Below are 56,254 nucleotides of genomic sequence, written 5' to 3'. Positions count from 1 at the left end.
CGATGATTCGCACGGTGCTTGAGCCAATGCGGGCACTGATCACCATGAACTTTGCACGGCGAGGCCCTGTGTTCAGCAATATTCCGCATGCCGCACGCGGGGAGCATGAAGAGCTCGTACAGGCGTTCATCGACCGCAATGCAACGGCGGCGCGCCAGATTATGGGGCAGCATATCGTTAGCGCAGCATCACGATTCGGCTACGACATTAAATTCTTCTAGCGCACCGACTGCCCAATGGCAGTTGTTTTCTTGTCCTACAAGAAAGACACAGGATGTGGCCTTCGACACGATGGGATGCGAGGTACGGCTACTCCGGTCTCGTCCCTCATGTACTTTCCCACCCTCCCGGGGAGTACAGCAGTATTGCTACTGTGCCCTCTGCGCGTCTTGCACCGAGTAAGCAGGATAATCAATGTAGCCTTGAGCGCCACCGCCATAAAACGCTTCACGCCCCGCTTCGGCCAGCGGCCAGCCATGCCGCAAGCGATCGACCAGATCGGGGTTGGCTATGAACGGTCGGCCAAAAACCGCCAGGTCTGCCACGCCCTCATCGATGGCCTGCTGTGCTGTTTCAAGGGTGAACCCGCCCGACAGGATCAAGGTGCCGCAGTAAGCCGCCCGGATGGCTTTTTGAAAGTCTGGCGTGCCCAAGTGGCTGGCGTGTAGATAAGCAATCTCGCGTTGGGACAGCGCTCCGGCCAGTGCAAGCCATGTCGCCTCTTCTTCATCGAATGCGTGCAGATCAGCCAGTCGCGCAAAAGGCGAAACACGCACAGCCACCTTCGAACGGCCGATCTCGGCGCTCACCGCGTCGACCGTCTCAAGCAAAAAACGCAGGCGATTGGCAATCGATGCGCCACCGTAACCGTCTTCACGGGTGTTGAAGCCGCCATTAATGAATTGCTCAAACAGATAGCCGTTGCCAGCATGAATTTCGACACCGTCAAAACCGGCTGCCATGGCATTCTTCGCGGCCAGGCAAAAGTCTGAGATGACCTGCCGAATACCCTTGGCATCCAAAGCAACGGGCGCGCTGACGGGCACTTGCGCCGGCTGGCCATCACTATCGTAAGCATGTACCAACGTTTGCGCGGCAGGCACGGCCACAGGTGCGACCGGTGCCCGGCCCTCCAGCAAGGACGAGTGCGAGACCCGCCCCACATGCCAGAGTTGAATGAAAATGCGCCCCCCGGCCTGATGCACCGCATTCGTCACGCGTTTCCAGCCTTCAATCTGCGCCGGGGTGTGAATCCCCGGCGTGTAAAGGTAGCCACGCCCCTGGTCAGACACCTGAGTGCTTTCGGTGATGATCAGACCTGCTCCCGCGCGCTGGGCATAGTAGATCGCCATATCCGCAGACGGCACGGTGTCCTTGACGCGGGCGCGGGTCATCGGCGCCATGACGATGCGATTGGACAATTGCTGACCCGCCAGATCGTAAGACTCGAAAAGAGATGACATGTGCTTATCCTCCGACAGTGGCTGGGCCTCAAACATGCGACGGAAAATGCGGCAAGATGTGCTCGCCCAGTTCGTCAAGAATCTCACCATAGGGCTGGCGACCGACCTTGGGGTTGAGCGCGATATGCGAAACACCGGCTGCTTGCGCTTGCTCCAGATAGTTACGCAGGCCGTTGCGCCCGGCCCGGAAGCCTCCCTGGATGCGCTGGAATGGCTGGTCCGGATTGTCGCTGAGGTCGAAGTAGCCACCGAGCCCTAACGGTTTGAAAGCGTTTCGCCCTTCGATTTCACGCACTTTGGCGTGCCAGGTCTCGCCCAACAACGCCAACCGCTCGGGGCTTTGCACGCCAGCCAGGTAGCCATCAAGGTGTTCAGCCAACCAGTCGATGCTCTGCTGCGCCTGGCCGACAGCGATTGAAGGGACGCGTCCATACGGCGCTTTCGGCACCAGGTCGAGATTGCCAGATGAGCCGCCGAATCGCTCGGAGCGAAAGCGCGGGAAGTCCTGCTCAATCAGTGTGCGAAACACCGAAAAGGCATCACGGTAGCGGTCACCACGGGTTTCAAAATCGATACCCAGCATCGGGTAGTCGCTGTATCGATCGCCCGAAGACAGCCCCAGCACCAGGCGCCCTTCGCTTAACTGATCCAGGGACGTTGCCTGCTTGGCCAAATACATGGGCTCATGGGTAGGCAACACGATACCGGTGGTTCCCAGGACGATGCTGCGTGTGGCTGCGGCCAGGAAGCCGATGTAAACCAGAGGCTCAAAGATGTGCGCCACATCGTTGTACTCCGGATCATAGAAAGGAATATCACGCATCCACAGCGCGCCAAAACCAAGCGCCTCGGCGCGTTGAGCCATTTCCAGATGGCCACGCATGGTCGGTGCCGCTCGGCCGGCGTGGGTCTCGAGGGGCAAAATCAGACCCACCGTCAGCGCCTGTGGCTGGAACAGGCGTTGAAACCCAGGATGACGCTCAAGCGCCGGATGGGCAGTCGGTAAGGCGGCAGGTTGCACGTGTGGCGAGTGTTGGGCAGCGATAGACATGATGACAGTCTCGGTGAGTGACGATGACTGACATGGTTATTGAATCCCGGGTTCGGATAAACAGCAGCTATAGACCATCACACGGTCCAGTGAGTCCCCAATAATCTCAGATCTCCCAAGGTACTCCTGACTCCCAACGCTCGATCAGCAGATCAATAAAGGCGCGAACACGCGGGGACAACTGACGCTTGCTCGGGTAGACAATCCGGATGGGGTCGGGCGATGCACGGTAAGGTTTGAGCACTTCCACCAATGTTCCGTCGCGCAAGTCGTTACCGGTGATATAGGTCGGCAAATGAATCAGGCCAATGCCGGTCAGCGCCGCTTCGCGCATGGCTTCAGAACTGTCAATGTTCAGCCGCCCTGGTTGTTCATGTAAATAAAGTCCGGTGGGTGTCTGGTAACGCCAGACACTAGCCTGGCCACTGATGAAAGCGATGGTGTCATACCCGACGAGATCAGCAGGCGTTTGCGGTACACCGTAACGGGCCAGATAAGACGGCGAGGCACACGTTGCGAACTGCTGCCACCCCACGGTGCGGGTTAATAGTTGTGAATCATCTTTTGGCGTGCCAATACGGATGGCTATGTCGACCCCCTCTTCGACGAGGTCGACAAAGCGATCGGTAAACCAGACGTCCGCGCGAAGTTCAGGCCACTGTTTCAGATAAGCATCCAGAATCGGCAGGATATGACGCTGGCCGAAGGACAGGGGGGCTGTGAGTTTAAAAGTGCCGGTCGGCCGCCCACGACGCAAGGCCATGGTTGCATCCACCTCATCAAGATCATCGAGAATCTGCTTCCAGCGTTCATAGGCAACCTGCCCCTCGTCAGTCAGGCTCAGTTTGCGCGTCGTGCGATTGAGCAGCCGTGCTCCCATCCGGCCTTCAAGACGAACAATGCTTTTACCTACAGCAGATCGGGTCAGACCGAGTGAAGCTGCGGCGCAGGTAAAGCTTCCAGCCTTCACTGCGCTGACAAACGCCGCGATGTCACCGAATCGATTGGCTTCCATTGGTAGCTTTACTCCAGTGAATACGGACGTTGTAGTGGGCCATGAAGTCCCAAAGACTGGTTTTTCTATTAACCCGAAATCACAGATTATTACCCTACCCAAGAGGTAGTGTCACAGAGTCAAAAGCAGTGTCGAATCAAGTTTTATCACCTGCTGGCTGGCCCGGTGAACGGCGGTTTTTTGCTGTCGGGGGTCTCATCTGATCAAGTGACTTGCGAGTCAATCTCACGCTGCTACGCTTTTATGTTCGGCCCTCCTGGCACAAGGCGACATGCTTCGCCCACTAAGATCCGGTGTTTATGGATCTATCGAGACTTGCCCTCTTCTACCGGTACTGCCGACCGTGCCAGATCACCTAACGGTCATGCGCACGAACCCCATGCACATGTGTTGACCCGCGAAGGAACGGAGCAACGAGCGTGACTTTTCCCGCGCTCATCAATTGAATGCCATAGCGACGGCTCAATCGGGAATTCACATGCCCTTAGGCATTTCTCTGGAGACACTCCTATGAGACTTCAGTTGCTATCGGCCGCACTGATTTTCGCCAGTATGGCGACGACAGGCGCGGCCCTCGCTGGTGAGACTTCCCCCTCAACCACCGATAAAGCATCGCCCACCAGCGCGGTCAAACAGGAAATAAAACTCACACGGGTCACACCCGAGTATTGGCGGGTCACGTTCCACAACCCGCCTTACAACATCTATGGTCCCGAAACCATGCCGCAGCTGAACGAGGTGGTCACTGCCATCGAGTCCGATCCGAAGCTGGTCGTCGTGGTGTTCGACAGTGATGTTCCGGATTTCTTCCTCACCCACTATGACTTCGTCCCCCCGCTGACTGACACCACCAGCCTTCCTAACGGCCCGACCGGTCTGCCGCCCCTGCCGGACATGCTGGTGCGATTGAGCAAGGCTCCGGTGGTCTCGATTGTGTCGATTCGCGGTCGCGCCACGGGCGTCGGCAGTGAGCTGGCACTGGCCAGTGACATGCGCTTCGCCAGTCGCGAGAAGGCCATTCTGTCGCAATGGGAGATTGGCGCCGCACTCGTGCCGGGAGGTGGCCCCATGGCTCGACTGCCAAGGCTGATGGGGCGCGGGAGGGCACTGGAAGTGCTGCTGACCGGCAACGATATCAATGGCGAGCTCGCCGAGCGTTACGGCTACGTCAACCGCGCGCTGCCCGATGCAGAACTCGACAAGTTCGTCGACACCATGGCCCGGCGCATCGCGCGGTTCGACAAGCAGTCGATTGCTGATATCAAACGACTGGTCGATGCTGCCAGCCTGCCGCCGAACGACGCCATCGCTGCCGAATGGGATGGTTTCATCGGCTCGGTCAAACGCCCAGCAGCGCAGGCCCGCATCAAACAACTGATGGAGCTTGGATTGCAGAAGAAAGCCGACGTGGAGAAACGCCTGGCTCACTACACCGGCACCTTGGGTGAGGAATCAAAATGATCCTGCCTCTCATTTTTCTAAAGGAGTCACCATCATGAGTACTCTGGAAAACGTTCTGTACACAGCAAAAACCCACACCAGTGGCGGTCGTACAGGCAGTGGGAGGTCGAGCGACGGTGAGCTTGAAGTCAACTTCAGCTCCCCTGGTTCAGGCAAGCCGGGCACCAATCCTGAACAACTATTCGCCCTCGGTTATTCAGCCTGTTTCATTGGCGCAATACAGGTGGCTGCCGGCAAGCTGAAGGTCAAATTACCGGAAGACACCTCGGTAGAGGCTGAGGTGGATTTGGGTAAAACCAACGGAGGCGCCGATTTTCAGTTAGCCGTGAGGCTTAACGTCAGCGTGCCGGGACTAGATCAAGATGTGAAGCAGCAACTGGTTGATGCCGCGCATCAGATTTGCCCGTATTCACGAATGACGCGGGGGGATGTGGAGGTACAGGTCAAGCTGGTTTAAGTCAAAACTGCGCCTTGGCGATGTAGCTGCTGACTATGCAAACGGCTGGAAATGCAAAGCCCCGAAAAGTCATGGCTTTGCGTTTCGGCAGCAGGATTCGCTCTGGGCATCGGAGCAAAAACCCTGTCTCCTGATTTGGAGGTCTCCAATGAGTAACAGTACCGAAATAACATCCTTCACTGGCTGGGCCGCAACAGCGCCAGGCGCTCCACTAGAGAGCTATAGCTACGACCCCGGCCCATTGGGGGATGACGAGGTGGAAGTCTCAGTTGAATATTGTGGAGTGTGTCACTCCGACCAGTCGATGATCGATAATGAATGGGGCTTGAGCCAATACCCTTTTATCCCCGGTCATGAGGCGGTCGGCAGTATCGTACGGATGGGCTCGCAAGTACGCAGTCTCGAATTAGGGCAACGAGTGGGGATTGGTTGGTACAAGGGCAGTTGCATGCATTGTTCATCGTGTATGGGCGGCTCGCATCACCTGTGCGGCACAGTCAAACCTACCATCATCGGCAGCAACGGTGGCTTCGCCGATCGCCTGCGCTCTCACTGGGCTTGGGCAGTGCCGCTACCGAAAGAACTCGACCCGGCCATGGCCGGACCGTTGTTCTGCGCAGGGTCGACGGTGTTCAATCCGCTCTTGCAGTTCAACGTCAAACCTACTGATCGAGTGGGTGTTGTCGGCATCGGAGGGCTCGGTCATCTTGCTCTACGCTTCCTCAACGCTTGGGGGTGCGAAGTCACCGCTTTTACATCGACACTGGCCAAGCAAGACGAAGCCAAGCGATTGGGAGCACACAACGTAGTTGCCTCGACCGACAGTACTGCGCTGAATGCCATTGCCGGCACCCTGGATTTTCTGCTGATTAGCGCCAGTGCAGACCTCGACTGGCCGGCCATGCTTGGAACGCTGCGCGGCAAAGGTCGCCTGCACTTTGTCGGCATCGCGCCCAGCGCTATCCCTGTGCACGTCTTCAACCTGATTCCACAACAAAAAAGCTTGTCCGGCTCGCCAATTGGCTCGCCCGGTAACACGGCGACCATGTTGGAATTCTGTGCACGTCATCAGATCCTGCCGCAGGTAGAAATGTTTCCCATGAGCCAAGTCAACAACGCCATCGAACATCTACGCAGCGGCAAAGCTCGCTATCGCGTAGTGCTGGACGCCAGCAAGTAACAAATCGGCGCGTAGGGTAAAGCCCCACGCGCCGTCACTACCTGTGCTTCTACTTCCCCCGCTCCAGATCCAGATCGACCCGCAGCACCCACGGCCTGGTTTGCCCGGAACGGCCGCCCAGTATTACTTGAGTTTCGCCAGCATGGCCACGGCGACTGCCTTGGCCGATTGTGGGTTCTGGCCGGAAATAACTTCGCGGTCTTCGATCACGTTCTCGCTCCATGGCTTGGCTTCTGAGAAGTTAGCGCCGGCTGCCGTCAGGCCATCCTGCGGGAACAGTTTCATATGGCCGCCGCCGAGGAAGCCTTTGGCCTGCTCCTCTTCCGCGTCGGTGAAGGCGGTGACTTTGTAGCCCTTGTAAATCCAATTGGCTCGCGCTGCCGGCTGTTTGCCCGATTCCAGCGCGGAGACAAAACCGTGCGCGTCCGGGATCGCCGACAACATGGCTATGGTGCCATGGCAAGTGAAGCCGGTGATCTTGCCTTTTTCATGGAAGTGGGTCAGCAGCAGGCCCAGTTGTTTGTCCTTCAGCAGATCCTGCATCGGGATATGGCCGCCAGGCACGAACACAGCATCGAACTTGTCGTAGCCGATTTTCTGAACCTGCGCGAAGCTGATCGTCGGCGAGCCGCTCTTCGAGGTCAGCTTCAGCGTGTCCAGCAGCGCAAGACTTTCCTGACGGGACTTTTCATCGCCGCCCCAGAAGCTCACATCATTGGACTTCTGGTCCGCGGTTGGCGCCTTGCCGCTAGGGGTGGCAAATACGACGGTTTGACCCGCCGCGATGAAGGTCTGCACCGGTTGCATTAATTCGTTCAGGAAGAAACCTGTTTGCATGACCTTCCCGTCTTTCAGGTCCAGTTGATCCTGATCCGACAGTACAACCAATACCGTGCCGGCATTGGCATAGTTAGCGGCAGCGGCTAGCAGGGCGGCAATAATGATTTTTTTCACACGTTTCTCCAGTAGGAATGGTTTGACGGAGCCATCTTATTACTTGAGCAGACGGCAATAGAGCCCCTGAATTGAATTTCACTTATTACATTGAGTAATCAATTGTTGGGGGCTTACTGTCGCCTACGTGCTTGGTCAGCCGCTAGAATTTTCTCGGTGCAAACTCCGGGGAATAGCTGACACAGGCCGTCCTCGAAAAACACTGAGCTACGAAACACCCGCTGAACGATTTAGCCAATCTGTTGCATCGACGGGGTTGAATCCACTGCCGTTAGCTGCCTTCCGCGCCTCGTGTTTAAAGACACTCGGTGTGCTTTCTGTGCCATACAGGGGCGTGTCGTGGACTGCATGTTCGAGTCGGAACAGGCCTCGGAATGGCAGCTGTTCATTGCCCACGGGCAAGGCGGCCAAGGGCCTGTGGCTGGTTTTGACATCATCAATAATCGCCTCAACAAGCCGGTTTATTCCGTGACTACCGCAATTGTTGAGCGTTTGATGAGTTGCGCACCCAACGATGATGAAGCGCGGATCCGTTCGATGGCACTTAATGGCCAACTGGCCGTCTTTCAAATGATGCGCCGTACTGCACTCACTTCATTGAACTGGGGCGAGGTTGATGCGCAGCGGCTTGAATTAATAAAGTGTGTGGTTATTAAGCACACCCGCGCTGTACTGCACGCCATTATCGCTGAGAGTTAATTCGACATAACCCAATGCGTCCAACCAGCGCACATTTCCGATGGCGACCACCGTTTTGCGAGCCTGAGGGTGTGTAACTGCTTCGCTGGTTGCGGTGTAAATGGATCCCCCTGAGCTGCCTTCCACGAAGGCAGCTCAGGGCCGATAGCTATCCGTCGTTACAATCAACAATCGACCAGAAGCACTCTGGCCCTGGGTTGGCCGCCCTAAGCGGGCAACTGGATATGCCTACGAAACGGGCTTGCGAAACAGGTAGCGGCTCCCCTTCACTACCACCGCATTTGGTAACCGAAAAAGGACGGACGACCGTCCTATCCCCCAACCACCCCATACAACCCCTCCCGCCGATCCCCATGCAAATCATTGCGCGCACTAATCCGCTTATTCCGCGCCTCCCCCAGATTCACCGTCGCCAACAAAATCCGCTCCCCACCCTGCTCCGCCGGCCCCGCCACCGGATACCCATCCGCATCCACAATCACCGACCCCTGCACCCAACCCACCCCACGCTCAAACCCATGCCGATCGCACGCCGCAATAAACATCCGATTCATCGAAGCATTCGCCTGCACCCGCACCACTTCCGCCGGACGCTCCGTCAGCGGCCGAGGCCCATCCGGCCAGTTAACCGGCGCACACAGTAAATCCGCCCCCGCCAGTGCCGGCAGCCGCACCCACTCCGGAAACTCCAGGTCGTAGCAAATCAACATCCCAATCCGCCCATGCACCGTTTCAACCACCGGCGGCGCAGCATCACCTGCGGTGAAAACTTCACTCTCCGCATCCCACAGGTGCGCCTTGCGATACACAGCGCGTAACCCTTGGGCATCAATCATCGCCGCGCTGTTGGCCAGTTCGTCACCGTCCAGTCGCTCGCAAAATCCGCCGACCACGACAATGTCCAACTCGCGGGCGAGTGCCGCCCACAGGCTCAAGGTCGGTCCATCGACCGTTTCCGACAACGACAACGCTTCACGGCGGTCATTGAACACATACCCGCTCTGCACCAACTCAGGCAGCACCACAACCTGCGCCCCTTGATGCGCCGCCGAACGAATCGCCCGTTCGGTCAGCGTCCGGTTGAACGCCAGGTCGCCAATCTTCGGCGCCACTTGGCAGCAGGCGACCACGGTGTTTTTTGCAGTGTTCAACGCACCGCCTCCATCGCAGGTTGAGTCATGGCGAGGATGTCGCTCTCGGTAATGGCATCGATCACCCGGCGTTCGGACGCGAGGTCCAGCGAGCGGCTGAGGATGAAGTACGTCAGGCCCGACACCACCAATCCCACCAGCCAGGCGATGTCCACGCCTTCGAGCATCCGCGCCAGCGGGCCGACGAAGACTTCTTTGTTGGCGGCGGCATCGAAGATGTAGAAGAACGGCACCATCGCGGCGAAGCCGATCAGGTAGGAGACGATGCCACGGAATTGCCAGGCGCCGTAGATGCCGTTCGGGGTGAAGAAGTGCGGGATGGCATAGCGGCCTTTGCGAACGAAGAAGTAGTCGACCAGGTTGACGGCGGTCCAGGGCACGAGAAAGTACAGGAGCAACACGAGGAAGGTGTTCAGCAGCGCGATGCCGTCGCCTTTGATCGACAGCACGCAGGTCAGCAGGATCACGCTGATCGCGGTGATGGACAGGATGCGGGCGCGGGGTGTCGGGGTGATTTTCTTGATCGAGTCAGCGCCGGTCAGCAGCGTCAGCATGGCGCTGTAGGTGTTGAGCGCGATGATCGGCAGGAAGCCCGCGACCGAGACGATCACCAGCACGTTGCCCAGCCCCGGAATCATCGAAGAGCCAACCTGGTTCAATGCGACCAGTGCATCCACCGCTTTCAACTGCTGCGCCAGCCACGCGCCGAGGCCGATCATCCAGCTGCCGGACAGCGAGGCGCCGATGAACACGGCGGCGATCAGTTTGGGGCGGCTGGTGTTTTTCGGCAGGTAACGGGAATAGTCGGAGACATAGGGCGCATAGGAAATGTTGTAGCTGGCGCCGATGGCGAACAGTGTGGCGAACGCGACCCAGCTAAAGCCGAGGTCCGTTGCCGGGGTGACGCCTTCCTGGCCGGCACCGAACATCAGGGCGATGGTGACCAGTGCGTACAGCGGCAAGGTGGCGAGCAACGCCCACTTGAAGGCTTTGTGCATCAAGTCGTGGCCGTAGATCGACAGCAGCGCGCCGATCAGCACCACCGCCACGGCGACGATGGTCGGGTCGATGCCGAACACGTGTTCGAGGCCGTTCATGATCAGCGAGATGTTCACCACGTTGAAGCCGACGAACACAAACATCGTCGCCATCAGGGCCAGGATTACGCCGCGATAACCGAACTGGGCGCGGGACTGGATCATTTGCGGCAAGCCCATTTCCGGACCTTGCGAGCCGTGGAAGGCCATGAAGATGGTGCCGAACATGATGCCCAGCGCGCCGGCGAGCATGGTCCACAGCGCTGACAAGCCGAGGCTTGGGCCGACGAAACCGATGGAGATGGTGAAGAAGTGGAAGTTGCCCAGGAACCAGAAAGGTCCTTGGCTGCTGAGTTTGGCGTGACGTTCGTTTTGCGGAATGTAGTCGATCGAGTGGCCTTCGATGGCCAACCCGCCGCTCGCTTCGAGGGCGTGCGCAGTTTGTGGGGACCCTGACATACGAATGTTCCTATGCTGGTGATTGTTGTTTTTATGGGCAAAGCGCCGGTTTCATTGCAATGTAGGGCGTCGGTCAGGGCGGTAAAATATCGCAGGCGCACTGTTTACATAGATCGGCGTCTATGTGGTGAACATCGGAGGCAACACATGCTGGGCACTGTATCGGAACTGGATCTGCGTTTGATCCGGGTCTTTCTGACCGTCGTCGAGGCCGGTGGAATCTCGGCCGCGCAGACGGCACTCAACACCACGCAACCGACCATCAGCGCGCAATTGGCGACGCTGGAAGCGCGGGTCGGGTTTCGTCTGTGCGAGCGTGGGCGCGGCGGATTTTCGGTGACGCCCAAGGGTGGCCAGTTTGTCGAAGCGGCCCGTCGGTTATTGGCGGCGGCCGAGGGCTTTCGGGTTGAGGTGCAGCACATCAATCGCAAGGTGTCGGGCATCATCAACATTGGCTTGCTCGGTCAAATCGATCCGTCCGCCAACAAGAACATCGCCCTGGCGATTGCCCGTTTGCGCTCGCGCCATGAGGGGCTGTATTTCCACTTCACCGAGCTGTCGTCGTCGCTGCTGGAAGAGAAAATCATCAACGGCCATATCGATCTGGCCATCGGTTATTTCTGGCATCGCTTGCCCAACATCGATTACTTCCCGCTGTTCCAGGAAACCCAGATCGCCTACTGCGCGCCAGCGCATCCGCTGTTCGATCACGTCGGTGATCTGAGCCGCGAAGACGTACGCGATTACGACTGGGTCTGGCCCAGCCACCCCTTGCCGGAAATGCCCGCGCCCACGTCCATCGAACGTTTGACGGTGCTCACCGACAGCATGGACGGTGCGGCGCTGCTGATTCTGTCGGGCCAGCACTTGGGTTTTCTGCCCCAGCATTACGCGGCCAAACATGAAGAGTTGGGGCAGTTGCATCCGCTCAACCCTGAGCTGCTGCGTTATGAGGTGGGTTTCCATGCGGCGGTGCGACATTCGGCGCGGCAACGGGAGGTGGTGAGTGCCTTTCTGGCGGAGTTGATCGGGATTTTTGCAGACGGGTAATCAAGGGACGAACATAGATCCGCCCCTTTTCAGGCCAGGCTCTCACCGCTCTTCAAGCACACCGAAGCGCAGGTTGTTGGCCACGTAATCCGGATGGAAGACATCCTGATCGAGCTGGAACAGCGCTTTGTACTGCGGCAGGCGCTCGTTCTGGTTGAAGGGTTCGTCGGGGCTCACGCCTGTTAGCTCGGCGAGAAGATCGCCAATCAGTTGTTCTACGCTCATTTTATTATTCTCTCTGCGACTGAAGGTCTGTGCGGTCAAGCCGCCGAACGGCGGGGCTTGTAGCGCCGTTCGTGAGAAGAATTTAATACACCGAAGCGTCATTAATTTTTCAATTGGCGACAGCGCTTTCTCATTTCATGACAATTTGTTTCCGTTGATCCGGCAGTTCCACATCAGTCATCAACAGCCGACGGCGACGTCATCGCTGGCCTCCACGCTATATATTTTTGTATATTGCGTAGCTCAAATCGCCTAGACCCTCTCCATGAGCCGCATTCGCCAGCATAATCAGCACCTCATCCTGGCCGCCGCCAGCGAAGAGTTCGCCGCCAAAGGTTTCGATGCCACCCAGACCCGGGACATCGCTGCGCGTGCGGGGATGCCGAAGGCGAATCTGTATTACTACTTTCAGAGCAAGGAAAACCTCTACTCGCGCGTGCTGCTCGGGTTTGTCGAGCCGCTGCTGCACGCCTCGGCCGCGCTGCGCGAAAGCGATGACCCGGTGGCGGGATTGCAGGCCTACATTGCCGCGCGAATCCGTATCGCCCGCGAGCATCCGCACATTGCCAAGGTGTTCAGTAGTGAGTTGCTGCTGGGGGCGCGGCAATTGCCCGAGGAGTGCCGGGACCTGCTGTATGCCGAGGCGCAACGCAATGTGGAGTGTCTGCGCAGCTGGATTGATCGGGGCCTGTTGGCGCCGGTGGACCCGGAACATTTGATGCTGTTCATCTGGTCGGCGACCCGGAGCTACACCAATCTGGGTTGGCAGATAGCGCACATCACCGGGCAGCAAACGCCGCAGGATGAGGATTACGCGAGGGCGGCGGCGACCATTACCCGGCTGGTGTTGGGCGGTGTGGTGCCTGAGGTCGGGCAGTCGCCGAGGGCGTTGATGTTTGCGACGTGAGCAGCCTGAAGCGTCCGGGCCTCAGGGCTGTCAGTAGGTTCAGATGCGGATTTCAGCCGCAGGCTTGACGTCGATGCGCGCCACCGAACCGGTCAGGTGCGCCAGGTCCTTGTTGTACTCGGCGATGATGTCTTCGGCAGTCAGGTTACCGTTGTCGAAGGTGGAGTGCGCGTCCGCTGCCAGCTCCACGTCGTAGCCCAGTTTCAGTGCCTGACGCACGGTCGCGTTGATGCAGTAGTCGGTTTGCAAACCGCAGATGATCAGGCGCTCGAACTCCTCTCTCGGCAGCAGCTTTCCCAGGTGAGTCTGGTAGAAGGAGTCCGGGGTTGTCTTGCGTACGAACTTATCCTCGGGGTCAGTCACAAGTCCTTCGGCCAGTTGCCAGCCAGCCGCGTCATGCACGAGCGGCCCGCTCTCGTCTTCGTGCTGGATGAACACGACCGGCACCCCGGCGATCCGGGCCCGAATGCTCAAGTGGTTGATGTTCTCGATAACGCGATTGATCTCAAAGCACTCGTACTCGCCAGAGCACAGCGCCTTCTGGACGTCGATGATTAACAGTGCAGTGGCCATGATTCATTCCTTGAACAATCAATGGATCAGGGGACGAAAATAGATCCGTCCCCTTTCAAACACAACCGCTAGTAGCCGAGTGACAACCCGGTGTTGCGACGTGGGTCGTTGGCGCCGTAGAAGCGGTTTTTGCCGACCGGTTTACCTTCCAGCGAAGGTGCGCCGACGAGGATCGCCGCGACGTGGTTGGCATCCTGTGGCCCGGCAAACTTATGCCCCCAGCTTTCGAGGATCTTCACCGTGTCCGGGCTGGTGGTGAAGGTCTCGAGGTTGGTCTCTTCCGGCAGCCATTGCTGGTGGAAACGCGGGGCGTCCACCGCTTCCTGGATGTTCATGCCGTAGTCGATCACGTTGAGCATGGTCAGCAAGGTGGCGGTGATGATGCGGCTGCCGCCGGGGGTGCCGACGACCATCACGACCTTGCCGTCCTTGGTGACGATGGTCGGGCTCATGGACGACAGCGGCGCCTTGCCGGGGGCGATGGCGTTGGCCTCCCCTTGCACCAGGCCGTACATGTTCGGCACGCCGATTTTCGAGGTGAAGTCGTCCATTTCGTCGTTGAGGATGACCCCGGTTTTGCTGGCCATGACGCCGGCACCGAACCAGTCGTTGAGGGTGTACGTCATCGACACCGCGTTGCCCCATTTGTCGACGATGGAGAAGTGCGTGGTGTTGCTGCCCTCATGCGGCGCTACGCCGGGTTTGATCTCGCGGGACACGCCGGCCTTCTGCGGCTGGATCGCGGCACGCAGTTTGGTGGCGTAGTTTTTGTCCAGCAAATGCGCGATTGGATTTTTCACGAAATCCGGGTCGCCGAGGTAGCTGTTGCGGTCCACATACGCATGGCGCATCGCTTCGATCTGATAGTGCATACCTTGGGCCGAGTGGTAGCCCAGGTCTTTCATCGGGTAACCGTCGAGGATGTTCAGGATCTCGCAAATCACTACCCCGCCGGAGCTTGGTGGCGGTGCCGAGACCACGTGGTAGCCACGGTAATCGCACTCGATAGGCGCCAGTTCGCGGGTTTTATATTTGTCGAGGTCGGCCTGGGTGATGATGCCTTTGTTGGCCTGACTGGAGGTGACGATGGCGTCGGCGACCCAGCCTTTATAGAAACCGTCGGCGCCCTTCTCGGAAATTTCCCGCAGGGTTTTGGCCAGGTCCTTCTGCACCAGTTTTTGCCCGACTTGCATCGGCTCGCCGTTGCTCAGGAAGATCGAGCCGGAGTCCTTCATGTCTTTCTTGAACACGTCGGTGGCGTAGTCAAGCAAATCGACATCGCCCTGCTCCAGGGCAAACCCGTCTTCGGCCAGTTTGATCGCCGGGGCGATCACTTCCTTGCGCGGCTTGGTGCCGTACTTGCTCAGGGCCAGTTCCATACCGGACACCGTGCCCGGCACACCGACAGCCAGGTGGCCACGGGTACTGAGGTCGGGGACGACATTGCCTTCTTTGTCGAGGTACATGTTAGCGGTGGCGGCCAGCGGGGCTTTTTCACGGAAATCGAGGAAGGTCTTGCGCCCGTCCGCCAGCTGAATGGTCATGAAACCGCCGCCACCGAGGTTGCCCGCTGCGGGATACACCACCGCCAGCGCATACGCCACCGCGACGCCGGCATCCACGGCATTGCCGCCGTTCTTGAGCACATCAACGCCCACCTGGGAGGCCAGATGCTGGGCCGTGACCACCATGCCGTTTTCGGCCGCGACGGGGGCCACAGAGGCGGCGTGGGCAGTCAGGCAGCTAAGCGCCAATGAGGTCGCGATGAGCGATTTGGCAAAAGGTTCGTACTTCATGAGTCGGTCTCTTTTTGTTTTTAGGGTCTGAAAAAAGCAGAGAAAACGTTTCAAGAGCAGAAGGCAGTATGGCTCGGATTACACATTGCGCCTCCCCGTCGAGGCAGTATGCTGAGGCTCTGTTCAGCCCTTCTGCGGAGTCCGCCAGCATGACTTACACCTTCACCACCCTGGCGTCTCCGGTCGGCGAACTGAAGCTGGTGGCGAAAGAGGCAAGACTGGCGGCCATCCTCTGGGAAAACGACAAGCCGAACCGGGTGCGGCTGGGCCCGATGCACGAAGCGCCGGACAACCCGATCCTGGTGCGCGCCGTTCAGCAGTTGCAGGAATACTTTGCCGGCACCCGAAACTCGTTCGATCTGGAACTGGATTTTGCCGGCACGGATTTTCAGAAGAAGGTGTGGCAAGCCCTGCTGACCATCCCGTTCGGCGAGACGCGCAGCTACAGCCAGATCGCCGAGCAAATCGGCAACCCGAGCGCGGTTCGGGCGGTGGGCGCGGCGAATGGCAAAAACCCGATCTCGATTGTTGCACCCTGCCATCGGGTGATCGGCGCCTCGGGCAAGCTCACCGGATTTGCCGGTGGGCTGGAGACGAAAGAGCGGTTGCTGACGCTTGAAGGGTGCGAGTGGTCAGGCGCCAGCAGAACGGGCGACCTGTTCTGACTGACCGGAACACCTGTAGCAGCTGCCGAGCCTGCGAGGCTGCGTTCGGCGGCAAAGCCGTCGTAATCCGAGCGCACTCGGTCTAGCTGATGCACCGCGCTTCCCACATCCACGGCTGCGGCCCGCATCAGACGCAGCCTCGCAGGCTCGTCAGCGGCTACAGGGAAAGCGTCGCTCAGGTGAAAATGTTCTTCATCGCCGCGTATTGCAGCAGCATGATGGTCTTGGCGTCGCAGATTTCCCCGCGATAAAACGCTTCAAGCGCCTCGTCGAAGGCCCACTCCAGCACCTCCAGCTCTTCGGTCTCTTCCTCCAGCCCACCGCCCTCGCTGACTTTCGACGTGGCGTCGTACTCGGCAATAAAGAAGTGCAGCTTTTCAGTGACCGAGCCGGGGCTCATGTACGACTCGAAGATCTTTTGTACGTGGTGCACGCGGTAACCGGTTTCTTCCTCGGCTTCGGCGCGGATGCGTTCTTCCGGCGCAGCACCTTCGAGCAACCCGGCGGCCACTTCAATCAGCAAGCCGTCATGGCCGTTGACGAACACCGGCAAGCGGAACTGGCGCGTCAGCACGACAGTACGCTTCTCGCGGTTGAACAACAGAATCGCCGCGCCGTTGCCCCGGTCGTAGACCTCGCGGGTCTGACGTTGCCAGTCGCCGCTGTTGCGCTGATAGTCGAAGGTAATTTTTTTCAGCAGGTACCAGTCGTGGGACAACACCTGGGATTCGATAATGTTGACCCGTTCGGCTGTGTTCGCCATGGCACCGCATCCTTTTTCGTGAGAAGCGCCCATGGTAGGCGAAAACGCAAAAGCCCTGCATCTCCCTGACACCTAATACGGGACCTTGTAGCAGCCGGACGCAGGCTTCGCCAGCTGCTACAGGGTTGGGGTGTTTCTCAGGTTCAGGACAGCTGCGCTTTGTATTCTTTTTCATACTGGCCGGCGAGGGTTTCTTTCTGTTTGTCATCGAGCAGTTTGCCGGCCATCTGGAAGAACTTCTGCTCTTCCTCTTTCAGGTGGTGATGAACCTTCTCGGCCAACTTCTTCGCGGTCGCCAGCCAGGCAGGGCTGGACATCTCGGTCGCGTCCAGTTCCTCCATCATTTCGTCCATTTCGTGGTGTTCGGCGATGGCGTGGCGGCTCAGGTCGACGCCGTTGTCGAACTCCATCAGCGGAATATAGAAATGCCGCTCCTCGGCGGTTTCGTGGGCCTGGAGTTCGGACTTGAGTTGTTTGTAAGCCTCGACCCGCTCAGGGGTGTCGCCACTGGTATTGATCAGCGCATCGGCATAACCGCGTTGGCGCTCGTGGCTTTCACGCAAGGCTTCGAAAATATTCACGGGGTGTCCTCATTGGCCGCGTTCTGAAGTGACGCTGTTTAGGCTAGACCTCCGCGCGACGGCGACGGTTCCACAATTACCGCGAGCACGCTAGGCTGGCGGATCATTGCCAAAAGGATGTCGCTCATGACCCTGCGAATCGAACAGTCGCAAAACCCCACGGACGCAGAACGTGAGGCGATCCTCATACCGCTGCGCGCCTACAACACCGCGCAGGCTGGCCCCGGCAATCCGCAACCGCTGGCGTTGCTGGTGCGCGACGACAACGGAGAGATTCTCGGCGGGTTGTATGGCCGGTTCTTTTACCAGTGGTTGTTTATCGAGTTGCTGTCGGTGCCTGAACAGGCTCGGGGACAGGGTTTGGGCTCGAAACTGATGCAGATGGCCGAAGACCTGGCGCAGGAAAAGGAATGCGTGGGGATCTGGCTGGACACCTTCGACTTTCAGGCGCCGGAGTTTTACAAACGGCTCGGTTACAGCGAGCTAGGCCAGATTGCCGACTACCCGCCGGGCCACAAACGCCACTTCTTCCAGAAACGCCTGATCAACTGATCAAAACACAAACCTCCTACAGGGGGTACTGCGTCAGCTCTGATTCAGAGACAAGTCGCCAACGCCGCCAAACGGCGCTTGGCAACAAAATCGTCATGCTGCGCGTAGTAACTGATCACGGTGCCGGACGCATCGGTGGTCACGTCGATAAAGGATTCCGCCGACCGCGTGTAAACCGTCGAACCGCCCTTTTTACCCGGCTGCAAATACGCGCCGGCGTCCACGCCGAACACCGCCTCGTCCTGCCAGGAAAACTGCACGCACTGGGCCACGACCATTTCCGGCTTGTTCGAGTTCAGGGTTTTGTACGGGGCCTTGGTGCGAGCATCGTCCATCACCGAGCCCGCGCATCCCGCCAGCAACGTTACGGCCAGCGCCACCATCAGAATTCGCATTACGTTCGCTCATCAATAAAAAGCGGACTGTATCACCGTGGCGCGGCGTTTCGTTCTGCTTTACTGCATTTATACCGCGACACCGCGTAACGATTCGCGCACCCTGTCGCGCCATAAACACCGCCTTTTTCTGGAACCCCCATGACACCCAACGCCGAATTCTACAAACCAACCCCTGAATACGCCGACAAGCTGATCAGCCAGATTGGCCAGACACCGTCCTGGATTGCCAAGCGCATTGGCGTCACCGACAAGCGCATCCGTTACATCCTCGACGGCGAACGCACCGTCAAAGGCGAGACCACGCCGATCAAGATGACCTACACCGAGCAGTTCGCCCTCGAATGCCTGGCCGCTGCGGCCAAGGCCAGCAAGAAACAATCTTCGTAACCCGTTATCAAGGAGAGACCATGGCGGCAACCGAACAGCAACACGAGCAGGCGCTGAAGAAGTTTCTCGATGAGCACCCGCAACTGCGCCACGAACTCGACAACCTCAACCCGCTGCTGGCCCAGGCCAAGGGTGAGACCGCGGCGCAGTACCGCGACGAGCGATTGCACGAAGCCTTCGAAGCCGAGGCCGAGCGTCAGGGACTGTTCGCCTGGGAGCTGACGCTGCTGTTGACGGCCGCCACACCACAGGACTACGAAGCCCATCGCCGGGAAGTGCACAAGGAAGTCGCAGAGATGGCCGGCATGAATTGGCTGGACTATTGCGAGTTATACGGGATAGAACCGTAACCCCTGCACAAGGATGCCCGCTCCGATGCTGCCTTCCGCCTCCTCAACCCACGCCAGCCCCGGCCACCTGCACACGCAAAAGTGGCGCGGGCGCATCGGCATGACGCTGGTGGCCATGCTCTCGGTCCTCGCCGGCATGACCGATGCCATCGGCTTTATGGCCAGTGGCGATTTCGTCTCGTTCATGAGCGGCAACACCACGCGGCTCGCCGTGGCCATCAGCGACGGTGATCTGGGGCTGACCGGGCGTTTGCTACTGCTCGTGGCCACGTTCATCGTCGGCAACGCCTTGGGCATTGTCGTCAGCCGCCTCGGCAGACGACGGGCGCTGCCCTTGATGCTGACCGTCGCCGTGCTGCTCTGCGCGGCCGCTACCTGGCCCTACGACGAACAATTGCCCGCGCTGCTGGCGGCGATCATCGCCATGGGCATGCTCAATGCCGCCGTTGAGGAAGTGAACGGCCTGCCGGTCGGCCTGACCTATGTCACCGGCGCCCTGTCGCGTTTCGGACGCGGATTGGGGCGCTGGATGCTCGGCGAACGGCGCAATGGCTGGCGCGTGCAATTGATCCCCTGGACCGGGATGTTCGTCGGGGCTGTTCTTGGGGCGGTGCTGGAACAGCATCTGGGGCTTCAGGCCTTGTTCGCCAGCGGATTGCTGGCGGGGGTGCTGGGGGTGGTGTCGTTGAAAGTTCCGCGGCGGTGGCAGTTGGGGTATATGCCGCGCTGAGTTTTGTATGACCGTGCGGGCCTCATCGCGAGCAAGCTCGCTCCCACAGGTTACGTGGTGAAGCTGCAATCTCGAACATTACACAACCCCCTGTGGGAGCGAGCTTGCTCGCGATGAGGCCCGCCCAGACAACATCGATTTAGCCCCCTCAGCGATAAAGCTTTATCATGGCCGCAGTTTCGCTGATCGAGTCCGTCATGAAGTTCGCCATCGCGCTGTTTTCCGCCGCCCATGCGCCCTCCTCGCGCCGCGCCCTGTTGTTTGCCCAGGCTGCGCTGGCCGGTGGGCATGAGATTGTCCGGCTGTTTTTCTATCAGGACGGCGTTTATAACGCGTCCGGCAGCGTGGTCACCCCGCAAGACGAGCTGGACCTGCCCAAGCAATGGCGCGCGTTTGTCAACGAGCATCAACTGGACGGCGTGGTGTGTATCGCCGCCGCCCTGCGCCGTGGCGTGTTGAATGAGGAAGAAGCCGGGCGTTATCAGCGCGACGCGGTTGCCGTGGGCGCGCCGTGGGAATTGTCCGGCCTCGGCCAGTTGCACGACGCGGTGCAGGACGCTGACCGCTTGATCTGTTTCGGAGGCGCGTGAGATGCCTAAATCCTTGCTGATTATCAGCCGTCAGGCGCCATGGTCCGGGCCAAATGCGCGCGAAGCGCTGGACATCGTGTTGGCTGGCGGCGCCTTCGACCTGCCGATCGGCCTGCTGTTTCTCGATGACGGCGTGTTTCAGCTCGCCGCGAAACAGGACGCCAAGGCGCTGCAACAAAAAGACCTGAGCGCCAACCTGCAAGCCTTGCCGATGTTTGGTGTCGAGGAGTTGTTCGTCTGCGCTGCCAGTGCCGCAGAACGTGGGCTGGACCCATCCAGTTTCTCGCTGGAAGAAGCCCAGGCACTGACCGCCCACGACATCACCGCCCTTATTGACCGTTACGACCAGGTGATCACCCTCTGATGTCGACTTTGCATGTGTTGTCTCATTCCCCGTTCGGCGACGATCGCCTGAGCAGTTGCCTGCGCGTGATCGGCGCCAACGATGCGCTGCTGCTGAGCGGTGACGCGGTGTATGCCCTGCAACCCGGTACCGCCCCGTTCAGCGCGCTGAAGACTCGCGGCCTGACACTGTTTGTACTGGCCGAAGACGTTCAAGCCCGGTCCATTGAGACGCCAGACTGGGCCAAGGCCATCGATTACCCGGCCTTCGTCGATCTGTCGATTCACTACGACAAGGTCAACAGTTGGCTATGAATTCCCTGACAGTCGGCGCTCGCGCCATCGAGTTGGACAAGGACGGTTTCCTGGTCGAACTGAGCGACTGGTCCGCTGACGTCGCCAGCGCCCTCGCTGCGGCCGAAGACATCGAGTTGAGCCCCGAGCATTGGGAGATCCTTGAACTGCTGCGCCGTTTCTACGACGAATTCCAGCTGTCGCCGGCCACCCGCCCGTTGATCAAGTACACCGCGTTGAAGCTCGGCCCGGAAAAAGGCAACAGCCTGCACCTGAACCGACTGTTCAAAGGCACCCCTGCCAAACTCGCCGCGAAGCTGGCGGGCCTGCCCAAACCGACGAATTGCTTATGACCGACTTCCCAGCGTTGACCCTCGAAACACCCGCCGAGCATCCGTTCGCCCAGTTCGTGCGAATCCTCGGCAAAGGCAAACGCGGCGCCCGCGACCTGACGCGTGAAGAAGCCCGCGAAGCCATGGGCATGGTGCTCGACGACAAGGTCGAAGACACCCAGCTCGGCGCGTTTCTGATGCTGCTGCGACACAAGGAAGAAAGCGCCGAGGAAATGGCCGGTTTCACCGAAGCCTTGCGCGAACGTTTGCAGGCGCCCGCCTTGAATGTTGATCTCGACTGGCCGACCTATGCCGGCAAGAAACGTCATCTGCCGTGGTACCTGCTCGCGGCCAAGTGCCTGGCGCAGAACGGCGTGCGTATTTTCATGCACGGCGCCGGCGCGCACACGGCCGGGCGTCTGTACAGCGAACAACTGCTGGAAGGACTCGGCATTGCGCTGTGCCGCAACTGGCAACAGGTGGGTGCGGCACTGGATAACGGTGGCCTGGCGTTCATGCCGCTGGTGGATTGGGCGCCGCAACTGCAGCGCATGATCGACCTGCGCAACACCTTGGGCCTGCGCTCGCCGATCCATTCCCTGACACGCATCCTCAATCCGTTGGGCGCCCGTTGCGGCCTGCAAAGTATTTTCCACCCCGGCTATCAGGCGGTGCACCGCGATGCCAGCGGCTTGTTGGGCGACACAGCGATTGTGGTGAAGGGCGACGGCGGCGAGATCGAGATCAACCCGGACGCCGACAGTCACTTGTATGGCACCACCGGCGGTGAAAGCTGGGACGAAGAGTGGCCGCAACTGTCGGCCCAGCGTCACGTCAAACCCGCCGCCCTCGACCCTGAACATATGAAGGCCGTATGGCGCGGCGATGTGGTCGACAGCTACCCGCAAATGGCCCTGATTTCGACCATGGCCCTGGCGTTGCGCGGACTCGGTCAATCCCGTGATCAGGCGTTCGAAACGGCCCAGCAGTATTGGGATGCTCGAGACAGATCGATTTAACCGATCATAACTGCCCAACCTTTGCGCTATTTGTTCGAACTGATGGGCATAGACTCCTCTCCAACGATTTATCGGTTTGAGGAGTCTTGATCATGGGTTTATTAGTCGAAGGCCGCTGGCAAGACCAGTGGTACGAAAGCGGCAAGGACGGCGCGTTCCAGCGCGAACAGGCGCAACGCCGCAACTGGGTCACCACCGACGGCAAGCCGGGCCTGACCGGTGTCGGTGGCTTTGCCGCCGAAGCCGGCCGCTATCACCTCTACGTGTCCCTCGCCTGTCCGTGGGCTCACCGCACGCTGATCCTGCGCAAACTCAAAGGCCTCGAAAACCTGATCGACGTATCGGTGGTCAGTTGGCTGATGCTGGAAAACGGCTGGACCTTCGACCAGCGCCTGGGCTCTACCGGCGACAAACTCGATCATCTCGACTTCATGCACCAGCGTTACACCGCCGACACCGCCAACTACACTGGCCGCGTCACGGTGCCGGTGCTGTGGGACAAACAACAGAACCGCATCGTCAACAATGAATCGGCGGAGATCATCCGCATGTTCAACAGCGCATTCGATGACCTGACCGGCAATGACCTGGATTTCTACCCTGAGCCACTGCGCGGTGAAATCGATGCGTTGAATGAGCGGATTTACCCGGCGGTGAACAACGGCGTGTACCGCGCCGGGTTTGCGACCTCGCAGCACGCTTATGAAGAAGCGTTTGATGGTTTGTTTGAAGTACTGGATCGGCTGGAGCAGCTGTTAGGCGCCAATCGTTACCTGACCGGCGAATACCTGACCGAAGCGGATATTCGGCTGTTCACCACGCTGATTCGTTTTGACGCGGTGTACCACGGGCACTTCAAGTGCAACCTGCGGCGGATTGCCGATTATCCGAACCTGTCGAACTGGTTGCGTGAGATTTACCAGTGGCCGGGGATTGCCGAGACGGTGAGTTTTGAGCACATCAAGCATCACTACTACGGCAGCCACAAGACCATCAACCCGACCGGGATTGTGCCGAAAGGGCCGGCACAGGACTTTACCGTGGCGCATGATCGGGCGCGGTTGAGCGGAAAAGGGGTTTGGCGCAAGGCCTGAGGTTTTGTGCAGGATTTGAAGGCCCCATCGCGAGCAAGCTCGGTTCCTACAACGACACAAATCACTGTAGGAGCCGGGCTTGCCCGCGATGGAGGCGACTCGGTCTCTAGACTTGCGCCTGAGCCCCTTCGAACCACGCCAGTTTCTCGCGCAGTTGCACCACTTCCCCAACAATCACCAACGTCGGCGCATGCACTTCATGCTCCGCGACCAACCGTGGCAGGTCCGCCAACGTGCCGGTAAACACCCGCTGATTGACCGTAGTGCCCTGCTGAATCAACGCCGCCGGGGTATCCGCACCGCGACCGTGCTTGATCAACTGCTCGCAGATAACCGGCAAGCCCACCAGGCCCATGTAGAACACCAGCGTCTGCGCCGGCGCGACGAGGTCGGCCCACGGCAGATCGGTGGAACCGTCCTTCAAATGCCCGGTGACAAACCGTACGGACTGGGCGTAATCGCGATGGGTCAGCGGAATCCCGGCGTACGCCGCGCAACCGCTGGCCGCCGTGATACCCGGCACCACCTGGAACGGGATGCCATGGGCCGCCAGCTCTTCGATCTCTTCACCGCCGCGACCGAAGATAAACGGATCACCGCCCTTCAACCGCACCACGCGCTTGCCAGCCTTGGCCAGATCGACCAGTTGCTGGTTGATCTGATCCTGCGGCACGGCGTGATCGGCGCGGCGCTTGCCGACGTAAACGCGCTCGGCATCACGACGGCACAATTCCAGAATCGCCGGGGCCACCAAGCGGTCATACAACACCACGTCAGCTTGCTGCATCAGCCGCAAGGCACGGAACGTCAGCAGGTCGGGATCACCCGGTCCTGCCCCGACCAGGTACACCTCACCGGTGGTGACATCCGCTTCGCCGTCGATTTTCGCCTGCAACAGACGTTCGGCTTCGGCGCCCTGCCCGGCCAGTTGCCGGTCAGCAATCGGGCCTTGGAAGACGTCTTCCCAGAACCCGCGACGCTGCTGCACATCCGGAAACAGACCTTTGACCTGATGGCGGAAACGCGCCGCCAAACCGGCCAGTTGACCGTAGGTAGAAGGAATCCAGGTTTCAATCTTGGCGCGAATCAACCGGGCCAGCACCGGCGCATCGCCGCCACTGGACACCGCAATAATCAGCGGGGAACGATCGACAATCGCCGGAAAGATCACGCTGCACAGGGCCGGTGCGTCAACGACGTTGACCGGCACACACCGCCGATGGGCATCGGCGGACACTTGCGCGTTCAATGGCTCGTCGTCGGTGGCGGCAATGATCAGCCCGCAACCGTCCAGATCCGTTTCGACATAACCCCGTAACAGGCACTCGCCGCCGCTGCCGGCCACCAGTTCGCGCAGTTGCGGTTCGATTTCAGGTGCAACCACCCGCAGCAGCGCACCGGCATCGGCCAGCAGGCGGGATTTGCGCAAGGCAATCTCCCCCCCACCGACAACCAACACACGACTGCCGCGCAGGTTGTGAAACAGCGGCAGATAGTTCATTTAGCCGATGACCTCAAGGCCACCCATGTAAGGCTTCAGCACGTCAGGCACGCGGATCGAACCGTCGGCCTGCTGATAGTTCTCCAGCACCGCCACCAGGGTACGACCGACCGCCAGGCCGGAACCGTTCAGGGTGTGAACCAGTTCAGGCTTGCCGGATTCCGGGTTGCGGAAACGCGCTTGCATGCGACGGGCCTGGAAATCGCCGCAGTTGGAGCACGACGAAATCTCGCGGTACTTGTCCTGGCTCGGAATCCACACTTCCAGGTCGTACGTCTTGACCGCGCTGAAGCCCATGTCGCCGGTGCACAGCGCCAGGGTGCGGTAAGGCAGCTCCAGCAGTTGCAGGACTTTCTCGGCGTTGGCGGTCAGGCTTTCCAGCGCTTCCATCGAGGTCGACGGCTCAACGATCTGGACCATTTCAACTTTGTCGAACTGGTGCTGACGGATCATGCCGCGGGTGTCACGACCCGACGCACCGGCTTCGCTGCGGAAGCACGGGGTGTGGGCCACGAACTTGATCGGCAGCAGTTTCGAATCAACGATTTCGCCAGCGACGATGTTGGTCAGCGACACTTCGGCAGTCGGGATCAGGTACAGATCGGCTTCGCCTTCGCGGGCGATCTTGAACAGGTCTTCTTCGAACTTCGGCAGTTGACCGGTGCCTTGCAGCGCCGGCGCCTGGACCAGATAAGGCGTGTAGGCCTCTTCGTAGCCGTGCTCGGTAACGTGCAGGTTGATCATGAATTGCGCCAGCGCACGGTGCAGACGGGCAATCGGGCCGCGCAGCAGGGCGAAACGCGCGCCGGACAGCTTGGCGGCGGTTTCGAAGTCCAGCCAGCCGAATTTCTCGCCCAGGGCCACGTGGTCCTGAACCGGGAAATCGAACGCGGTCGGGGTGCCCCAGCGACGGACTTCGACATTGCCGTCTTCGTCTTCGCCAATCGGCACCGATTCGTGCGGCAGGTTGGGGATGCCCAGCAGGATCGAATCCAGATCGGTCTGGATCGCGTCCAGCTCGACTTTACCGGCGCTCAATTCGCTGGCCATGCGCTCGACGTCAGCCATCAGTGGCGCGATGTCTTCGCCGCGCTGCTTGGCCTGACCGATGGATTTGGAACGGGCATTACGCTCAGCCTGCAGTGCTTCGGTGCGGGTCTGGACGGTCTTGCGCTGTTCTTCCAGCGCTTCGATGCGCGCAACATCCAGCGTGTAGCCACGGGATGCCAGGCGGTCCGCTACGTCCTGAAGGTTGCTACGTAACAGTTTGGAATCGAGCATGTCGGTTTCTCGTTTATCAAAGTTTGGTCAAGGACAGGCCGGCCCAGGTGGCAAGCAGCCCGCCGAATACGCTGAGCGTCGCATAGCCCAGGGCCAGCGGCACTTGCCCGCTTTCCAGCAGGCGCACCGTATCCAGTGAAAAGGATGAAAAAGTCGTCAGCCCTCCGAGGAAACCGACGATCAACCCGGCACGCACCTCAAGCGGCACCTCCGGACGAATCAAAAAAAGACCGTATAGAGCACCGATCAGCAAACAGCCCACGATATTAACGGCCAGCGTCGCGGTATAGAAGTGCCGCGGCCAATTAGCGTTGATCCAGTTTCCGGTAGCAAAACGTAACAGTGTGCCGGCGACACCGCCGATGGACACCGCGATGACCAATGGAATCACTATTTTCTCCGCTGCCGAGGGCTTAGACGGTCAAGTTGGGCGAGGTGATTGAGTTTCTCACCGATCTTCAATTCCAGGCCACGCGGCACTGGCTGGTAGAACGGCTGCGGTTCGAGTTCTTCCGGGAAGTAGTCTTCGCCCGCGGCGTAGGCATCCGGCTCATCGTGGGCGTAACGGTATTCGTCGCCGTAGCCGAGTTGCTTCATCAATTTGGTCGGGGCATTGCGCAGGTGCAGCGGCACTTCCAGCGAACCGTGCTCGGTGGCGCTGCGCATCGCGGCCTTGAAGCCCATGTACACCGCGTTGCTTTTCGGCGCGCAGGCCAGATAGGTAATGGCCTGGGCCACCGCCAATTCACCTTCGGGGCTGCCGAGGCGCTCCTGCACTTCCCACGCCGCCAGGCACAGGCTCAGGGCGCGCGGGTCGGCATTGCCGATGTCTTCGCTGGCCATGCGCACCACGCGCCGGGCCAGGTACAGCGGATCGCAACCGCCGTCGATCATCCGCGCGAACCAATACAACGCGCCGTCCGGATTGGAGCCGCGCACCGATTTATGCAGCGCGGAAATCTGGTCGTAGAACGCTTCGCCGCCCTTGTCGAAACGCCGACGGGTATCGCCGAGCAGACTTTGCAGGAGATCGACGCCGATCTCGCTGTTGTCTTCGGCCAGGTCCGAGGCGTTTTCCAGCAGATTGAGCAGCCGCCGGCCATCGCCATCGGCGGCGGACAACAGCATCTGGAAGCCTTCATCGCTGAGTGTCAGCTGGCGCTTGCCCAACCCACGCTCTTCGGTCAGCGCGCGATGCACCAGTTTGCGCAGTGCCGCTTCGTCGAGGCTCTTGAGCACATAGACGCGAGCCCGCGAGAGCAAGGCGTTGTTGAGTTCGAACGAGGGGTTTTCGGTGGTCGCGCCGATAAAAATCAGCGTGCCGTCTTCAACGTACGGCAGGAACGCGTCCTGCTGGGACTTGTTGAAGCGGTGAACTTCGTCGACAAACAAGATCGTACGTTTGCCGTACTGCCCGGCCTGTTGCTTGGCGATTTCCACCGCCTGACGGATTTCCTTCACGCCGGCCAGCACCGCCGAGACCGTTTCGAAGTGCGCATCCGAGACTTCCGCCAGCAACCGCGCCAGGGTGGTTTTGCCCACGCCCGGCGGGCCCCAGAAAATCATCGAATGCAGGGCGCCCTGCTCCAGCGCTTCACGCAAAGGCTTGCCGCGAGCGAGCAGGTGTTCCTGACCGACGTACTCGTCCAGATTGGCCGCACGCAGGCGGGCGGCCAAGGGCTGAGCAATCGGGGCGCTGCGAAACAGGTCCATCACGACTTGCGAAACCTCACTACTTGAACACTGCAGGCTCACTCCTACAGGTATTGCGGTTTATTCCTGGATCACGTCCGCCCCTTTAGGGATGTCGAACTTGAACTTGGACGCCGGGATCGGCTCGTTGGCCTTCACACCGGTGAACAGGATATTGGTGCGCTGACCGACGCTGTCGATCAGTTGCATGTCGTTGACCAGACCGTTACGGAACGACAGACGCAGGCTGTCGAACAAGGTGTCTTTGGTTTTCGGCTTCAGGGTGAAGTCGATCACGCCGCCGGCTTCCTTGGCGCTGATGTCGAAGCTCTGGCTGATCTTGGACACATCACCAGACAGCAGCAGCGCCGGGGTCTGGGTCAGACGCATGTCGAGGGTCTTGATAGTGACCTGCTCCAGATCCGGGTCCCACAGGGTGACCTTCTTGCCGTCGGACACCATGGTTTGTTCAGCCGGCGCATTGGTGTGCCAGTAGAACAGACCCGGGCGCTGCAACGACATATCACCAGCGGTTTCCTGCAACTGGGTGCCGCTGCCATCAAGCGTCAGCTGGGAGAAACGTGCGGTCAATGTCTGGGATTTTTCCAGCAATTGGGTCAGGCGCGCCACGTCCTTGTCATCGGCGTGGGCCGAGAGCGTGGTCAAAGCTAGAACCGGCAGCAACAACATGCGGATAAGACGCATGGGAGTCCTCTTGATATTCGTGGGGGGTGCGAGTGGCGCGTCACTGCGCCACCCTGCTTCAAAGCAAATCAGTCGCGTACCGGGCCAGGCGCCAGGACTTCACGCGAACCGTTGGTATTCATGGACGTCACGACCCCGGCCATTTCCATGGCTTCGATCATGCGTGCGGCGCGGTTGTAGCCGATTTTCAGTTTGCGCTGAACGGCCGAGATGGACGCGCGACGGCTTTCCAGGACGAACTGCACCGCTTCGTCGTAGAGCGCATCGGTTTCAGCATCATCGTCGCCACCACCGCCGCCATTCTCAAAGCCGCTGCCGGCTTCTTCGACACCGGCGAGAATTTCGTCGTTGTATTCCGGTGCGCCGCGCAGTTTCCAGGCTTCCACCACGCGGTGAACCTCGTCATCGGACACGAACGCGCCGTGTACACGAATCGGCAGACTGGTGCCCGGTGGCATGTAGAGCATGTCACCGTGACCCAGCAATTGTTCGGCACCGCCCTGGTCGATGATGGTCCGGGAGTCGATCTTGCTTGACACCTGGAACGCCATACGCGTCGGGATGTTGGCCTTGATCAGACCGGTGATCACGTCCACCGACGGACGCTGGGTCGCCAGGATCAAGTGAATACCGGCAGCACGGGCCTTCTGGGCGATACGGGCGATCAGTTCTTCAACCTTCTTGCCGACGATCATCATCATGTCGGCAAATTCGTCGACGACCACGACGATGGTCGGCAGCTTGGTCAGCAGCGGCGCTTCGTCGTGAATGCTTTCGCGCTTGTACAACGGGTCGGTCAGCGGCGTGCCGGCGTCCTGGGCTTCCTTGACCTTGGCGTTGAAGCCGGACAGGTTTCGTACGCCCATCTTCGCCATCAGTTTATAGCGCCGCTCCATCTCCGCCACGCTCCAGCGCAGGGCGTTGGCCGCGTCCTTCATGTCGGTCACGACCGGGCACAGCAAGTGCGGGATGCCTTCGTAGATCGACAGCTCAAGCATTTTCGGGTCGATCATGATCAGTTTGGCGTCTTCAGGGCCGGACTTGAACAGGATCGACAGGATCATCGCGTTCACGCCCACCGACTTACCGGAACCGGTCGTACCGGCCACCAGCAAGTGCGGCATTTTCGCCAGGTCAGTGATGACCGGCTTGCCGCCGATGTCGTGACCGAGGGCCAGGGTGACCGGCGACTTGAAGTTGTCGTACTCAGGAGTCGACAGCACTTCGGAGAACCGCACGATCTGGCGGTCCTCGTTGGGGATCTCGATACCGACGGTGGTCTTGCCGGGAATCACTTCAACCACACGCACACTGGTCACGGCCAGGGAACGTGCCAGGTCTTTCGCCAGGTTGGCGATACGGCTGACTTTCACGCCTGCCGCCGGTTGAATTTCGTAACGGGTAATCACCGGGCCCGGGTGGATCGAATCCACCGAGACTTCGACGCCGAATTCCTTGAGCTTGATTTCCAGCAAATGGCCAACCGCAGCCAGGGATTCGGGCGAGTAATTGAGTTGTTTCTTTTCCGCAGGGTCGAGGATCGAGATCGGCGGCAAGGTGCCTTCCACGGCGCTGTCGACGAACAACGGTGCCTGCTTCTCTTTCTCCACACGCTTGCTCGGTGCAGCGGGTTTCGGCGGCGCTGGCGCAATGACCGGCGGTACCTGCTTCTCGCGCTCGGACATGTGCTTGCTCAGGGCCTGTTCGCGTTCGATCAGGCGTTCCTTGACCTTGGCCTGCTCGCGCTTGTCGGTGACGGTCGGTGCGACCACGTCATGCACGCGATCATCGACTTCACGCAGTTGCGCCACCAGTTGCTTGCGTTCGGTACGGGCTGCCCACCAGCGATTGGCCGCGCCCTGGAACAGTTCGAACAGGTCGAGGGTGATCTTGCCGGTGACGTCCATCACCTTGAACCATGACAGGTCGGTGAACACCGTCAGGCCAAACAGGAACAGCGCGATGAACAGCAGCGTGCTGCCCTGGATATTCAGCGCGTTCTTCGCCAGGTCGCCAAGGCTTTCGCCTAAAGCGCCGCCAGCACCCGCCGGAAGGCCGGTGGCGGCGTGGAAATGGATGTGCGCCAGGGCGGCGCCAGACAGCACCAGAAACACCAGGCCGATCAGGCGCCAGGAGAACAGCCAGCCGCTCCACTGCCACGGCTCGTGGCGCTGACGGAAGATCTGATAGACCTTGACCGCGAGCAGCAACGGGAAGATATAGGCGAAGTAACCCAGCACCATGAACAGGATGTCAGCGCTGTAGGAACCGGCGGGACCGCCGAAGTTCTGCACGTCATCAATCTTGCTGTTGTGACTCCAGCCCGGATCGTCCTTGCCGTAAGTCAGCAAGGCCATCATCAGGAACAGGCACAAGGCGCCAATGGCGATCAATGCACCTTCCTTGAGCCGGTAGTGCAAATGCTGGCGCCAGAGCGGAACGACTGTTTTGGGTGCTGCGGTGGATTTCTTCAAAACGCTTCTTTTCCTGCGCCCGAGGCGCGTCCATCTGTTGAATGACTATAAAAAACTGCCCAATCCAGGCAGGTAAAAAAGTGAACAGGCTCAACCGGGACTACTTTTAACACTGCACCCCGTCTTTTATAAACATGGTGAGCACTGCTTATTTTGTTACAACCCCCTTTGCACGCAGGCATTGTACGGGTTTGTTCGCCCGATAACATGCGTGAGGCACTGGGTACAGCATAGCCAAAAAGTGCCGGTATATGCGGCCAATTTGAGCATGCATTCTCTTTCGTGACAAAGGCTTATGAGGTGTTTTTATGAGCGAAGCGAAGCATTCACGCCTGATCATTCTGGGTTCCGGCCCTGCCGGTTACAGCGCAGCCGTTTATGCCGCCCGCGCCAACCTCAAACCCGTTGTCATTACCGGCATACAGGCAGGTGGCCAGCTCACCACCACTGTCGAAGTCGACAACTGGCCCGGCGACGTCGAAGGGCTCACCGGCCCGGTGCTGATGGAGCGCATGCAAAAACACGCCGAACGCTTTGACACAGAGATCGTTTACGACCACATCCACACCGCCAAGTTGCAACAGCGCCCGTTTGAACTGATTGGCGACGGCGGCACCTACACCTGCGACGCCCTGATCATCGCCACCGGCGCTTCGGCGCAATACCTGGGCCTGCCCTCGGAAGAGACGTTCGCCGGCCGAGGGGTTTCCGCCTGCGCGACCTGCGACGGCTTTTTCTACCGCAATCAGGTGGTGGCGGTGATCGGTGGCGGCAATACCGCCGTTGAAGAGGCCCTGTATCTGTCGAACATCGCCAAGGAAGTCCATCTGATTCACCGTCGCGATAAGCTGCGCTCGGAGAAAATCCTCCAGGACAAACTGTTCGAGAAAGCCGCCAACGGCAATATTCGCCTGCACTGGAATCAGAATCTGGATGAAGTGCTGGGCGATGCCAGCGGCGTGACCGGCGCCCGCCTGCGCGACAGCCAGACCGGCGAAACCCGTGAATTGGCGCTGGCCGGCGTGTTCATCGCCATCGGCCATAAACCCAATACCGATCTGTTTATCGATCAACTGCCGATGCGCGACGGCTATCTGCGGGTCAAAAGCGGCAACGAAGGCGACGCCACCGCCACCGCAATCCCCGGCGTGTTTGCCGCCGGCGATGTCGCCGATCACGTTTACCGCCAGGCCGTCACGTCCGCCGGGGCCGGTTGCATGGCCGCACTGGACGCCGAAAAATACCTCGACGACATTCCCACCGTTTAACGGCACACTTTACGGCGGGCCCACCAGCCCGCCACCGCCCTCCCCTTCTGCAAGCCCGGATGCCATGCTGACTTGGTTACAACGCAATACCCTGACCTTCCCCCCGCTGGAAAAAGCCATGCGCGACCCCAACGGGCTCTTGGCTGCCGGGGGCGATCTGTCTGCCGATCGTCTGATTCAGGCCTATCGCCATGGCTGCTTTCCGTGGTTCTCTGAAGGCCAGCCGATTCTCTGGTGGTCGCCGGATCCGCGCACCGTGTTGTTTCCCGACGAACTGCATGTTTCCCGCAGCCTGGGTAAATTGCTGCGCCAACAGCGCTATCAAGTGACCTTCGATCAGGATTTCGCCGCCGTCATCCGTGCCTGCGCCGCGCCGCGTGATTACGCCGACGGCACCTGGATCACCCAGGCCATGCAGGACGCCTACATTGAACTGCACAGGCGCGGCCATGCGCATTCGGTGGAAGTCTGGGATCAGGGCGAGCTGGTTGGCGGGCTGTACGGCCTGGCGATGGGGCAGTTGTTCTTCGGCGAGTCCATGTTCAGCCGCGCCGACAACGCCTCCAAATTTGGCTTTGCCACACTGGTGCGACATCTGAAAGACTCGGGTTTTGTGCTGATTGACTGCCAGATGCCGACCGATCATCTGCACAGTCTTGGCGCACGAGCGATCCCACGCCGCGAATTCGCCGGTTACCTGGCGCAGCACCTGGATCAACCCAACCGCGCCACATGGGTTTGCTGAGCGACTTTCGCGCCGGTGGCTTACACTTAATTCAAAGCTTTTTCCCGAGGGTTGATCATGACCGAGTTGGCGCGTTTGAAGTTCTATGCCACTCAGCCCCACTCTTGCAGCTATCTGCCAGATGAACAGGCCACGACCCTGTTTCTCGACCCTAGCCAGCCCATGGATGTGCATGTCTATGCAGATTTGTCTGAAATGGGTTTTCGGCGCAGCGGCGACCACCTCTACCGGCCTCATTGCCAGAACTGCAACGCGTGCGTCCCGGCGCGCATCCCTGTGGCGCAATTCACCCCCAATCGCCAACAGAAGCGCATTTTCAAACGCAATGCCGACCTGCAGGTTCGCCCCGCCAGGGCGCAGTTCAGCGAAGAGTATTTCGACCTCTACCAGCGCTACATCGAACAGCGCCACGCGGATGGCGACATGTACCCGCCGAGTCGTGATCAATTCTCCACGTTCCTTGTGAGGGATCTGCCGTTCTCGCGTTTCTACGAATTTCGTCTCGCAGGGCGGCTGCTGGCGGTGGCCGTCACCGACTTACTGCCGAACGGTCTGTCGGCGGTTTACACCTTTTACGAACCGTCCGAAGAACGTCGCAGCCTGGGGCGTTTTGCGATCCTGTGGCAGATCGGCGAGACCCGGCGCCTTGGACTGGAGGCCGTCTATCTCGGCTACTGGATCAAAAACTGCAAAAAGATGAGCTACAAGACCCAATATCGGCCTATCGAACTGCTGATTAATCAGCGCTGGGTCATCCTGAACTAGAACCCCTTGGCTTAAACCCCATTTTTCGGGCACAATGCACGCCGCTTTTGCCTGGCGCAGTTGCACCGGGCCATTCATTGGACACCGAGGGCTTTACTGCATGTCGAAAGAAGACAGCTTCGAAATGGAAGGCACTGTCGTCGACACCCTGCCCAACACCATGTTTCGTGTGGAGTTGGAAAATGGGCACGTCGTAACCGCGCATATCTCCGGCAAGATGCGCAAGAACTACATTCGTATTCTTACCGGTGACAAAGTGCGCGTCGAGCTGACGCCCTATGACTTGAGCAAAGGGCGCATCACTTACCGCGCTCGCTAATCAAGTCAATACAAAACGCCCGGCTCTGCCGGGCGTTTTTGTTTGTCTGCGATTTGGTGGGGTTTGGGGGTTGTGTGTATATCCGTTGCTGCGGTCACGGCGGCTGGCGGTTTCACTCTTACAGCGAGTCACTTTTGACAAACGCGGTACGTGTCAAGGTACCTGTCGCCTTGGTACTTCCGCTGCTAACCCATTGCGCCGTTAACTTCAGGGCGTTCTGGGTTCAAATACACCGCATCTGCCAGCTTCCAGTTGCGTGTCCTGGTACTCCAGCGGCTCGGATTCGCTTCCCTGGCCTCTTCATAAAGCGCTGCTCTAGCTTGTAATAAAGCCGTCGCTTTGCCTTCGTGTCGCTCGTTTGGTGTCACGTATTTCAAGGCACTGTGGCGGTGATCTTCGTTGTACCACTCGATGAATTTCTGCACCCAAAGCCTTGCATCAGTCACCGTTTCAAAAGGTTGATCCGGCCAGAGTGGGCAGTACTTAGCGGTGCGGAACAGTGCCTCGGCATAAGCGTTATCGTTGCTCACCCTAGGCCGGCTAAAGGATGGCTCGACGCCCAGCGCAACCATACTTTCACGCAACAAAGAACCTCTCATCACGTGCCCGTTATCCGAGTGCAGCACCAGCGGGCGACCCGCTGTGTGTTCACGTAAGCACCCCTTTCTGAGCAGTTCGCACGCGTGTTCGGCGCACTCCACCTCATGTACTTCATTGGCGACCAGCTTGCGGCTGTAGACATCCTTGACCATGTACCAGTAGAAAAACCGGCCTCTGACGGTACTTGGCAACCAGGTGATATCCCAGCACCACACCTGATTGGGGCTGTCAGCGCGATGAGTCGTCAGCACCCTGCGTTTCGGGGCTTTGGTTCTGCCACGACGCACGTTTTGGTTGGCGGTTTTTAACACACGATAAAACGTCGACTCCGAAGCCAGGTAGATGCCTTCATCGGCCAGCTTAGGAACGATTTGGTACGGGGTGAGGCTGGCGTAGCCAGCCTGATTGGCGGCATCAAGCACTGCTTGGCGCTCCGTCTCACTGAGCTTATTAGCCGGAGCTGCCCGTTGAGCCAGTCGTCGTCGATCACAACCAGTGTGTCGCCAGCGTTGGACTGTGCGCAGGCTCAACCCCAACTCATTGCACGCTCGATATCGACGAGCGCCATTCAGTACCGCGTCTGCAATCAACTTCATGGCTTGCGTGCGATCAAAGGCGTCGATCAGTCTTCCTTGTCCTTGCCCCAGATCGCATTGGCTTTTTTTCTGAGTGCCAGCAAAGCCTCCGCCTCAGCACGCCCAGCATCTGACCGGATCAACTGACGCTCCAATTCTTTAATCCGCCGTTGTTCGGCAGTTTTCTCTACATTGGGTTTCAGATCAGCAAGAATATTGGCGTTTTGGCAGATCTCGCGCCATTGACGGATTTGCTCCGGGTAGATGCCCTTGAGCCGGCAGTACTGAGAAATCTCCACCTCACTCAACGGTGCTGTTTCCATCACAGCGTTGAATTTATCGGCGCTGGACCATTGATCACTGGTCTTGCCATTTCCTGGCACGATCAAACCTTTATCTCTAGCCATTTGTCTCCAGTTTCGCAGTGACTGAGGCGTGAGATTAAGTGCAACGGCGAGTTCCGCCACTGAGCGATTGAGGGGCGGCATCATTTGCAGGACGACCCAATCTTTGAAGTCTTCGTTATAGCGCTTGGACATTGCTAAACACCTTCGCCCTCTTGCATGAGTGAGTCAATCAACAAGGGCGACAGGTAGCCTGACACGGAGGGAACGCCTCAAAAGTAACCAAAAAGTCTTCGCCCCGGCGTACGGCGCCTCGCTGAGGCTCCGCGTACCCTCGCTACGGTGTCCATCAGGGGGCATCGCCTCCGGTCTGCTTCGCGACGACCTCCTCTCGATGTGTGCCGCCTAACCCCCTGATGGACACCTACGCTCGGGCTGCCGAAGGGGCGAAAGATCAAAAGCAGATCAAGATCAAAAGCCACAGCCACAGCCACAGCCACAGCAGATCAAAAGATTAAAAGATTAAAAGATTAAAAGATTAAAAGATCGCAGCCTCGTTTCACTCGACAGCTCCTACAGGGGATGGGTGTGCATGTGCTTCTCACCACTCAACAGGATGAGCGTTAGCTCGGCTGCAGCTCTTGATCTTGATCCACGGGCGACATCGGAAGGCTGAGGGGAGGGATTCATCCGGGGTGGGAGCGCAGCGACCGTTCGACGAAGTCGAACACATCGAGAGGAGGTGCAGCGAAGCAAACCGGAGGCGATGCCCCCGGATGGATCCCGGAGCGAAGGAACCCCGAGCCCCAGCGAGTGGGCCGAACGTAGGAGCAAGCGTTTTTTTGCTTACTTTTTTTAGGCGTTTGTAAAAAAAGTGAGTCGCCGTAAGGGCGAAACCGCCAGCCGCCGTTACCGCACCAACGGATATACACCCAAACCCACCCCCCCCCAAACCCCAAACAGCAAAAAGGCGCCCGAAGGCGCCTTTCGCTTTACAACAGATCAACAGCCGTCAGGCCATCTCAGCCGTGGTCTCGAACTCGAAGGTCAGCTCGCCATCCTTCAGATCGATATGCACCACACCACCATGGTCGGCCAGCTCGCCAAAGAGGATCTCTTCGGCCAGTGGACGCTTGATCTTGTCCTGGATCAAACGCGCCATTGGACGAGCACCCATTGCCGTGTCGTAGCCACCCACTGCCAGCCAGCCGCGCGCTGCGTCCGTCACTTCCAGCTGCACGCGCTTGTCTTCCAACTGCGCCTGAAGCTCGGTAAGGAACTTGTCCACCACGCTTTTGATGACCTCATGGCTGAGGCGACCAAACTGGATAATGGTGTCCAGACGGTTGCGGAACTCTGGCGTGAAGCTCTTCTTGATCACTTCCATCGCATCGGACGAGTGGTCCTGATGGGTGAAACCGATCGAAGCACGCGCCGCTGTTTCGGCACCGGCGTTGGTCGTCATGATGACGATCACGTTACGGAAATCCGCCTTGCGCCCGTTGTTATCGGTCAGCGTACCGTGGTCCATGACCTGCAGCAGCAGGTTAAAGACTTCCGGATGCGCCTTCTCGATCTCATCGAGCAACAGCACGCAGTGAGGCTGTTTGGTGATGGCTTCGGTCAGCAGACCGCCCTGATCGAACCCGACGTAGCCTGGAGGTGCACCGATCAGACGCGATACGGTGTGGCGCTCCATATACTCGGACATGTCGAAGCGAACCAGTTCGATGCCCAACGCCTTGGCCAGTTGACGCGCCGCTTCGGTTTTACCGACACCGGTCGGCCCTGCGAACAGGAACGAACCGACAGGCTTGTCAGGCGACTTGAGGCCCGCACGGGACAGTTTGATCGCCGTCGACAACGAGTCGATGGCGGCATCCTGGCCAAATACGGTCAGCTTCAGGTCACGCTCAAGGTTACGCAGCAACTCTTTGTCGGAGCTGGTGACGTGCTTAGGCGGAATCCGGGCGATTTTCGCCACGATGTCCTCGACCTGAGGCACCTCGATGCGCTTCACACGCTTCTCGATTGGCTGCAGACGCTGATAGGCGCCCGCCTCGTCGATAACGTCGATCGCCTTGTCCGGCATGTGCCGGTCATTGATATAGCGCGAAGCCAGTTCAGCCGCCGCACGCAGCGCCTCATCACTGTATTCGATGTTGTGGTGCGCTTCGAAACGCCCTTTCAGGCCGCGCAGGATGCCAATGGTGTCTTCCACCGAAGGCTCCGACACATCGACCTTCTGGAAGCGTCGTGCCAGGGCACGGTCCTTCTCGAAGATCCCGCGGAATTCCTGGAACGTGGTCGAGCCGATGCAACGGATATCACCCGAGGACAGCAGCGGCTTGAGCAGGTTCGAGGCATCCATGACGCCACCGGACGCAGCACCCGCACCGATGATGGTGTGGATTTCGTCGATGAACAGGATCGCCTGCGGACGTTTTTTCAGCTCATTGAGCAGCGCCTTGAAGCGCTTCTCGAAATCACCACGGTATTTGGTCCCGGCCAGCAAGGCGCCCAAGTCGAGGGAATACACCACGCTGTTGGCCAGCAAATCCGGCACCTGGTTGTCGACAATGCGTTTGGCCAGGCCTTCGGCAATCGCGGTTTTACCCACGCCCGCCTCGCCCACCAACAGCGGATTGTTTTTACGACGGCGCGCCAGAATCTGTGCGACGCGTTCGACTTCCAGCTCACGGCCTACCAATGGATCGATTCGACCCTGGCGCGCGAGTTCGTTGAGGTTGCTGGCATAAGCATCCAGAGGATTGCCTGAAGATGAAGACTCACCGCCCTCGTCGTCCTGCATATCTTGCTCACCTTCAGAGTGATCGCCATGCCCGGGCACTTTGGAAATGCCATGGGCGATGTAGTTGACGACATCGATGCGCGCAACGCTCTGCTGTTTCAGCAGGAACACTGCCTGACTCTCTTGCTCACTGAAGATCGCGACCAGCACGTTGGCGCCAGTCACTTCGCGTTTGCCCGAGCTCTGTACGTGAAAAACAGCACGTTGCAGTACACGCTGGAAGCCCAGGGTTGGCTGGGTTTCACGATCCTCGTCATGGACAGGGATCAATGGCGTGGTGGAGTCGATGAACTCCTGCAGGTCATGCTTGAGTTTGTCGAGGTTTGCGCCGCACGCACGCAAAACAGTGGCGGCAGCCTCATTGTCCAATAGGGCCAGCAGGAGATGTTCGACGGTCATGAACTCATGACGCTTCGAACGGGCCTCCTTGAAGGCTAGATTGAGGGTGACTTCGAGCTCGCGGTTTAACATAGCTTCACCTCATACCCAAGTGGTCGGCGATTAACCGTCCTTCTCGATTTCACAGAGTAGCGGATGCTGGCTTTCCCTGGCGTACTGGTTGACCTGCATGGCCTTTGTCTCGGCGATGTCGCGGGTAAACACTCCACATACTGCCCGCCCTTCTGTATGGACGGCCAGCATGACCTTGGTCGCCAGCTCCCGATTCAGGTTAAAAAACACCTCGAGCACTTCGACGACGAAATCCATCGGTGTGTAGTCATCGTTGAACAAAACCACCTTGTACATCGGCGGCGCCTGTAACGCAGGCTTTGCCTCCTGAACAGCAATACCCGCTGAATCGTCGTCGTGTGAATCAGGATGATCCTGATTGAATGTTAGTCGAATCTGGCTGATTGCATGCATGGAAAGAAAGGTTCGTCAGTTGTGCTAATACAGTGGTGGGGGCGCCCAGGGACGATTTCAACACCGACCGCCCGGTCACCTTGACTATCGGGAAAACGGTGTTACAACCAATAGAGCCCACAGTGGGTAAAAAAGGTCCGCGGAGTCAATCTTAATTCCAAGATTAGACTGCGGATGTACTGGATGATACTCCAGTGATGGAGTCTGTTGCAGAGGGATATGAGCATGGCAGTCGGCAAGGTGAAATGGTTCAACAACGCCAAGGGATTCGGTTTCATTAACACCGACGCCAGAGAAGGTCGTGATGAGGATGGCAAGGAAATCGATTTCTTTACCCACTATTCGGCCATCAAGATGGAGGGCTACAAGACCCTCAAGGCCGGACAGGTCGTTTACTTCGAGATCGTTCAAGGCCCCAAGGGACTGCACGCCGTAAACATTGGGGCCGCCCCGTCAGTGAGCGAACCAGTCGCTCCCGCCACCCAGCAGGAGACGGTATCGAACTGACGCAACCGGCATTCAGACATGAAAAAACCGCCCGAGGGCGGTTTTTTTGTACCGGCTCGCTTACATATGCGAGATCAGCGCATCACCAAAACCGGAAGACGACACCAGCTTCGCGCCGTCCATCAGGCGTTCGAAGTCATAGGTCACGGTCTTGGCGGAAATCGCGCCATTGGTGCCCTTGATGATCAGGTCGGCCGCTTCGGTCCAGCCCATGTGACGCAGCATCATTTCAGCAGACAGGATCAGCGAGCCCGGATTGACCTGGTCCTTGCCGGCGTACTTCGGCGCAGTACCGTGGGTCGCTTCGAACATGGCAATGGTGTCGGACAGGTTGGCACCCGGCGCGATACCGATACCGCCCACTTCCGCCGCCAGGGCGTCGGAGAGGTAGTCGCCGTTCAGGTTCAAGGTCGCGATCACATCGTATTCGGCCGGGCGCAGCAGGATCTGCTGGAGCATGGCGTCGGCGATGGCGTCCTTGACGATGACGTTCTTGCCGGTTTTCGGGTTCTTGAACTGCATCCACGGACCGCCGTCGAGCAGGGTCGCGCCGAACTCTTCAGCCGCCACTTCGTAGGCCCATTCCTTGAAGGCACCTTCGGTGAACTTCATGATGTTGCCTTTGTGCACGATGGTCAGCGAGTCGCGGTCGTTGTCGACCACATACTGCAGGGCCTTGCGCGCCAGGCGCTTGGTGCCTTGCAGCGAAACCGGCTTAATGCCGATACCGCAGTTTTCGTCGAAACGGATCTTGGTGACACCCATTTCATCTTTAAGGAACTTGATGACTTTGGTTGCTTCCGGCGAACCGGCTTTCCACTCGATACCGGCGTAGATGTCTTCCGAGTTCTCACGGAAAATCGTCATGTCGACGTCGCCTGGCTTTTTCACCGGGCTAGGCACACCTTCGAACCAGCGCACAGGGCGCAGGCACACATAAAGGTCGAGTTGCTGACGCAGGGCCACGTTCAGGGAACGGATGCCGCCACCGACCGGGGTGGTCAGCGGGCCCTTGATGGAAACCACGTAATCTTTAACTGCGTCCAGGGTTTCCTGGGGTAGCCAGGTGTCCTGATCGTAAACCTGAGTCGCTTTTTCCCCGGCGTAGACTTCCATCCAGGAAATTTTGCGCTCGCCGCCGTAAGCCTTCTTAACAGCAGCATCGACAACCTTGATCATGACCGGGCTGATATCAACACCAATACCATCGCCTTCGATGAAGGGGATGATCGGGTTGTTAGGAACATTGAGAGAATGGTCCGCGTTGACGGTGATTTTGTCGCCGACTGCTGGAACCTGAATCTTCTTGTATCCCATGCTGAACTCCATTGTTTGGATTGAACATCTGGCTTCGTTCGAGCGTAACCCAGTTAAATCGGCGCGCAAACCCTATGTTCCATCCATCTGCCGCAAAGCTGCATTCCTCGCGGGCTACAAGCCTGAAAGCAAAGGGAAAAGCGCCAAAGTCGAGCACGACGAACGACTCTACGCCCCACTCGCCCCTGCGACCTTTAGACCAATGGACGATATTCCTTACTCATGAACCATCGGCAGATTGCCAGCTACCTATGTATAATGCCGCCGCTGACTAAAGGGTCACGACGGTGGAGAGGCTCTATGACGAGACTTTCCGCCCTATAAGCCGGTCTGTTACCGCAGTCCGAATGCTTGACGCCCTACTGATGCACCCAACATCACAGCAACGAAACCTCGATATTCGGCTCATGGATGACTTTGAACGAACGCGCTTACCCGGCGCCCCTCGAGTTTCTGCGCACGCTTTAGCAAAGAAGAGAGAGTTAATCCGAATATGCCCACCCGCTCGAAGATCATCTATACCTTCACCGACGAAGCCCCAGCCCTCGCCACCTATTCACTGTTGCCTATCGTAGAGGCCTTCACCGCCTCGGCCGATATCGCCGTTGAAACCCGCGATATCTCTCTTGCAGGACGCATTCTGGCCAGCTTCCCCGAGCAACTGGGTGATAAAGCCGTAGCCGACCACCTCGCCGAACTGGGCGACCTGGCTGTTACGCCTGAAGCCAACATCATCAAGCTGCCGAACATCAGTGCTTCGGTACCGCAGCTGCAAGCCGCCATCAAAGAACTGCAAGCCCAGGGCTTCGCCGTTCCTGACTACCCGGAAACCGTGACCAGCGACGCCGACAAGCTCGCCAAGTCGCGCTACGACAAGATCAAGGGCAGCGCCGTAAACCCGGTTCTGCGCGAAGGCAACTCCGATCGTCGCGCACCGCTGTCGGTCAAGAATTACGCTCGCAAGCACCCGCACAAAATGGGCGCTTGGGCTAAAGACTCCAAGTCTCACGTTGCGCACATGAGCGCCGGCGATTTCTACGGCAGCGAAAAAGCCGCCCTGATCGAAGCCGCTGACGCCGTCAAAATCGAACTGATCGCTCAAGACGGCACCACCACCGTCCTGAAAGAAAAAACCACCGTACAAGCCGGTGAGATCCTCGATTGCGCGGTCATGAGCAAAAACGCTCTGCGCAGCTTCATCGCTGCCGAGATCGAAGACGCCAAAGCCAAGGGCGTGCTGCTGTCGGTTCACCTCAAAGCCACCATGATGAAGGTCTCCGACCCGATCATGTTCGGCCAGATCGTTGCCGAGTTCTATAAAGACGCACTGGCCAAGCACGCTGACGTGCTGGCGCAGATCGGCTTCAACCTGAACAACGGCATCGGCGACCTGTACGCTCGCATCAAAGCCCTGCCGGCTGAGCAGCAAGCGCAGATCGAAGCGGACATCCAGGCGGTCTACGCCGTTCGTCCGTCGTTGGCCATGGTCAACTCCGACAAAGGCATCACCAACCTGCACGTGCCGAGCGACGTCATCGTCGACGCCTCGATGCCAGCCATGATCCGTGACTCCGGCAAAATGTGGGGCACCGACGGCCAGCTGCACGACACCAAGGCGGTGATCCCGGATCGCTGCTACGCAACCATCTACCAGGCCGTGATCGAAGACTGCAAAGTCAACGGTGCTTTCGACCCAACCACCATGGGCAGCGTGCCAAACGTTGGCCTGATGGCGAAGAAAGCCGAAGAGTACGGTTCGCACGACAAGACTTTCCAGATCAAGACCAACGGTGTGGTTCGGGTTTCCGACAGCGCCGGTCGCACCCTGCTGGAACAGTCGGTTGAAGCCGGCGACACCTTCCGCATGTGCCAGACCAAAGACGCGCCGATCCAGGACTGGGTCAAACTGGCCGTCAACCGTGCTCGCGCCAGCAGCACTCCGGCGATTTTCTGGCTGGACCCGATGCGCGCCCACGATGGCGTAGTGATCGAGAAAGTTCAGGCTTACCTGAAGGATCACGACACGGCCGGCCTGGACATCCAGATCATGGCGCCTGTCGACGCGATGAAGTTCACCCTGCAACGTACTCGCGAAGGCAAGGACACCATCTCGGTGACCGGCAACGTATTGCGCGACTACCTGACTGACCTGTTCCCGATCATGGAACTGGGCACCAGCGCCAAGATGCTGTCGATCGTTCCGCTGATGAATGGTGGCGGCCTGTTCGAAACCGGCGCTGGCGGTTCGGCGCCGAAGCACGTGCAACAGCTGCTGGAAGAAAACTTCCTGCGTTGGGATTCCCTGGGCGAGTTCCTGGCCCTGGCCGCGTCCCTTGAGCACCTGGGTGTGACGTACAACAACCCTAAGGCGCTGGTTCTGGCCAAGACCCTGGATCAGGCCACCGGCCAGTTCCTGGACAACAACAAGTCGCCATCGCGCAAAGTCGGCAACATCGACAACCGCGGCAGCCACTTCTACCTGGCGCTGTACTGGGCTCAGGCCCTGGCCGCCCAGACTGAAGACGCTGCACTGCAAGCGCAGTTCGCGACCCTGGCCAAAACCCTGACCGAGAACGAAGCAACCATCGTTGCCGAGCTCAACGCCGTTCAGGGCAAGCCAGTGGACATCGGCGGTTACTACCACGCCAATGCCGAGCTGATCAGCAAGGCCATGCGCCCTAGCCCAACCTTCAACGCAGCGGTTGCTGCGCTGGTTTAAGGTTGTAAGGATGCATCACAAACCCCGGCCCTGTGCCGGGGTTTGTGTTTTCAGGCTCACTCCTACACTTAACTGCATTTACACCTTGGAAATCGAGGAAGCCTCATGGACTGGAAACCCCACATCACCGTCGCCACCATCGTCGAGGACAATGGCCGCTTCCTGATGGTCGAAGAACTCAAGCACGACCGTATCGTACTCAATCAACCCGCAGGCCACCTCGACCCGAATGAAACGCTGATCGAAGCCGCGGTACGCGAAACCCTCGAAGAAACCGGCTGGGACGTTGAAGCCACCGGTGTAGTCGGCATTTACCTGTACACCGCCCCGAGCAACGGCGTGACTTACCAGCGTGTCTGCTTCACGGCAAAACCGCTCAAACACCACCCGGATTATCAGCTGGATGACGGCATCGTCGGCGCCAAGTGGCTGACGCGTGACGAATTGCTGGAACAGCGCGCAAACTGGCGCAGTGAGCTGATCATCCGCTGTATCGATGATTATCTGGACGGCAATCACTTCGGTCTCGAACTGATCCGCCCTTCTCTTTAGCCTTGCGGGCTCCAGCCTGCTAGAATCGCGTCCTTTTTCAAGACACTCATTGAATCCCTATGCGTGATCCAGCCCCTTCTGACACACAAAAGAAGCGCGTCATTGTCGGCATGTCCGGCGGCGTGGACTCTTCCGTTTCCGCTCTCCTGTTGATCGAGCAGGGCTATGAGGTGGAAGGCCTGTTCATGAAGAACTGGGAAGAAGACGATGGAACGGAATACTGCACCGCCATGGACGACCTGGCGGATGCGCAGGCTGTGTGCGACAAAATCGGTATCAAGCTGCACACCGCCAACTTCGCCGCCGAGTACTGGGACAACGTGTTCGAGCACTTCCTGGCCGAATACAAGGCCGGTCGCACGCCGAACCCGGACATCCTGTGCAACCGCGAGATCAAGTTCAAGGCGTTCCTCGACTACGCCATGGTGCTCGGCGCCGACCTGATCGCCACCGGCCACTACGTGCGCCGCCGCGATATCGACGGTCGCACCGAACTGCTCAAGGGCCTGGACGCGAACAAGGACCAGAGCTACTTCCTGCACGCCGTCGGCGGCGAACAGATCGCCAAGACCCTGTTCCCGGTCGGCGAGCTGGAAAAGCCTGAAGTCCGTGCGATTGCCGAGAAATACGAACTGGCGACCGCTAAGAAAAAGGACTCCACCGGTATCTGCTTTATCGGCGAACGTCGTTTCAGCGACTTCCTCAAGCAATACCTGCCAGCGCAGCCCGGCGAGATCAAGACCACCGAAGGCGAAGTGATCGGCCGTCACCACGGCTTGATGTACCACACCATCGGTCAGCGTCAGGGCCTGGGCATCGGCGGTTTGAAAGACGCCAGTGACGAGCCGTGGTACGTGCTGATCAAGGACCTGGAACACAACGAACTGATCGTTGGCCAGGGCAATGACCACCCGTACCTGTTCTCCCGCGCCCTGCTCGCTTCGGACATCTATTGGGTCAACCCGATTGATCTGACCGAGCCGCGCAAGTTGACCGCCAAGGTCCGCTATCGCCAAAGCGACCAGCCCTGCACGCTGGAGAAAACCGCTACCGGCTACCGCGCGACCTTCGATGACCCGCAGCGCGCGGTCACCCCAGGGCAATCCGTGGTGTTTTACGACGGTGAAATCTGCCTGGGTGGCGGCGTTATCGAAATTGCCGAGCCGTGGACCAGCAAAGGCCAGCCACAATGAGCCCGACTCAGGAGCAACTGACGGCGCTGGGCGGCGTGTTTCTCGCTGCCGTCCTCGTCGACAAGATTGCCAAGACCGGCCAGACCACCGAAGCCGGCCTGACCTGCATGCTCGGCAGCCTGCTGATTCGCGACCCCAAGGACACGCTGGAAGTCTACGGCGGTGACGACCTCAATCTGCGCGAAGGTTATCGCGCGCTGGTGGGCGCACTTGAACGCGACCCGAGCGCCCTTCAACGCGAACCTTTGCGTTACGCCCTGGCGATGCTCGGCCTGGAGCGTCAACTGGCCAAGCGTGGCGACATGCTGGACGTGATCGGCAAGCGCTTGCCGCAGATTCAATCCCAGGTCGAACACTTCGGCCCGGCCCACGAAAACGTGATCGCCGCGTGTGGCGCACTGTACCAGGACACCCTGAGCACGCTGCGCCAACGGATTCAGGTCCACGGCGACATGCGCAACCTGCAACAGCCAAGCAATGCCTCGAAAATCCGCGCCCTGTTGCTGGCCGGAATTCGCTCGGCGCGCCTGTGGCGGCAGTTGGGCGGTCATCGCTGGCAGCTGGTGATCAGCCGACGCAAATTGTTGAAAGAGCTTTACCCCTTGATGCGTAACGAATAAGTCGCGCAGACAAGTTTTACTCCGCATTACGCGTAATACGCCGGTCAGTTGGCAACGGACCGACGGATTTTTTCATGTATGATACGCGCCCCATTTCGTTGCCCGACTGTCCGAGAACACCCCATGCAGCTTTCTTCGCTCACTGCGGTTTCCCCTGTTGACGGCCGCTACGCCGGCAAAACCCAGGCCCTGCGCCCGATTTTCAGTGAATACGGCCTGATCCGTGCTCGCGTTCTGGTTGAAGTGCGTTGGCTCCAGCGCCTGGCCGCTCACCCTGGTATCAGCGAAGTGCCGGCGTTCTCCGCCGAAGCCAACGCTGTGCTGAACACCCTGGCGGAAAACTTCGCTCTGGAGCACGCCGAGCGTGTCAAAGAGATCGAGCGCACCACCAACCACGACGTCAAAGCCATCGAATACCTGCTCAAAGAGCAAGCGGCCAAGCTGCCAGAACTGGCTGCCGTCAGCGAGTTCATCCACTTTGCCTGCACCAGCGAGGACATCAACAACCTGTCCCACGCCCTGATGCTGCGCGAAGGCCGTGATGACGTGATGTTGCCGCTGATGCGCCAAACCGCCGAAGCCATCCGCGAACTGGCCATCCGTTTTGCCGACGTACCCATGCTGTCGCGTACCCACGGTCAACCGGCTTCGCCGACTACCCTGGGCAAAGAGCTGGCGAACGTGGTTTACCGTCTGGAGCGTCAAATCGCTCAGGTCGCTGCCGTGCCGCTGCTGGGCAAGATCAACGGCGCTGTCGGCAACTACAACGCTCACCTGTCGGCCTACCCTGAGATCGACTGGGAAGAAAACGCCCGCGCCTTTATCGAAGACGAGCTGGGCCTGGGTTTCAACCCGTACACCACCCAGATCGAACCGCACGACTACATCGCCGAGCTGTTCGACGCGATTGCGCGCTTCAACACCATTCTGATCGACTTCGACCGTGACATCTGGGGCTACATCTCCCTGGGTTATTTCAAACAGCGCACCATCGCTGGCGAAATCGGTTCGTCGACCATGCCGCACAAGGTCAACCCGATCGACTTCGAAAACTCCGAAGGCAACCTGGGCATCGCCAACGCACTGTTCCAGCATTTGGCGAGCAAACTGCCAATCTCCCGCTGGCAGCGTGACCTGACCGACTCCACCGTGCTGCGCAACCTCGGTGTCGGCTTCGCCCACAGTGTGATCGCGTACGAAGCCAGCCTCAAAGGCATCAGCAAGCTTGAGCTGAACGCTCAAAAGATCGCTGCTGACCTGGACGCTTGCTGGGAAGTGCTGGCCGAGCCAATCCAGACCGTGATGCGCCGCTACAACATCGAAAACCCGTACGAAAAGCTGAAAGAACTGACCCGCGGCAAAGGCATCAGCCCAGAAGCGCTGCAGACTTTCATCGACGGCCTGGACATGCCAGCCGCCGCCAAGGCCGAGCTGAAATTGCTCACCCCGGCGAACTACATCGGCAACGCTGTAGAGCAAGCCAAACGTATCTGATTGACCGCTGGACCTGCTTGAGACGCCCGGCCGCGCCGGGCGTTTTTATTCCTGTCTAAAAAGTAGTTTTTTTCAATAGGTTACACATGAATCCTGACATTCCTCTTCAACTTCTGGGCGGCATCACGGCACGCGAATTCCTGCGCGACTACTGGCAGAAAAAACCGCTGCTGATCCGCCAAGCGATTCCTGATTTCGAAAGCCCGATCGACGCCGACGAACTGGCCGGCCTGGCGCTGGAAGAAGAAGTCGAATCGCGTCTGGTGATCGAGAACGGCGAGCGCCCATGGGAGTTGCGCCGCGGCCCGTTTGCCGAAGACGAATTCAGCAAACTGCCGGAACGTGACTGGACCCTGCTGGTTCAAGCGGTCGATCAGTTTGTGCCGGAAGTCAGCGAACTGCTGGAAAACTTCCGCTTTCTGCCGAGCTGGCGCGTAGACGATGTGATGATCAGCTTCGCCGCCCCTGGTGGCAGCGTCGGCCCGCACTTCGACAACTACGACGTGTTCCTGCTGCAAGGCCACGGCAAGCGCAACTGGAAAATCGGCCAGATGTGCGATGCCGAGAGCAAGCTGCTGCCCCACGCAGACCTGCGCATCCTCGCTGAATTCGAAGCCACCGAAGAGTGGGTTCTGGAACCGGGCGACATGCTGTACTTGCCACCACGCCTGGCTCACTGCGGCGTCGCGGTCGATGACTGCATGACGTACTCGGTGGGCTTCCGTGCGCCGAGCGCCGCTGAAGTGCTGACCCACTTCACTGACTTCCTCAGCCAGTTCCTGACGGACGAAGAGCGTTACACCGACGCCGACGCCCTGCCTGCGGTCGATCCACACCAGATCCAGCACGACGCCCTTGATCGCCTGAAAAGCCTGCTGGCCGAGCACATGAGCGACGAGCGCCTGCTGCTGACCTGGTTTGGCCAGTACATGACCGAACCGCGCTACCCGGAACTGGTGGTTGGCCCGGAAGAGATCGAGGAAGACGACCTGCTCGCCAGCCTTGAGCAAGGCGCCGTTCTGATCCGCAACCCAAGCGCCCGCCTCGCCTGGTCCGAAGTCGATGACGACCTGCTGCTGTTCGCCAGCGGCCAGAGCCGTTACCTGCCGGGCAAGTTGCGCGAACTGCTGAAAATGATTTGCGCCGCTGACGCGCTGCACATCGACAACCTCGGCGAATGGCTGATTGACGAAGACGGTCGTGGCCTGATCTGCGAATTGATCAAGCAAGGCAGCCTGGGGTTTGCTGATGAATAAAATTCACGTACGTGTCGCAGACTGGCAGAAGGACATCGCCGAGATCCGGCGCATTCGTGAGACGGTATTCATCGCCGAGCAATCCGTTCCACCTGAGCTGGAATGGGATGCCGATGACGCCACCGCGGTGCATTTCCTGGCCTTCGAAGGCGACTTCCCGATTGGCACCGCTCGCCTGCTGCCCGATGGTCACATCGGCCGGGTTTCGGTGCTCAAGGACTGGCGTGGCCTGAAGGTCGGCGATGCACTGATGCATGCAGTGATTGGTGAAGCGGAGAAACGCGGGCTGAAGCAGCAACAGCTCAGCGCGCAAGTGCAGGCCACGGCGTTCTATGAGCGCCTGGGTTTTCACATCCTCAGCGAGGAGTTCCTGGAAGCCGGGATTCCGCATGTGGACATGGTGCGTCACTCGGCTTGATACCGAGGCACCCCCATCGCGAGCTCGGCTCCTACAGGATCTCTGCAGGAGCCGAGCTCGCTCGCGATGAGGCCCGCAAGAACACCACAAAACGCCCCGCCATTTTCGGATGCCGGGGCGTTTTGCTGTCTACGATTCAACTTGCACCCCGCCGGGCCGACAAACTGGCACTATCAAGGCATTAGAAGTCGGAGATAACGGATATGTCCCTACGCACCCTGCTCACCACCCTGTTGCTGACCTGCAGTTTTTCAGCCATGGCTGCCACCGAGATCGTGCCCCTCAAGTTTCGCACCAGCGCCGACATGCTGCCCATGGCGCAGGATTTCATTGGCAAGGAAGGCCAGGTCAGCGCCTATGGCAATCAGCTGATCGTCAACGCAGATCAACGCAAGATCGACGAACTTAAAGCCCTGATCAGCCAACTCGACGTCGCCGCCAAGCGCTTGCTGATTACCGTCGACACCAATGAAAACAACTTTCAAGGCGATCAGGGCGCCTCGGTCAACGGTGCCAAGCCAAGCCAGACCCGAATCATCAATTACAGCACCGACAGCCGTGACGGTGGCATCCAGCAGATTCAGGCCAGCGAAGGCACCCCCGCCCTGATTCAGGTCGGCCAAAGCGTGCCACTCACCAGCTCACAGACCGATTCCTACGGTGATCTGCGCAGCCAAACCGAATACCGCAACGTCACTCAAGGTTTCTACGTCACCGCCAGCGTCACCGGCGACATCGTTCACTTGGCGATCAGTACCAACCGTGACCGCATGAGCCAGGAACGTCCCGATGTAGTGAACGTGCAAAGTACCGACACAACTGTCACGGGCCGCCTCGGCGAATGGATCCTGCTGGCCGGCGTCAATCGCCAGACCCAAGCCGACAAACAGGGCACGAGCCGCAACTACGCTACTCAGGGCCGGGATGACATGACCCTGCGGGTGAAAGTCGATACTTTGGACTAAACCACCGAAAACTGACTGATTAGTCGTATTAGACCAAAGATGTAGTGCCTGAAAAAAAGCACTACAAAACGTTTGACGATCGAAAAAAGCAAAGGCATGATGGCCTCGCTCCCGCTAATCAGGGGCCCTGGCAAGGGCCTTCGAAGCGATGCTCGCACCTACCCCGCGAGCCGCTTCGTGTCTGTACCGCCCACAAGGTGTGTTTGACGAGGTTGCCGACTGGAACGAAGTTGTCCCGAGGGACGGAAGCGTAATTAGGTAACCCGGCTTCACACTGATGTTTGCACCAAGGCCCACGATGCCCCAATGCGTTCGCCAGTTTGCCCTTACCTGCTCACTTCCCCTCGAGCCCATCGTTCATCCTGTCGACACCCCCGCCAAATCCGACTTGACCACCTAGCTTCTGGTCAGCGAGCGCATGAATTTTCCACCGCAGAACAACTTTCCGTAAAAGACGCGACGAGGTTTATCTCCATGGCACTGACACGCGAACAGCAAATTGCAGCCCTCGAAAAAGACTGGGCTGAAAACCCACGCTGGAAAGGCGTGACTCGCGCTTACTCCGCTGCTGACGTCGTCCGCCTGCGTGGCTCGGTTCAACCTGAGCACACCTTTGCAAAAATGGGCGCCGAAAAGCTGTGGAACCTGGTCACCCAGGGCGCCAAGCCATCCTTCCGTCCCGAGAAAGATTTCGTCAACTGCATGGGCGCCCTGACTGGCGGCCAGGCTGTACAGCAAGTTAAAGCCGGTATCCAGGCGATCTACCTGTCGGGCTGGCAAGTTGCTGCGGACAACAACTCCGCCGAATCGATGTACCCGGACCAGTCGCTGTACCCGGTGGATTCCGTTCCAACCGTGGTCAAGCGCATCAACAACTCGTTCCGTCGTGCTGACCAGATCCAGTGGAAAGCCGGCAAAGGCCCGGGCGACGAAGGCTATATCGACTACTTCGCTCCAATCGTGGCTGACGCTGAAGCCGGTTTCGGCGGCGTACTGAACGCTTACGAGCTGATGAAGAGCATGATCGAAGCAGGCGCCGCTGGCGTTCACTTCGAAGACCAACTGGCTTCCGTGAAAAAATGCGGCCACATGGGCGGCAAGGTACTGGTTCCTACCCAGGAAGCTGTACAGAAGCTGACCGCTGCCCGTCTGGCAGCTGACGTTGCCGGTACGCCGACCATCATCCTGGCCCGTACCGACGCTAACGCTGCTGACCTGCTGACTTCCGACTGCGACCCGTACGACCAGCCATTCGTGACTGGCGAACGTACCCAGGAAGGCTTCTACAAAGTGCGCGCCGGTCTGGACCAGGCCATCGCTCGCGGCCTGGCTTACGCGCCGTACGCCGACCTGATCTGGTGCGAAACCGCCAAGCCGGACCTGGACGAGGCTCGTCGCTTCGCTGAAGCGATCAAAAAGGAATACCCGGACCAACTGCTGTCGTACAACTGCTCGCCTTCCTTCAACTGGAAGAAAAACCTGGACGACGCGACCATCGCCAAGTTCCAGCGCGAACTGTCCGCCATGGGTTACAAGCACCAGTTCATCACCCTGGCCGGCATTCACAACATGTGGCACAGCATGTTCAACCTGGCGCACGACTACGCCCGCAACGACATGACTGCCTACGTGAAACTGCAAGAGCAAGAGTTCGCTGACGCCGCCAAGGGTTACACCTTCGTGGCTCACCAGCAGGAAGTGGGCACCGGCTACTTCGACGACATGACCACTGTGATTCAAGGTGGCACGTCTTCGGTAACCGCACTGACCGGTTCGACTGAAGAAGAACAGTTCCACTGATCTGCTTCGCCTGAACGATCGGCCGCTGCGGACCGACTAGAAAGCTAACCGCAACGCCGCACATCTGACGCCCCGACTGGTTCGGGGCGTTTTTTTGCCCGCGATTTAATGAACACCGCCAAATCCTGTGAGAGCCGGGCTTGCCCGGCTCTCACAGGGATGGTGGCGCCCGAAGAAAACATTGATCCAGAGCGGTATCGCCGTCAGAAAAATCCGCTAAAAAGGTCGCCTTCACTACTTGCTGTAGCGCATATAAAAGGCAACTTCCCGGCCCCAACCCGGATAACCAGATTAAAAACCACCGCAAACAATATTGATTATCATTCAGGTGCAACTATGTTCGTTACATTCCCTACAAAACAATATTGATGAAAACCCGGCTAATGCCCGCAACGCATGGGCTGGGGGACTTTGGAGGTGCGCTATGTCCTTATTCCTGTAAATAATTTCGCTATAGGAATTTTACTTGCTGAGTGTTGTGCCATAAAATCAGCGGGATTGATTGCTGCGACATATCGTCACTGCTTTGTTTCTTTTCAAGCTCAGAGACCTTTGCTCTCTGTTAAGGATTACCAGCATGCCCGAAGCGACAGGACTCATGGCCCACAACTGGGGCTTTGCCATTTTCCTTCTGGGCGTTGTCGGCCTCTGCGCCTTCATGCTCGGCGTCTCCAGCCTCCTCGGGTCAAAAGCCTGGGGCCGCAGCAAAAACGAACCGTTCGAATCCGGCATGCTGCCTACAGGTGGCGCCCGTCTGCGGCTCTCAGCCAAATTCTATCTGGTCGCGATGCTCTTCGTGATCTTCGATATCGAAGCCCTCTTTCTCTTTGCATGGTCTGTGTCCGTCCGCGAAAGCGGCTGGACCGGATTCGTCGAAGCTCTCGTTTTCATAGCAATTCTGTTGGCAGGCCTTGTCTACCTATTCCGAGTGGGCGCCCTTGACTGGGCTCCGGAAGCTCGTCGTAAGCGGCAAGCGAAGCTGAAACAATGAGGCTTTGGCAATGCAATACAATCTCACCAGGATCGACCCCGATGCTCCTAACGAGCAGTATCCGATTGGCGAACGGGAAACCGTTTCCGATCCGTTAGAAGATCAAGTCCACAAAAACATCTTCATGGGCAAGCTCGAAGACGTGCTTAACGGCACGATCAACTGGGGGCGCAAGAACTCCCTGTGGCCGTATAACTTCGGTCTTTCGTGCTGCTACGTGGAAATGACCACCGCCTTCACGGCGCCCCACGACATCGCGCGCTTTGGCGCCGAGGTTATCCGGGCATCGCCGCGCCAGGCGGATTTCATGGTTATCGCCGGTACCTGCTTCATCAAGATGGCGCCGATCATTCAGCGTCTCTACGAGCAAATGCTCGAACCTAAATGGGTTATCTCCATGGGTTCGTGCGCCAACTCCGGTGGCATGTACGACATCTACTCTGTCGTTCAAGGGGTGGACAAGTTCCTGCCCGTGGACGTCTACGTGCCTGGCTGCCCGCCCCGTCCTGAAGCGTTCCTGCAAGGCTTGATGCTCTTGCAAGAGTCGATTGGACAGGAGCGTCGTCCGCTTTCCTGGGTCGTTGGGGATCAAGGCGTCTACCGCGCCGAGATGCCTTCCGAGAAGGAAAAGCGCCGCGAACAGCGAATCGCAGTCACCAACCTGCGCAGCCCCGACGAAGTCTGATCCAGATCTGCTTCTTTAATAGAACGCGACACTGGCTTCATTCTTTACGTTGACCGAAAGCGATAAATAACCATGACTACAGGCAGTGCTCTGTACATCCCGCCTTATAAGGCAGACGACCAGGATGTGGTCGTCGAACTGAACAACCGTTTTGGCGCGGACGCGTTCACCGCCCAGCCTACCCGCACCGGCATGCCGGTGCTGTGGGTTGCGCGCGCCAAACTCGTCGAAGTCCTGACCTTCCTGCGTAACCTGCCCAAGCCGTACGTCATGCTCTATGACCTGCACGGCGTGGACGAGCGTCTGCGCACCAAGCGTCAAGGACTGCCAAGCGGCGCCGACTTCACTGTGTTCTATCACTTGATGTCGATCGAACGTAATAGTGACGTGATGATCAAGGTCGCCTTGTCCGAGAGCGACCTCAACGTGCCGACCGTGACCGGTCTGTGGCCGAACGCCAACTGGTACGAGCGTGAAGTGTGGGACATGTACGGCATCAACTTTGCCGGTCACCCGCACCTGACCCGCATCATGATGCCGCCGACCTGGGAAGGTCACCCGCTGCGCAAGGACTTCCCGGCCCGTGCCACCGAGTTCGATCCGTTCACCCTGAACCTGGCCAAGCAACAGCTTGAGGAAGAAGCCGCGCGCTTCAAGCCTGAAGACTGGGGCATGAAGCGTTCCGGTGCGAACGAGGACTACATGTTCCTCAACCTCGGCCCCAACCACCCTTCCGCGCACGGTGCGTTCCGCATCATCCTGCAGCTGGACGGTGAAGAAATCGTCGACTGCGTACCAGACGTTGGCTACCACCACCGTGGTGCCGAGAAGATGGCTGAACGTCAGTCCTGGCACAGTTTCATCCCGTACACCGACCGTATCGACTACCTCGGCGGCGTGATGAACAACCTGCCGTACGTGCTCTCGGTCGAGAAGCTGGCCGGCATCAAAGTGCCTGAGAAGGTCGACGTCATCCGCATCATGATGGCCGAGTTCTTCCGGATCACCAGCCACCTGCTGTTCCTGGGGACCTACATCCAGGACGTCGGCGCCATGACCCCGGTGTTCTTCACGTTCACCGACCGTCAAAAGGCGTACACGGTGATCGAAGCCATTACCGGTTTCCGTCTGCACCCGGCCTGGTACCGCATCGGTGGCGTCGCCCACGACCTGCCGCGCGGCTGGGAAAAACTGGTGAAAGACTTCGTCGAGTGGATGCCAAAGCGTCTGGACGAATACCAGAAAGCCGCCCTGGACAACAGCATCCTGCGTGGCCGGACCATCGGCGTCGCCGCCTATAACACCAAAGAGGCCCTGGAATGGGGCGTCACCGGTGCCGGCCTGCGTTCGACCGGTTGCGACTTTGACCTGCGTAAGGCACGTCCATACTCCGGTTACGAAAACTTCGAATTCGAAGTGCCGCTGGCCGCCAATGGCGATGCCTACGATCGTTGCATCGTGCGCGTCGAAGAAATGCGCCAGAGCATCAAGATCATCGAGCAGTGCATGCGCAACATGCCGGAAGGCCCGTACAAGGCGGATCACCCGCTGACCACGCCGCCGCCGAAAGAGCGCACGCTGCAGCACATCGAGACCCTGATCACGCACTTCCTGCAAGTTTCGTGGGGCCCGGTCATGCCGGCCAACGAATCCTTCCAGATGATCGAAGCGACCAAGGGCATCAACAGTTATTACCTGACGAGCGATGGCGGCACCATGAGCTACCGCACCCGGATTCGTACCCCAAGCTTCCCGCACCTGCAGCAGATCCCTTCGGTGATCAAAGGCAGCATGGTCGCGGACTTGATTGCGTACCTGGGTAGTATCGATTTCGTTATGGCCGACGTGGACCGCTAAGCATGAATAGCACGCTTATCCAGACAGACCGTTTCACCTTGAGTGAAACCGAGCGCTCGGCCATCGAGCACGAGTTGCATCACTACGAAGACCCGCGCGCGGCGTCGATCGAAGCCTTGAAGATCGTCCAGAAGGAACGTGGCTGGGTGCCGGATGGCGCTCTGTACGCCATCGGCGAGATCCTCGGCATCCCGGCGAGCGACGTTGAAGGCGTGGCTACTTTCTATAGCCAGATCTTCCGTCAGCCCGTGGGCCGTCACATCATTCGCGTTTGCGACAGCATGGTCTGCTACATCGGTGGTCACGAATCCGTGGTCAGCGAAATCCAGAGCAAGCTGGGCATCGGCCTGGGTCAGACCA

At 59.0% G+C, this 56,254-nt stretch carries 59 protein-coding genes (2 of these 59 only partly in view); 37 read left to right on the top strand and 22 right to left on the bottom strand.

All coding sequences use genetic code 11. From position 1 onward, the window contains the following. A protein-coding gene (locus D882_RS0121650; RefSeq protein ID WP_027925166.1) for a FadR/GntR family transcriptional regulator crosses the window boundary here: on the top strand, positions 1-221 show its end. Its footprint begins 514 nt before the window's first position; the window shows 221 of its 735 coding nt (coding positions 515-735); its start codon lies beyond the left edge, outside the window; it ends in the stop codon at positions 219-221. Between the two features lie 147 nt (positions 222-368). Here the strand turns inward: D882_RS0121650 and D882_RS0121645 are convergent, their stop codons facing one another. The 3 genes from D882_RS0121645 to D882_RS0121635 form a co-directional block, all read right to left on the bottom strand. Further along, positions 369-1,463 (bottom strand): alkene reductase, encoded by a 1,095-nt coding sequence (locus D882_RS0121645; RefSeq protein ID WP_027925165.1) that lies wholly within the window; start codon positions 1,461-1,463, stop codon positions 369-371. 28 nt (positions 1,464-1,491) lie between these two features. Continuing rightward, positions 1,492-2,514, bottom strand: coding sequence for an LLM class oxidoreductase (locus tag D882_RS0121640; RefSeq protein WP_027925164.1), 1,023 nt, complete (start codon positions 2,512-2,514; stop codon positions 1,492-1,494). 106 nt (positions 2,515-2,620) lie between these two features. Continuing rightward, positions 2,621-3,529 (bottom strand): LysR family transcriptional regulator, encoded by a 909-nt coding sequence (locus D882_RS0121635; protein WP_027925163.1) that lies wholly within the window; start codon positions 3,527-3,529, stop codon positions 2,621-2,623. A 510-nt stretch (positions 3,530-4,039) separates the two neighbouring features. Between D882_RS0121635 and D882_RS0121630 the strand changes: the two genes are divergently transcribed. The 3 genes from D882_RS0121630 to D882_RS0121620 all read left to right on the top strand — a co-directional run bounded on the left by D882_RS0121630 (position 4,040) and on the right by D882_RS0121620 (position 6,627). Beyond that, on the top strand, positions 4,040-4,990 hold the full coding sequence (locus D882_RS0121630; RefSeq protein ID WP_027925162.1) for an enoyl-CoA hydratase/isomerase family protein: 951 nt from the start codon (positions 4,040-4,042) through the stop codon (positions 4,988-4,990). 34 nt (positions 4,991-5,024) lie between these two features. Beyond that, positions 5,025-5,447, top strand: coding sequence for an organic hydroperoxide resistance protein (locus D882_RS0121625; protein ID WP_081743994.1), 423 nt, complete (start codon positions 5,025-5,027; stop codon positions 5,445-5,447). 148 nt (positions 5,448-5,595) lie between these two features. Further along, on the top strand, positions 5,596-6,627 hold the full coding sequence (locus D882_RS0121620) for an NAD(P)-dependent alcohol dehydrogenase (RefSeq protein WP_027925160.1): 1,032 nt from the start codon (positions 5,596-5,598) through the stop codon (positions 6,625-6,627). A gap of 123 nt (positions 6,628-6,750) precedes the next feature. On the opposite strand, the gene D882_RS0121615 is transcribed toward D882_RS0121620, so the two are convergent. After that, entirely contained in the window at positions 6,751-7,581 is an 831-nt protein-coding gene (locus D882_RS0121615; RefSeq protein ID WP_027925159.1) for a type 1 glutamine amidotransferase domain-containing protein, read from the bottom strand. A 291-nt stretch (positions 7,582-7,872) separates the two neighbouring features. Between D882_RS0121615 and D882_RS0121610 the strand changes: the two genes are divergently transcribed. Beyond that, positions 7,873-8,280: a CerR family C-terminal domain-containing protein gene (locus D882_RS0121610; RefSeq protein ID WP_256218456.1), complete on the top strand. Its 408-nt coding sequence runs from the start codon at positions 7,873-7,875 to the stop codon at positions 8,278-8,280. Positions 8,281-8,591: 311 nt separating this feature from the next. Here D882_RS0121610 and D882_RS0121605 read toward each other — a convergent pair whose 3' ends face one another. Continuing rightward, positions 8,592-9,431, bottom strand: a complete 840-nt coding sequence (locus tag D882_RS0121605; protein WP_027925157.1) for a nitrilase family protein — start codon at positions 9,429-9,431, stop codon at positions 8,592-8,594. Further along, positions 9,428-10,927 carry a cytosine permease gene (locus tag D882_RS0121600; RefSeq protein WP_027925156.1) on the bottom strand — a complete coding sequence of 500 codons (1,500 nt, stop codon included), beginning with the start codon at positions 10,925-10,927 and terminating at the stop codon, positions 9,428-9,430. The genes D882_RS0121605 and D882_RS0121600 overlap by 4 nt, the downstream gene beginning before the upstream one ends. A gap of 147 nt (positions 10,928-11,074) precedes the next feature. Between D882_RS0121600 and D882_RS0121595 the strand changes: the two genes are divergently transcribed. Then, the gene (locus tag D882_RS0121595; RefSeq protein ID WP_027925155.1) at positions 11,075-11,977 is read left to right on the top strand and encodes a LysR family transcriptional regulator; all 903 of its coding nucleotides are present in this window, start codon (positions 11,075-11,077) and stop codon (positions 11,975-11,977) included. Between the two features lie 42 nt (positions 11,978-12,019). On the opposite strand, the gene D882_RS0121590 is transcribed toward D882_RS0121595, so the two are convergent. Then, positions 12,020-12,202 carry a hypothetical protein gene (locus tag D882_RS0121590; protein ID WP_027925154.1) on the bottom strand — a complete coding sequence of 61 codons (183 nt, stop codon included), beginning with the start codon at positions 12,200-12,202 and terminating at the stop codon, positions 12,020-12,022. Between the two features lie 265 nt (positions 12,203-12,467). Here D882_RS0121590 and D882_RS0121585 point away from each other — a divergent pair, with 265 nt between their 5' ends. Next, the gene (locus tag D882_RS0121585; RefSeq protein ID WP_027925153.1) at positions 12,468-13,109 is read left to right on the top strand and encodes a TetR/AcrR family transcriptional regulator; all 642 of its coding nucleotides are present in this window, start codon (positions 12,468-12,470) and stop codon (positions 13,107-13,109) included. Positions 13,110-13,148: 39 nt separating this feature from the next. Here D882_RS0121585 and D882_RS0121580 read toward each other — a convergent pair whose 3' ends face one another. Beyond that, the gene (locus tag D882_RS0121580; protein WP_027925152.1) at positions 13,149-13,682 is read right to left on the bottom strand and encodes a cysteine hydrolase family protein; all 534 of its coding nucleotides are present in this window, start codon (positions 13,680-13,682) and stop codon (positions 13,149-13,151) included. A gap of 68 nt (positions 13,683-13,750) precedes the next feature. Further along, positions 13,751-15,478, bottom strand: coding sequence for a gamma-glutamyltransferase (gene ggt / locus D882_RS0121575; protein ID WP_027925151.1), 1,728 nt, complete (start codon positions 15,476-15,478; stop codon positions 13,751-13,753). 149 nt (positions 15,479-15,627) lie between these two features. Here ggt and D882_RS0121570 point away from each other — a divergent pair, with 149 nt between their 5' ends. Further along, positions 15,628-16,143 (top strand): methylated-DNA--[protein]-cysteine S-methyltransferase, encoded by a 516-nt coding sequence (locus tag D882_RS0121570; RefSeq protein ID WP_027925150.1) that lies wholly within the window; start codon positions 15,628-15,630, stop codon positions 16,141-16,143. Between the two features lie 175 nt (positions 16,144-16,318). Here D882_RS0121570 and D882_RS0121565 read toward each other — a convergent pair whose 3' ends face one another. Together D882_RS0121565 and D882_RS0121560 are read right to left on the bottom strand one after the other, a co-directional pair. Beyond that, on the bottom strand, positions 16,319-16,906 hold the full coding sequence (locus D882_RS0121565; protein ID WP_027925149.1) for an NUDIX domain-containing protein: 588 nt from the start codon (positions 16,904-16,906) through the stop codon (positions 16,319-16,321). Between the two features lie 143 nt (positions 16,907-17,049). Next, complete coding sequence (locus tag D882_RS0121560; protein WP_027925148.1) at positions 17,050-17,487, bottom strand: hemerythrin domain-containing protein; 438 nt, start codon at positions 17,485-17,487, stop codon at positions 17,050-17,052. Positions 17,488-17,613: 126 nt separating this feature from the next. Between D882_RS0121560 and D882_RS0121555 the strand changes: the two genes are divergently transcribed. Continuing rightward, positions 17,614-18,039 (top strand): GNAT family N-acetyltransferase, encoded by a 426-nt coding sequence (locus D882_RS0121555; protein WP_027925147.1) that lies wholly within the window; start codon positions 17,614-17,616, stop codon positions 18,037-18,039. A 44-nt stretch (positions 18,040-18,083) separates the two neighbouring features. Here D882_RS0121555 and D882_RS0121550 read toward each other — a convergent pair whose 3' ends face one another. Continuing rightward, a complete protein-coding gene (locus tag D882_RS0121550) occupies positions 18,084-18,434 on the bottom strand; it encodes a hypothetical protein (protein ID WP_027925146.1) in 351 nt (116 codons plus the stop codon). A 141-nt stretch (positions 18,435-18,575) separates the two neighbouring features. On the opposite strand from D882_RS0121550, the gene D882_RS0121545 reads away from it, so the two are divergent. From D882_RS0121545 to D882_RS0121505, 9 genes are all read left to right on the top strand, one after another. Then, the gene (locus D882_RS0121545) at positions 18,576-18,824 is read left to right on the top strand and encodes a hypothetical protein (RefSeq protein WP_027925145.1); all 249 of its coding nucleotides are present in this window, start codon (positions 18,576-18,578) and stop codon (positions 18,822-18,824) included. A gap of 20 nt (positions 18,825-18,844) precedes the next feature. After that, positions 18,845-19,174 (top strand): DUF6388 family protein, encoded by a 330-nt coding sequence (locus D882_RS0121540; protein WP_027925144.1) that lies wholly within the window; start codon positions 18,845-18,847, stop codon positions 19,172-19,174. Between the two features lie 25 nt (positions 19,175-19,199). Next, a complete protein-coding gene (locus D882_RS0121535; protein ID WP_027925143.1) occupies positions 19,200-19,904 on the top strand; it encodes a YoaK family protein in 705 nt (234 codons plus the stop codon). A gap of 197 nt (positions 19,905-20,101) precedes the next feature. Then, positions 20,102-20,494, top strand: coding sequence for a sulfurtransferase complex subunit TusD (gene tusD / locus D882_RS0121530; protein ID WP_027925142.1), 393 nt, complete (start codon positions 20,102-20,104; stop codon positions 20,492-20,494). A 1-nt stretch (position 20,495) separates the two neighbouring features. Continuing rightward, positions 20,496-20,858, top strand: a complete 363-nt coding sequence (gene tusC / locus D882_RS0121525; protein WP_027925141.1) for a sulfurtransferase complex subunit TusC — start codon at positions 20,496-20,498, stop codon at positions 20,856-20,858. Next, complete coding sequence (gene tusB, locus D882_RS0121520; RefSeq protein WP_027925140.1) at positions 20,858-21,151, top strand: sulfurtransferase complex subunit TusB; 294 nt, start codon at positions 20,858-20,860, stop codon at positions 21,149-21,151. The genes tusC and tusB overlap by 1 nt, the downstream gene beginning before the upstream one ends. Next, the gene (locus D882_RS0121515; protein ID WP_027925139.1) at positions 21,148-21,483 is read left to right on the top strand and encodes a TusE/DsrC/DsvC family sulfur relay protein; all 336 of its coding nucleotides are present in this window, start codon (positions 21,148-21,150) and stop codon (positions 21,481-21,483) included. The genes tusB and D882_RS0121515 overlap by 4 nt, the downstream gene beginning before the upstream one ends. Further along, entirely contained in the window at positions 21,480-22,481 is a 1,002-nt protein-coding gene (locus D882_RS0121510; protein WP_027925138.1) for a glycosyl transferase family protein, read from the top strand. The genes D882_RS0121515 and D882_RS0121510 overlap by 4 nt, the downstream gene beginning before the upstream one ends. 92 nt (positions 22,482-22,573) lie before the next feature. Then, complete coding sequence (locus tag D882_RS0121505) at positions 22,574-23,575, top strand: glutathione S-transferase family protein (RefSeq protein WP_027925137.1); 1,002 nt, start codon at positions 22,574-22,576, stop codon at positions 23,573-23,575. 106 nt (positions 23,576-23,681) lie between these two features. On the opposite strand, the gene cysG is transcribed toward D882_RS0121505, so the two are convergent. The 6 genes from cysG to D882_RS0121475 all read right to left on the bottom strand — a co-directional run bounded on the left by cysG (position 23,682) and on the right by D882_RS0121475 (position 31,228). Continuing rightward, a complete protein-coding gene (gene cysG, locus D882_RS0121500; protein WP_027925136.1) occupies positions 23,682-25,076 on the bottom strand; it encodes a siroheme synthase CysG in 1,395 nt (464 codons plus the stop codon). Then, positions 25,077-26,357, bottom strand: coding sequence for a serine--tRNA ligase (serS, locus tag D882_RS0121495; protein ID WP_027925135.1), 1,281 nt, complete (start codon positions 26,355-26,357; stop codon positions 25,077-25,079). A gap of 16 nt (positions 26,358-26,373) precedes the next feature. Continuing rightward, the gene (gene crcB, locus D882_RS0121490; RefSeq protein ID WP_027925134.1) at positions 26,374-26,748 is read right to left on the bottom strand and encodes a fluoride efflux transporter CrcB; all 375 of its coding nucleotides are present in this window, start codon (positions 26,746-26,748) and stop codon (positions 26,374-26,376) included. Next, positions 26,748-28,070, bottom strand: coding sequence for a replication-associated recombination protein A (locus tag D882_RS0121485; protein WP_027925133.1), 1,323 nt, complete (start codon positions 28,068-28,070; stop codon positions 26,748-26,750). Before D882_RS0121485 ends, crcB begins: the two co-directional genes overlap by 1 nt. Before the next feature lie 60 nt (positions 28,071-28,130). After that, positions 28,131-28,754, bottom strand: coding sequence for an outer membrane lipoprotein chaperone LolA (gene lolA / locus D882_RS0121480; RefSeq protein ID WP_027925132.1), 624 nt, complete (start codon positions 28,752-28,754; stop codon positions 28,131-28,133). A 68-nt stretch (positions 28,755-28,822) separates the two neighbouring features. Next, positions 28,823-31,228, bottom strand: coding sequence for a DNA translocase FtsK (locus D882_RS0121475; protein ID WP_027925131.1), 2,406 nt, complete (start codon positions 31,226-31,228; stop codon positions 28,823-28,825). Positions 31,229-31,536: 308 nt separating this feature from the next. On the opposite strand from D882_RS0121475, the gene trxB reads away from it, so the two are divergent. The 4 genes from trxB to infA all read left to right on the top strand — a co-directional run bounded on the left by trxB (position 31,537) and on the right by infA (position 34,325). After that, positions 31,537-32,496, top strand: a complete 960-nt coding sequence (gene trxB, locus D882_RS0121470; protein ID WP_027925130.1) for a thioredoxin-disulfide reductase — start codon at positions 31,537-31,539, stop codon at positions 32,494-32,496. 64 nt (positions 32,497-32,560) lie between these two features. After that, positions 32,561-33,241: a leucyl/phenylalanyl-tRNA--protein transferase gene (gene aat / locus D882_RS0121465; protein ID WP_027925129.1), complete on the top strand. Its 681-nt coding sequence runs from the start codon at positions 32,561-32,563 to the stop codon at positions 33,239-33,241. Between the two features lie 57 nt (positions 33,242-33,298). Next, complete coding sequence (locus D882_RS0121460; protein ID WP_027925128.1) at positions 33,299-34,006, top strand: arginyltransferase; 708 nt, start codon at positions 33,299-33,301, stop codon at positions 34,004-34,006. Positions 34,007-34,106: 100 nt separating this feature from the next. Then, positions 34,107-34,325 carry a translation initiation factor IF-1 gene (gene infA / locus D882_RS0121455; protein WP_002553999.1) on the top strand — a complete coding sequence of 73 codons (219 nt, stop codon included), beginning with the start codon at positions 34,107-34,109 and terminating at the stop codon, positions 34,323-34,325. Positions 34,326-34,510: 185 nt separating this feature from the next. Here infA and D882_RS0121450 read toward each other — a convergent pair. From D882_RS0121450 to clpS, 3 genes are all read right to left on the bottom strand, one after another. Continuing rightward, positions 34,511-36,039, bottom strand: a protein-coding gene (locus tag D882_RS0121450; RefSeq protein WP_256218453.1) for an IS3 family transposase whose coding sequence is annotated in 2 segments (ribosomal slippage) — positions 34,511-35,580 and positions 35,580-36,039 — 1,530 coding nt in all. Because the reading frame shifts where the segments join, the coding sequence is not laid out codon by codon here. A gap of 817 nt (positions 36,040-36,856) precedes the next feature. After that, positions 36,857-39,127, bottom strand: a complete 2,271-nt coding sequence (gene clpA, locus D882_RS0121440) for an ATP-dependent Clp protease ATP-binding subunit ClpA (protein WP_027925125.1) — start codon at positions 39,125-39,127, stop codon at positions 36,857-36,859. A 30-nt stretch (positions 39,128-39,157) separates the two neighbouring features. Beyond that, a complete protein-coding gene (clpS, locus tag D882_RS0121435) occupies positions 39,158-39,520 on the bottom strand; it encodes an ATP-dependent Clp protease adapter ClpS (protein WP_027925124.1) in 363 nt (120 codons plus the stop codon). Between the two features lie 225 nt (positions 39,521-39,745). On the opposite strand from clpS, the gene D882_RS0121430 reads away from it, so the two are divergent. After that, complete coding sequence (locus tag D882_RS0121430; protein WP_027925123.1) at positions 39,746-40,027, top strand: cold shock domain-containing protein; 282 nt, start codon at positions 39,746-39,748, stop codon at positions 40,025-40,027. Positions 40,028-40,087: 60 nt separating this feature from the next. On the opposite strand, the gene icd is transcribed toward D882_RS0121430, so the two are convergent. Further along, positions 40,088-41,344, bottom strand: coding sequence for an NADP-dependent isocitrate dehydrogenase (gene icd / locus D882_RS0121425; protein ID WP_027925122.1), 1,257 nt, complete (start codon positions 41,342-41,344; stop codon positions 40,088-40,090). On the opposite strand from icd, the gene D882_RS01000000131325 reads away from it, so the two are divergent. From D882_RS01000000131325 to nuoE, 14 genes are all read left to right on the top strand, one after another. Next, a complete protein-coding gene (locus tag D882_RS01000000131325) occupies positions 41,343-41,570 on the top strand; it encodes a hypothetical protein (RefSeq protein ID WP_032833628.1) in 228 nt (75 codons plus the stop codon). The two genes, icd and D882_RS01000000131325, sit on opposite strands and share 2 nt — an antisense overlap. A gap of 267 nt (positions 41,571-41,837) precedes the next feature. Then, the gene (locus D882_RS0121420) at positions 41,838-44,063 is read left to right on the top strand and encodes an NADP-dependent isocitrate dehydrogenase (protein ID WP_027925121.1); all 2,226 of its coding nucleotides are present in this window, start codon (positions 41,838-41,840) and stop codon (positions 44,061-44,063) included. 105 nt (positions 44,064-44,168) lie between these two features. Further along, positions 44,169-44,615: an NUDIX hydrolase gene (locus D882_RS0121415; RefSeq protein WP_027925120.1), complete on the top strand. Its 447-nt coding sequence runs from the start codon at positions 44,169-44,171 to the stop codon at positions 44,613-44,615. A gap of 59 nt (positions 44,616-44,674) precedes the next feature. Continuing rightward, a complete protein-coding gene (gene mnmA, locus D882_RS0121410) occupies positions 44,675-45,808 on the top strand; it encodes a tRNA 2-thiouridine(34) synthase MnmA (RefSeq protein WP_027925119.1) in 1,134 nt (377 codons plus the stop codon). Next, positions 45,805-46,428: a high frequency lysogenization protein HflD gene (gene hflD, locus D882_RS0121405; protein ID WP_027925118.1), complete on the top strand. Its 624-nt coding sequence runs from the start codon at positions 45,805-45,807 to the stop codon at positions 46,426-46,428. Before mnmA ends, hflD begins: the two co-directional genes overlap by 4 nt. Before the next feature lie 123 nt (positions 46,429-46,551). Continuing rightward, positions 46,552-47,922: an adenylosuccinate lyase gene (purB, locus tag D882_RS0121400; RefSeq protein WP_027925117.1), complete on the top strand. Its 1,371-nt coding sequence runs from the start codon at positions 46,552-46,554 to the stop codon at positions 47,920-47,922. A gap of 86 nt (positions 47,923-48,008) precedes the next feature. After that, positions 48,009-49,178 carry a cupin domain-containing protein gene (locus tag D882_RS0121395; RefSeq protein WP_027925116.1) on the top strand — a complete coding sequence of 390 codons (1,170 nt, stop codon included), beginning with the start codon at positions 48,009-48,011 and terminating at the stop codon, positions 49,176-49,178. Next, the gene (locus D882_RS0121390) at positions 49,171-49,596 is read left to right on the top strand and encodes a GNAT family N-acetyltransferase (protein WP_027925115.1); all 426 of its coding nucleotides are present in this window, start codon (positions 49,171-49,173) and stop codon (positions 49,594-49,596) included. The genes D882_RS0121395 and D882_RS0121390 overlap by 8 nt, the downstream gene beginning before the upstream one ends. A gap of 203 nt (positions 49,597-49,799) precedes the next feature. Then, positions 49,800-50,561: a secretin N-terminal domain-containing protein gene (locus tag D882_RS0121385; protein WP_027925114.1), complete on the top strand. Its 762-nt coding sequence runs from the start codon at positions 49,800-49,802 to the stop codon at positions 50,559-50,561. 474 nt (positions 50,562-51,035) lie between these two features. Further along, entirely contained in the window at positions 51,036-52,361 is a 1,326-nt protein-coding gene (gene aceA / locus D882_RS0121380) for an isocitrate lyase (protein ID WP_027925113.1), read from the top strand. 577 nt (positions 52,362-52,938) lie between these two features. Beyond that, positions 52,939-53,352, top strand: coding sequence for an NADH-quinone oxidoreductase subunit A (locus D882_RS0121375; RefSeq protein ID WP_003223812.1), 414 nt, complete (start codon positions 52,939-52,941; stop codon positions 53,350-53,352). 10 nt (positions 53,353-53,362) lie between these two features. Continuing rightward, the gene (locus tag D882_RS0121370) at positions 53,363-54,037 is read left to right on the top strand and encodes an NADH-quinone oxidoreductase subunit B family protein (protein WP_007946424.1); all 675 of its coding nucleotides are present in this window, start codon (positions 53,363-53,365) and stop codon (positions 54,035-54,037) included. Positions 54,038-54,109: 72 nt separating this feature from the next. After that, entirely contained in the window at positions 54,110-55,894 is a 1,785-nt protein-coding gene (gene nuoC / locus D882_RS0121365; protein ID WP_027925112.1) for an NADH-quinone oxidoreductase subunit C/D, read from the top strand. Positions 55,895-55,896: 2 nt separating this feature from the next. Then, a protein-coding gene (gene nuoE, locus D882_RS0121360; RefSeq protein ID WP_008020715.1) for an NADH-quinone oxidoreductase subunit NuoE crosses the window boundary here: on the top strand, positions 55,897-56,254 show its 5' portion. It continues 140 nt past the right edge of the window; 358 of the gene's 498 nt are visible here — the first part of the coding sequence; the start codon lies at positions 55,897-55,899; the stop codon falls past the right edge of the window.

The sequence above is a fragment of the Pseudomonas sp. URMO17WK12:I12 genome (assembly GCF_000514395.1).
GTDB classification, from domain to species: Bacteria; Pseudomonadota; Gammaproteobacteria; order Pseudomonadales; family Pseudomonadaceae; genus Aquipseudomonas; species Aquipseudomonas mucoides.
Note: the sequence above shows the minus strand (reverse complement) of the source record. Positions and strands in the feature narration are given on the sequence as shown.

Excerpts from the sequence above, each read along its gene's own strand:
- serS (WP_027925135.1), bottom strand. The coding sequence starts at position 26,357 with ATGCTCGATTCCAAACTGTTACGTAGCAACCTTCAGGACGTAGCGGAC.
- D882_RS0121585 (WP_027925153.1), top strand. The coding sequence starts at position 12,468 with ATGAGCCGCATTCGCCAGCATAATCAGCACCTCATCCTGGCCGCCGCC.
- D882_RS0121645 (WP_027925165.1), bottom strand. The coding sequence starts at position 1,463 with ATGTCATCTCTTTTCGAGTCTTACGATCTGGCGGGTCAGCAATTGTCC.
- D882_RS0121640 (WP_027925164.1), bottom strand. The coding sequence starts at position 2,514 with ATGTCTATCGCTGCCCAACACTCGCCACACGTGCAACCTGCCGCCTTA.
- D882_RS0121595 (WP_027925155.1), top strand. The coding sequence starts at position 11,075 with ATGCTGGGCACTGTATCGGAACTGGATCTGCGTTTGATCCGGGTCTTT.
- D882_RS0121635 (WP_027925163.1), bottom strand. The coding sequence starts at position 3,529 with ATGGAAGCCAATCGATTCGGTGACATCGCGGCGTTTGTCAGCGCAGTG.
- D882_RS0121565 (WP_027925149.1), bottom strand. The coding sequence starts at position 16,906 with ATGGCGAACACAGCCGAACGGGTCAACATTATCGAATCCCAGGTGTTG.
- tusC (WP_027925141.1), top strand. The coding sequence starts at position 20,496 with ATGCCTAAATCCTTGCTGATTATCAGCCGTCAGGCGCCATGGTCCGGG.
- D882_RS0121385 (WP_027925114.1), top strand. The coding sequence starts at position 49,800 with ATGTCCCTACGCACCCTGCTCACCACCCTGTTGCTGACCTGCAGTTTT.
- D882_RS0121460 (WP_027925128.1), top strand. The coding sequence starts at position 33,299 with ATGACCGAGTTGGCGCGTTTGAAGTTCTATGCCACTCAGCCCCACTCT.
- lolA (WP_027925132.1), bottom strand. The coding sequence starts at position 28,754 with ATGCGTCTTATCCGCATGTTGTTGCTGCCGGTTCTAGCTTTGACCACG.
- infA (WP_002553999.1), top strand. The coding sequence starts at position 34,107 with ATGTCGAAAGAAGACAGCTTCGAAATGGAAGGCACTGTCGTCGACACC.
- D882_RS0121540 (WP_027925144.1), top strand. The coding sequence starts at position 18,845 with ATGGCGGCAACCGAACAGCAACACGAGCAGGCGCTGAAGAAGTTTCTC.
- D882_RS0121390 (WP_027925115.1), top strand. The coding sequence starts at position 49,171 with ATGAATAAAATTCACGTACGTGTCGCAGACTGGCAGAAGGACATCGCC.
- D882_RS0121515 (WP_027925139.1), top strand. The coding sequence starts at position 21,148 with ATGAATTCCCTGACAGTCGGCGCTCGCGCCATCGAGTTGGACAAGGAC.
- D882_RS0121505 (WP_027925137.1), top strand. The coding sequence starts at position 22,574 with ATGGGTTTATTAGTCGAAGGCCGCTGGCAAGACCAGTGGTACGAAAGC.
- D882_RS01000000131325 (WP_032833628.1), top strand. The coding sequence starts at position 41,343 with ATGCTGAACTCCATTGTTTGGATTGAACATCTGGCTTCGTTCGAGCGT.
- D882_RS0121420 (WP_027925121.1), top strand. The coding sequence starts at position 41,838 with ATGCCCACCCGCTCGAAGATCATCTATACCTTCACCGACGAAGCCCCA.
- D882_RS0121600 (WP_027925156.1), bottom strand. The coding sequence starts at position 10,927 with ATGTCAGGGTCCCCACAAACTGCGCACGCCCTCGAAGCGAGCGGCGGG.
- D882_RS0121485 (WP_027925133.1), bottom strand. The coding sequence starts at position 28,070 with ATGGACCTGTTTCGCAGCGCCCCGATTGCTCAGCCCTTGGCCGCCCGC.
- D882_RS0121545 (WP_027925145.1), top strand. The coding sequence starts at position 18,576 with ATGACACCCAACGCCGAATTCTACAAACCAACCCCTGAATACGCCGAC.
- D882_RS0121395 (WP_027925116.1), top strand. The coding sequence starts at position 48,009 with ATGAATCCTGACATTCCTCTTCAACTTCTGGGCGGCATCACGGCACGC.
- clpS (WP_027925124.1), bottom strand. The coding sequence starts at position 39,520 with ATGCATGCAATCAGCCAGATTCGACTAACATTCAATCAGGATCATCCT.
- tusB (WP_027925140.1), top strand. The coding sequence starts at position 20,858 with ATGTCGACTTTGCATGTGTTGTCTCATTCCCCGTTCGGCGACGATCGC.
- D882_RS0121375 (WP_003223812.1), top strand. The coding sequence starts at position 52,939 with ATGCCCGAAGCGACAGGACTCATGGCCCACAACTGGGGCTTTGCCATT.
- ggt (WP_027925151.1), bottom strand. The coding sequence starts at position 15,478 with ATGAAGTACGAACCTTTTGCCAAATCGCTCATCGCGACCTCATTGGCG.
- D882_RS0121415 (WP_027925120.1), top strand. The coding sequence starts at position 44,169 with ATGGACTGGAAACCCCACATCACCGTCGCCACCATCGTCGAGGACAAT.
- hflD (WP_027925118.1), top strand. The coding sequence starts at position 45,805 with ATGAGCCCGACTCAGGAGCAACTGACGGCGCTGGGCGGCGTGTTTCTC.
- cysG (WP_027925136.1), bottom strand. The coding sequence starts at position 25,076 with ATGAACTATCTGCCGCTGTTTCACAACCTGCGCGGCAGTCGTGTGTTG.
- D882_RS0121625 (WP_081743994.1), top strand. The coding sequence starts at position 5,025 with ATGAGTACTCTGGAAAACGTTCTGTACACAGCAAAAACCCACACCAGT.
- purB (WP_027925117.1), top strand. The coding sequence starts at position 46,552 with ATGCAGCTTTCTTCGCTCACTGCGGTTTCCCCTGTTGACGGCCGCTAC.
- D882_RS0121535 (WP_027925143.1), top strand. The coding sequence starts at position 19,200 with ATGCTGCCTTCCGCCTCCTCAACCCACGCCAGCCCCGGCCACCTGCAC.
- D882_RS0121550 (WP_027925146.1), bottom strand. The coding sequence starts at position 18,434 with ATGCGAATTCTGATGGTGGCGCTGGCCGTAACGTTGCTGGCGGGATGC.
- D882_RS0121430 (WP_027925123.1), top strand. The coding sequence starts at position 39,746 with ATGGCAGTCGGCAAGGTGAAATGGTTCAACAACGCCAAGGGATTCGGT.
- aat (WP_027925129.1), top strand. The coding sequence starts at position 32,561 with ATGCTGACTTGGTTACAACGCAATACCCTGACCTTCCCCCCGCTGGAA.
- D882_RS0121370 (WP_007946424.1), top strand. The coding sequence starts at position 53,363 with ATGCAATACAATCTCACCAGGATCGACCCCGATGCTCCTAACGAGCAG.
- mnmA (WP_027925119.1), top strand. The coding sequence starts at position 44,675 with ATGCGTGATCCAGCCCCTTCTGACACACAAAAGAAGCGCGTCATTGTC.
- D882_RS0121620 (WP_027925160.1), top strand. The coding sequence starts at position 5,596 with ATGAGTAACAGTACCGAAATAACATCCTTCACTGGCTGGGCCGCAACA.
- D882_RS0121555 (WP_027925147.1), top strand. The coding sequence starts at position 17,614 with ATGACCCTGCGAATCGAACAGTCGCAAAACCCCACGGACGCAGAACGT.
- trxB (WP_027925130.1), top strand. The coding sequence starts at position 31,537 with ATGAGCGAAGCGAAGCATTCACGCCTGATCATTCTGGGTTCCGGCCCT.
- D882_RS0121510 (WP_027925138.1), top strand. The coding sequence starts at position 21,480 with ATGACCGACTTCCCAGCGTTGACCCTCGAAACACCCGCCGAGCATCCG.
- D882_RS0121630 (WP_027925162.1), top strand. The coding sequence starts at position 4,040 with ATGAGACTTCAGTTGCTATCGGCCGCACTGATTTTCGCCAGTATGGCG.
- aceA (WP_027925113.1), top strand. The coding sequence starts at position 51,036 with ATGGCACTGACACGCGAACAGCAAATTGCAGCCCTCGAAAAAGACTGG.
- D882_RS0121570 (WP_027925150.1), top strand. The coding sequence starts at position 15,628 with ATGACTTACACCTTCACCACCCTGGCGTCTCCGGTCGGCGAACTGAAG.
- tusD (WP_027925142.1), top strand. The coding sequence starts at position 20,102 with ATGAAGTTCGCCATCGCGCTGTTTTCCGCCGCCCATGCGCCCTCCTCG.
- D882_RS0121590 (WP_027925154.1), bottom strand. The coding sequence starts at position 12,202 with ATGAGCGTAGAACAACTGATTGGCGATCTTCTCGCCGAGCTAACAGGC.
- clpA (WP_027925125.1), bottom strand. The coding sequence starts at position 39,127 with ATGTTAAACCGCGAGCTCGAAGTCACCCTCAATCTAGCCTTCAAGGAG.
- nuoC (WP_027925112.1), top strand. The coding sequence starts at position 54,110 with ATGACTACAGGCAGTGCTCTGTACATCCCGCCTTATAAGGCAGACGAC.
- D882_RS0121580 (WP_027925152.1), bottom strand. The coding sequence starts at position 13,682 with ATGGCCACTGCACTGTTAATCATCGACGTCCAGAAGGCGCTGTGCTCT.
- icd (WP_027925122.1), bottom strand. The coding sequence starts at position 41,344 with ATGGGATACAAGAAGATTCAGGTTCCAGCAGTCGGCGACAAAATCACC.